At 66.6% G+C, this 55,644-nt stretch carries 60 protein-coding genes, 1 tRNA gene and 2 pseudogenes (2 of these 63 running past the window's edge); 21 read left to right on the plus strand and 42 right to left on the minus strand.

From position 1 onward, the window contains the following. From fabH to BN972_RS02005, 3 genes are all read right to left on the minus strand, one after another. Positions 1-614 carry the 5' portion of a beta-ketoacyl-ACP synthase III gene (gene fabH / locus BN972_RS01995; RefSeq protein WP_036352285.1) on the minus strand. It extends 403 nt beyond the left edge of the window, so only the first 614 of its 1,017 coding nucleotides appear in the window; the start codon lies at positions 612-614; its stop codon lies beyond the left edge, outside the window. A 108-nt stretch (positions 615-722) separates the two neighbouring features. Then, positions 723-1,376 carry a DUF4190 domain-containing protein gene (locus tag BN972_RS02000; protein ID WP_051544959.1) on the minus strand — a complete coding sequence of 218 codons (654 nt, stop codon included), beginning with the start codon at positions 1,374-1,376 and terminating at the stop codon, positions 723-725. 101 nt (positions 1,377-1,477) lie between these two features. Further along, a complete protein-coding gene (locus BN972_RS02005; RefSeq protein ID WP_036356276.1) occupies positions 1,478-2,350 on the minus strand; it encodes a 1,4-dihydroxy-2-naphthoate polyprenyltransferase in 873 nt (290 codons plus the stop codon). A gap of 34 nt (positions 2,351-2,384) precedes the next feature. Between BN972_RS02005 and BN972_RS02010 the strand changes: the two genes are divergently transcribed. Then, positions 2,385-3,161 carry an S-methyl-5'-thioadenosine phosphorylase gene (locus tag BN972_RS02010; RefSeq protein WP_036356279.1) on the plus strand — a complete coding sequence of 259 codons (777 nt, stop codon included), beginning with the start codon at positions 2,385-2,387 and terminating at the stop codon, positions 3,159-3,161. Then, positions 3,158-4,189: an NAD-dependent epimerase/dehydratase family protein gene (locus tag BN972_RS02015; RefSeq protein WP_036352287.1), complete on the plus strand. Its 1,032-nt coding sequence runs from the start codon at positions 3,158-3,160 to the stop codon at positions 4,187-4,189. The genes BN972_RS02010 and BN972_RS02015 overlap by 4 nt, the downstream gene beginning before the upstream one ends. Here the strand turns inward: BN972_RS02015 and BN972_RS02020 are convergent. After that, the gene (locus BN972_RS02020) at positions 4,186-5,706 is read right to left on the minus strand and encodes a DUF7937 domain-containing protein (RefSeq protein WP_390176191.1); all 1,521 of its coding nucleotides are present in this window, start codon (positions 5,704-5,706) and stop codon (positions 4,186-4,188) included. The genes BN972_RS02015 and BN972_RS02020 overlap by 4 nt on opposite strands. A gap of 444 nt (positions 5,707-6,150) precedes the next feature. Between BN972_RS02020 and BN972_RS02025 the strand changes: the two genes are divergently transcribed. Genes BN972_RS02025 through BN972_RS02035 form a run of 4 tightly spaced genes read left to right on the plus strand, consistent with a single transcriptional unit; the run spans position 6,151 to position 9,536 of the window. Then, the gene (locus BN972_RS02025; protein WP_080696663.1) at positions 6,151-7,704 is read left to right on the plus strand and encodes a hypothetical protein; all 1,554 of its coding nucleotides are present in this window, start codon (positions 6,151-6,153) and stop codon (positions 7,702-7,704) included. After that, positions 7,650-8,216, plus strand: a complete 567-nt coding sequence (locus BN972_RS30095) for a hypothetical protein (RefSeq protein WP_235192348.1) — start codon at positions 7,650-7,652, stop codon at positions 8,214-8,216. Before BN972_RS02025 ends, BN972_RS30095 begins: the two co-directional genes overlap by 55 nt. A gap of 13 nt (positions 8,217-8,229) precedes the next feature. Next, positions 8,230-8,880, plus strand: coding sequence for a glycosyltransferase family 2 protein (locus BN972_RS02030; RefSeq protein WP_200869690.1), 651 nt, complete (start codon positions 8,230-8,232; stop codon positions 8,878-8,880). Then, positions 8,877-9,536, plus strand: coding sequence for a TIGR04282 family arsenosugar biosynthesis glycosyltransferase (locus BN972_RS02035; RefSeq protein ID WP_036352293.1), 660 nt, complete (start codon positions 8,877-8,879; stop codon positions 9,534-9,536). Before BN972_RS02030 ends, BN972_RS02035 begins: the two co-directional genes overlap by 4 nt. 87 nt (positions 9,537-9,623) lie before the next feature. Here the strand turns inward: BN972_RS02035 and BN972_RS02040 are convergent, their stop codons facing one another. From BN972_RS02040 to fadD8, 11 genes are all read right to left on the minus strand, one after another. Further along, positions 9,624-10,976: a hypothetical protein gene (locus tag BN972_RS02040; protein ID WP_036352296.1), complete on the minus strand. Its 1,353-nt coding sequence runs from the start codon at positions 10,974-10,976 to the stop codon at positions 9,624-9,626. A 6-nt stretch (positions 10,977-10,982) separates the two neighbouring features. Further along, the gene (menE, locus tag BN972_RS02045) at positions 10,983-12,053 is read right to left on the minus strand and encodes an o-succinylbenzoate--CoA ligase (RefSeq protein WP_235192411.1); all 1,071 of its coding nucleotides are present in this window, start codon (positions 12,051-12,053) and stop codon (positions 10,983-10,985) included. Between the two features lie 68 nt (positions 12,054-12,121). After that, on the minus strand, positions 12,122-12,430 hold the full coding sequence (locus tag BN972_RS02050; RefSeq protein ID WP_036352302.1) for a DUF3349 domain-containing protein: 309 nt from the start codon (positions 12,428-12,430) through the stop codon (positions 12,122-12,124). Between the two features lie 68 nt (positions 12,431-12,498). After that, the gene (locus BN972_RS02055; RefSeq protein ID WP_036352305.1) at positions 12,499-12,774 is read right to left on the minus strand and encodes a hypothetical protein; all 276 of its coding nucleotides are present in this window, start codon (positions 12,772-12,774) and stop codon (positions 12,499-12,501) included. Continuing rightward, a complete protein-coding gene (locus BN972_RS02060) occupies positions 12,771-14,003 on the minus strand; it encodes an inorganic phosphate transporter (protein WP_036352307.1) in 1,233 nt (410 codons plus the stop codon). The genes BN972_RS02055 and BN972_RS02060 overlap by 4 nt, the downstream gene beginning before the upstream one ends. A gap of 119 nt (positions 14,004-14,122) precedes the next feature. Continuing rightward, positions 14,123-14,509, minus strand: a complete 387-nt coding sequence (locus BN972_RS02065; RefSeq protein WP_036352310.1) for a VOC family protein — start codon at positions 14,507-14,509, stop codon at positions 14,123-14,125. A gap of 18 nt (positions 14,510-14,527) precedes the next feature. Then, positions 14,528-15,403 carry an SDR family oxidoreductase gene (locus tag BN972_RS02070; RefSeq protein WP_036352313.1) on the minus strand — a complete coding sequence of 292 codons (876 nt, stop codon included), beginning with the start codon at positions 15,401-15,403 and terminating at the stop codon, positions 14,528-14,530. A 98-nt stretch (positions 15,404-15,501) separates the two neighbouring features. Continuing rightward, complete coding sequence (locus BN972_RS02075) at positions 15,502-16,404, minus strand: 1,4-dihydroxy-2-naphthoyl-CoA synthase (RefSeq protein WP_036352315.1); 903 nt, start codon at positions 16,402-16,404, stop codon at positions 15,502-15,504. Beyond that, positions 16,401-16,712 carry a hypothetical protein gene (locus BN972_RS02080; protein ID WP_036352318.1) on the minus strand — a complete coding sequence of 104 codons (312 nt, stop codon included), beginning with the start codon at positions 16,710-16,712 and terminating at the stop codon, positions 16,401-16,403. Before BN972_RS02080 ends, BN972_RS02075 begins: the two co-directional genes overlap by 4 nt. Further along, on the minus strand, positions 16,712-17,161 hold the full coding sequence (locus tag BN972_RS02085; protein WP_036352321.1) for a nitroreductase family deazaflavin-dependent oxidoreductase: 450 nt from the start codon (positions 17,159-17,161) through the stop codon (positions 16,712-16,714). The genes BN972_RS02080 and BN972_RS02085 overlap by 1 nt, the downstream gene beginning before the upstream one ends. Before the next feature lie 97 nt (positions 17,162-17,258). Beyond that, positions 17,259-18,860 (minus strand): fatty-acid--CoA ligase FadD8, encoded by a 1,602-nt coding sequence (fadD8, locus tag BN972_RS02090; RefSeq protein ID WP_036352324.1) that lies wholly within the window; start codon positions 18,858-18,860, stop codon positions 17,259-17,261. 77 nt (positions 18,861-18,937) lie between these two features. Here fadD8 and BN972_RS02095 point away from each other — a divergent pair, with 77 nt between their 5' ends. The 6 genes from BN972_RS02095 (at position 18,938) to BN972_RS02120 (ending at position 25,695) form a co-directional block, all read left to right on the plus strand. Beyond that, positions 18,938-20,539 carry an amidohydrolase gene (locus BN972_RS02095; RefSeq protein ID WP_036352327.1) on the plus strand — a complete coding sequence of 534 codons (1,602 nt, stop codon included), beginning with the start codon at positions 18,938-18,940 and terminating at the stop codon, positions 20,537-20,539. A gap of 53 nt (positions 20,540-20,592) precedes the next feature. Then, positions 20,593-21,510, plus strand: a complete 918-nt coding sequence (locus BN972_RS02100; RefSeq protein ID WP_235192412.1) for an o-succinylbenzoate synthase — start codon at positions 20,593-20,595, stop codon at positions 21,508-21,510. Beyond that, a complete protein-coding gene (locus BN972_RS02105) occupies positions 21,507-22,295 on the plus strand; it encodes an alpha/beta fold hydrolase (protein ID WP_036352330.1) in 789 nt (262 codons plus the stop codon). The genes BN972_RS02100 and BN972_RS02105 overlap by 4 nt, the downstream gene beginning before the upstream one ends. Positions 22,296-22,329: 34 nt before the next feature. After that, on the plus strand, positions 22,330-23,988 hold the full coding sequence (menD, locus tag BN972_RS02110) for a 2-succinyl-5-enolpyruvyl-6-hydroxy-3-cyclohexene-1-carboxylic-acid synthase (protein WP_036352331.1): 1,659 nt from the start codon (positions 22,330-22,332) through the stop codon (positions 23,986-23,988). Next, a complete protein-coding gene (locus BN972_RS02115; RefSeq protein WP_036352341.1) occupies positions 23,985-24,485 on the plus strand; it encodes a DUF3592 domain-containing protein in 501 nt (166 codons plus the stop codon). Before menD ends, BN972_RS02115 begins: the two co-directional genes overlap by 4 nt. 67 nt (positions 24,486-24,552) lie before the next feature. Continuing rightward, complete coding sequence (locus BN972_RS02120) at positions 24,553-25,695, plus strand: glycosyltransferase family 4 protein (protein WP_051544962.1); 1,143 nt, start codon at positions 24,553-24,555, stop codon at positions 25,693-25,695. Between the two features lie 4 nt (positions 25,696-25,699). On the opposite strand, the gene BN972_RS02125 is transcribed toward BN972_RS02120, so the two are convergent. After that, entirely contained in the window at positions 25,700-26,524 is an 825-nt protein-coding gene (locus BN972_RS02125; RefSeq protein WP_036352342.1) for an SDR family oxidoreductase, read from the minus strand. A 65-nt stretch (positions 26,525-26,589) separates the two neighbouring features. On the opposite strand from BN972_RS02125, the gene BN972_RS02130 reads away from it, so the two are divergent. After that, complete coding sequence (locus tag BN972_RS02130) at positions 26,590-27,279, plus strand: demethylmenaquinone methyltransferase (RefSeq protein WP_036352344.1); 690 nt, start codon at positions 26,590-26,592, stop codon at positions 27,277-27,279. Here the strand turns inward: BN972_RS02130 and BN972_RS02135 are convergent, their stop codons facing one another. From BN972_RS02135 to menJ, 3 genes are all read right to left on the minus strand, one after another. Then, positions 27,280-27,615 carry a DUF732 domain-containing protein gene (locus BN972_RS02135; protein WP_036352345.1) on the minus strand — a complete coding sequence of 112 codons (336 nt, stop codon included), beginning with the start codon at positions 27,613-27,615 and terminating at the stop codon, positions 27,280-27,282. 30 nt (positions 27,616-27,645) lie between these two features. Further along, positions 27,646-28,332: a class I SAM-dependent methyltransferase gene (locus BN972_RS02140; RefSeq protein WP_036352348.1), complete on the minus strand. Its 687-nt coding sequence runs from the start codon at positions 28,330-28,332 to the stop codon at positions 27,646-27,648. Between the two features lie 115 nt (positions 28,333-28,447). After that, positions 28,448-29,662: a menaquinone reductase gene (gene menJ, locus BN972_RS02145; protein ID WP_200869711.1), complete on the minus strand. Its 1,215-nt coding sequence runs from the start codon at positions 29,660-29,662 to the stop codon at positions 28,448-28,450. A gap of 45 nt (positions 29,663-29,707) precedes the next feature. Between menJ and grcC1 the strand changes: the two genes are divergently transcribed. Next, positions 29,708-30,715, plus strand: a complete 1,008-nt coding sequence (gene grcC1, locus BN972_RS02150) for a nonaprenyl/(2E,6E)-farnesyl/geranylgeranyl diphosphat synthase (protein ID WP_036352350.1) — start codon at positions 29,708-29,710, stop codon at positions 30,713-30,715. A 94-nt stretch (positions 30,716-30,809) separates the two neighbouring features. Beyond that, positions 30,810-31,673, plus strand: coding sequence for a zinc metalloprotease HtpX (htpX, locus tag BN972_RS02155; RefSeq protein WP_036352352.1), 864 nt, complete (start codon positions 30,810-30,812; stop codon positions 31,671-31,673). Between the two features lie 245 nt (positions 31,674-31,918). Here the strand turns inward: htpX and BN972_RS02160 are convergent, their stop codons facing one another. From BN972_RS02160 to BN972_RS02170, 3 genes are read right to left on the minus strand one after another with little or no spacing between them, the layout of a single operon-like run. After that, positions 31,919-32,944: an NAD(P)H-dependent glycerol-3-phosphate dehydrogenase gene (locus BN972_RS02160; RefSeq protein ID WP_036352369.1), complete on the minus strand. Its 1,026-nt coding sequence runs from the start codon at positions 32,942-32,944 to the stop codon at positions 31,919-31,921. 22 nt (positions 32,945-32,966) lie between these two features. Beyond that, the gene (locus BN972_RS02165) at positions 32,967-34,460 is read right to left on the minus strand and encodes a flavin-containing monooxygenase (RefSeq protein ID WP_036352371.1); all 1,494 of its coding nucleotides are present in this window, start codon (positions 34,458-34,460) and stop codon (positions 32,967-32,969) included. Between the two features lie 16 nt (positions 34,461-34,476). Continuing rightward, positions 34,477-34,968, minus strand: coding sequence for a YajQ family cyclic di-GMP-binding protein (locus tag BN972_RS02170; RefSeq protein WP_036352374.1), 492 nt, complete (start codon positions 34,966-34,968; stop codon positions 34,477-34,479). Positions 34,969-35,036: 68 nt separating this feature from the next. Here BN972_RS02170 and BN972_RS02175 point away from each other — a divergent pair. Beyond that, positions 35,037-35,120: transfer RNA gene (locus BN972_RS02175), tRNA-Tyr, on the plus strand. Here BN972_RS02175 and BN972_RS28020 read toward each other — a convergent pair. Beyond that, entirely contained in the window at positions 35,091-35,336 is a 246-nt protein-coding gene (locus BN972_RS28020) for a hypothetical protein (protein ID WP_080696664.1), read from the minus strand. The genes BN972_RS02175 and BN972_RS28020 overlap by 30 nt on opposite strands. A 17-nt stretch (positions 35,337-35,353) precedes the next feature. Continuing rightward, entirely contained in the window at positions 35,354-35,536 is a 183-nt protein-coding gene (locus BN972_RS29070) for a hypothetical protein (protein ID WP_142277035.1), read from the minus strand. Between the two features lie 924 nt (positions 35,537-36,460). Here BN972_RS29070 and BN972_RS30100 point away from each other — a divergent pair. Beyond that, on the plus strand, positions 36,461-36,736 hold the full coding sequence (locus tag BN972_RS30100) for a restriction endonuclease (protein ID WP_235192413.1): 276 nt from the start codon (positions 36,461-36,463) through the stop codon (positions 36,734-36,736). On the opposite strand, the pseudogene BN972_RS28695 reads toward BN972_RS30100, so the two are convergent. Next, a pseudogene (locus BN972_RS28695) lies at positions 36,666-37,460 on the minus strand (IS3 family transposase); the annotation flags it as partial. The gene BN972_RS30100 and the pseudogene BN972_RS28695 sit on opposite strands and share 71 nt — an antisense overlap. Before the next feature lie 78 nt (positions 37,461-37,538). Here BN972_RS28695 and BN972_RS02195 point away from each other — a divergent pair. Further along, positions 37,539-38,515: pseudogene (locus BN972_RS02195) on the plus strand (integrase core domain-containing protein); the annotation flags it as partial. A 248-nt stretch (positions 38,516-38,763) separates the two neighbouring features. Here BN972_RS02195 and BN972_RS02200 read toward each other — a convergent pair. Beyond that, positions 38,764-40,296 carry an adenylate/guanylate cyclase domain-containing protein gene (locus tag BN972_RS02200; protein WP_036352379.1) on the minus strand — a complete coding sequence of 511 codons (1,533 nt, stop codon included), beginning with the start codon at positions 40,294-40,296 and terminating at the stop codon, positions 38,764-38,766. 356 nt (positions 40,297-40,652) lie between these two features. Here BN972_RS02200 and BN972_RS29450 point away from each other — a divergent pair, with 356 nt between their 5' ends. Together BN972_RS29450 and BN972_RS02205 are read left to right on the plus strand one after the other, a co-directional pair. Continuing rightward, on the plus strand, positions 40,653-40,817 hold the full coding sequence (locus BN972_RS29450) for a hypothetical protein (RefSeq protein ID WP_155769144.1): 165 nt from the start codon (positions 40,653-40,655) through the stop codon (positions 40,815-40,817). Between the two features lie 38 nt (positions 40,818-40,855). Continuing rightward, positions 40,856-41,719: an adenylate/guanylate cyclase domain-containing protein gene (locus BN972_RS02205; RefSeq protein ID WP_235192349.1), complete on the plus strand. Its 864-nt coding sequence runs from the start codon at positions 40,856-40,858 to the stop codon at positions 41,717-41,719. Between the two features lie 7 nt (positions 41,720-41,726). Here the strand turns inward: BN972_RS02205 and BN972_RS02210 are convergent, their stop codons facing one another. Then, on the minus strand, positions 41,727-41,993 hold the full coding sequence (locus BN972_RS02210) for a hypothetical protein (RefSeq protein ID WP_036352383.1): 267 nt from the start codon (positions 41,991-41,993) through the stop codon (positions 41,727-41,729). A 3-nt stretch (positions 41,994-41,996) separates the two neighbouring features. After that, a complete protein-coding gene (locus tag BN972_RS02215; protein WP_051544966.1) occupies positions 41,997-42,782 on the minus strand; it encodes an emopamil-binding protein in 786 nt (261 codons plus the stop codon). Positions 42,783-42,927: 145 nt separating this feature from the next. Here BN972_RS02215 and BN972_RS02220 point away from each other — a divergent pair, with 145 nt between their 5' ends. Further along, positions 42,928-44,391 (plus strand): phospholipase D-like domain-containing protein, encoded by a 1,464-nt coding sequence (locus BN972_RS02220; protein ID WP_200869691.1) that lies wholly within the window; start codon positions 42,928-42,930, stop codon positions 44,389-44,391. A gap of 12 nt (positions 44,392-44,403) precedes the next feature. On the opposite strand, the gene BN972_RS02225 is transcribed toward BN972_RS02220, so the two are convergent. The 14 genes from BN972_RS02225 to BN972_RS02290 all read right to left on the minus strand — a co-directional run. Beyond that, a complete protein-coding gene (locus BN972_RS02225) occupies positions 44,404-45,336 on the minus strand; it encodes an LLM class F420-dependent oxidoreductase (RefSeq protein WP_036352386.1) in 933 nt (310 codons plus the stop codon). A 41-nt stretch (positions 45,337-45,377) separates the two neighbouring features. Then, complete coding sequence (locus BN972_RS02230) at positions 45,378-46,355, minus strand: YihY/virulence factor BrkB family protein (RefSeq protein ID WP_036352389.1); 978 nt, start codon at positions 46,353-46,355, stop codon at positions 45,378-45,380. Positions 46,356-46,453: 98 nt separating this feature from the next. Continuing rightward, positions 46,454-46,873: a hypothetical protein gene (locus BN972_RS02235; RefSeq protein ID WP_036352390.1), complete on the minus strand. Its 420-nt coding sequence runs from the start codon at positions 46,871-46,873 to the stop codon at positions 46,454-46,456. After that, positions 46,870-48,105, minus strand: a complete 1,236-nt coding sequence (locus BN972_RS02240; RefSeq protein WP_036352393.1) for a cytochrome P450 — start codon at positions 48,103-48,105, stop codon at positions 46,870-46,872. The genes BN972_RS02235 and BN972_RS02240 overlap by 4 nt, the downstream gene beginning before the upstream one ends. Then, positions 48,102-49,154 carry an NAD(P)H-dependent amine dehydrogenase family protein gene (locus BN972_RS02245; protein WP_036352395.1) on the minus strand — a complete coding sequence of 351 codons (1,053 nt, stop codon included), beginning with the start codon at positions 49,152-49,154 and terminating at the stop codon, positions 48,102-48,104. Before BN972_RS02245 ends, BN972_RS02240 begins: the two co-directional genes overlap by 4 nt. Positions 49,155-49,168: 14 nt before the next feature. Continuing rightward, positions 49,169-50,227, minus strand: coding sequence for an NAD(P)H-dependent amine dehydrogenase family protein (locus BN972_RS02250; RefSeq protein WP_036352398.1), 1,059 nt, complete (start codon positions 50,225-50,227; stop codon positions 49,169-49,171). Further along, positions 50,224-50,658 (minus strand): hypothetical protein, encoded by a 435-nt coding sequence (locus BN972_RS02255; protein WP_036352401.1) that lies wholly within the window; start codon positions 50,656-50,658, stop codon positions 50,224-50,226. The genes BN972_RS02250 and BN972_RS02255 overlap by 4 nt, the downstream gene beginning before the upstream one ends. Positions 50,659-50,679: 21 nt before the next feature. After that, positions 50,680-51,285, minus strand: coding sequence for a hypothetical protein (locus BN972_RS02260; RefSeq protein ID WP_390176192.1), 606 nt, complete (start codon positions 51,283-51,285; stop codon positions 50,680-50,682). An 86-nt stretch (positions 51,286-51,371) separates the two neighbouring features. Beyond that, on the minus strand, positions 51,372-51,503 hold the full coding sequence (locus BN972_RS30780) for a hypothetical protein (protein ID WP_036352406.1): 132 nt from the start codon (positions 51,501-51,503) through the stop codon (positions 51,372-51,374). A 26-nt stretch (positions 51,504-51,529) separates the two neighbouring features. Beyond that, positions 51,530-52,315: a CbbQ/NirQ/NorQ/GpvN family protein gene (locus tag BN972_RS02270; protein WP_036352409.1), complete on the minus strand. Its 786-nt coding sequence runs from the start codon at positions 52,313-52,315 to the stop codon at positions 51,530-51,532. Next, a complete protein-coding gene (locus BN972_RS02275; protein WP_200869712.1) occupies positions 52,312-53,814 on the minus strand; it encodes a nitric oxide reductase activation protein NorD in 1,503 nt (500 codons plus the stop codon). The genes BN972_RS02270 and BN972_RS02275 overlap by 4 nt, the downstream gene beginning before the upstream one ends. A gap of 165 nt (positions 53,815-53,979) precedes the next feature. Beyond that, the gene (locus BN972_RS02280) at positions 53,980-54,585 is read right to left on the minus strand and encodes a TetR/AcrR family transcriptional regulator (protein WP_036352414.1); all 606 of its coding nucleotides are present in this window, start codon (positions 54,583-54,585) and stop codon (positions 53,980-53,982) included. Between the two features lie 126 nt (positions 54,586-54,711). Further along, complete coding sequence (locus BN972_RS02285; protein ID WP_051544969.1) at positions 54,712-55,413, minus strand: hypothetical protein; 702 nt, start codon at positions 55,411-55,413, stop codon at positions 54,712-54,714. Between the two features lie 97 nt (positions 55,414-55,510). Further along, positions 55,511-55,644: the end of a TetR/AcrR family transcriptional regulator gene (locus BN972_RS02290; RefSeq protein ID WP_036352419.1), read on the minus strand. 469 nt of this gene lie beyond the right edge of the window; 134 of the gene's 603 nt are visible here — the last part of the coding sequence; its start codon lies off the right edge, out of view; it ends in the stop codon at positions 55,511-55,513.

Here is a 55,644-nt window from a genome sequence, read left to right on the forward strand (position 1 = left end):
CAGTCGATGTCCTGGCGGATTGCGCCGGACTGCTCGCCGTCACTGCCCGCCACCGTCGGCCCGATGCCCTGGGTGGGTGTCTCGCCGACCACCACCGCGGCGGCTCCGTCGGCGAAGATGAAGCAGTTGCCGCGGTCGTGCATGTCTATCGTCGGGGACAGTTTCTCGGTGCCGACCACCAGCATCTTCCCGGCGCCGCCGGCGCGGATCATGTCCGCCGCGGTGCTCAGTGCGTACCCGAACCCGGCGCAGCCGGCGGACAGATCGAAGCCCAGCACGTCGTTGGCGCCCAACGCCGCCGCGACCATCGGGGCGGCCGGCGGTGTCTGCAGGAAGTGCGTGTTGGTGGTGACGATCACGCCGTCGATGTCGGCCGGTGTCAGCGAGGCGTTCTTCAACGCCCGTCGACAGGCTTCGGCGGCCATCGAAGCCGCGGATTCGTCGTCCGCGGCGAACCGGCGCGACTTGATCCCGGTGCGCGAGTAGATCCATTCGTCGGAGGAGTCGATGTTCTCGCAGATCTCCTCGTTGGTGACGACGCGCTCAGGGCGGTAGGCGCCGACGCTGAGCAACCCGACTTTCTTCGGGCCGTTGATCGTCGCGATCTCAGTCATAGCGATGTCCTTCCCGCCGCAGCAATCGGTTGCTCCTGCCGCTGGGGCTGGATCGACTCTATGCGTGCTCGCTGTGCGCGTGCACCGGGGTCGAGCACGGACGTCGGATTACCGCAACTTGGACAGGCAGAGGACAATCGGCGGACGGTAGGCCTGCGTCCGCACCCACTGGCTGCCGGGGCAATCCGACGTGCTGGTGGTGCGTTTGGTGACCTTGTCCGTCGCGGCGCTCGACCCGCAGGCGGCGGGCGAAACGGTCACCTCCCTGCTGCCGTCCTTCTTCTTTGCCCCGGTCACCCGACGGATGCAATCGCCGACGCGGGCGTCCTTGATCGCCCGCGCCGTAGCGTCCGGCACCCCGACCGGGGCCTCGGACGTGGCGGGTGCGCTTCGCGATCGTGAACCCGCGTTGCTGTGCAGCGCCGAGTTGATCGACGCCATGAACACCAGGACGCCGATCAGCCCGATGATTCCCAGGACCGTCCCGATGTATCCCAGCGCCAGGCCGGCGATGGCAAAGCCGCGGCCGTCCTCGCCGGTGCGCTTGATCTGGGAAAGCGAAATATGCCCGAACACGATGCCCAACGGGGCCAGGACCAGCGATGTGACGAACGCGGCGATCGCAAGCGAGTTAGTGGAACGGCTGACTGGATACGGCGGATAGGGCCCCCCGAACGGACCCGACGGGCCGGGCGGCCCAGACGGTCCGGGCGGCGGCACCGGTAGACGCCGGGTCGCGTGGTCGTCGAGCCGCTCACTCATCAGAACTGATCCCCTCCCGTCGACGCCCTGTTATTTTGCGGCGCAACGCATTTGAGCAAGTAAAACACAGCGGGCCAGTTGGCGCCGGGGACTCCGTGCGGTCAGCCGGCCAGGGACAGCGCTAGCGCGACCCCGGCGGACCACACAACCATGGCCAGCCCGGTGTCGCGCAGCACGGGGATCAACTCCGGCCCGCCCAGGCCGGCGCGCACCGGCCGGTCGGCCCGCAGTGCCAGCGGCGTGGCCACCAGTCCCACGGCGCACCACGGCGTCGCTGCCAGCAGGATCAGCGTCATAACCCCGGCGGTGACCAGCAAAGCGTGGTAGAGCAGCCGGGTGCGGCGGTCACCCAACCGCACCGCGAGGGTGATCTTGCCGGATTGGGTATCGGTGGGAATGTCTCGCAGATTGTTGGCGACCAGCACCGACGACGACAACGCCCCGATCGTGACCGCCAGCACCAGGCCCACCCAGTCCACCCGCAGGGCCTGGGTGAATTGGGTGCCCAGGACGGCGACCAGGCCGAAGAACACGAACACCGCCGCCTCGCCCAGCCCCGAGTAGCCGTACGGTTTGGACCCGCCGGTGTAAAGCCAGGCCCCGGCGACACACCCCACACCGACCGCGATCAGCCACGGCGCACTGACCAGCGCCAGCGCCAGTCCCGCCACACTGCCGACGAACAGGCTGACCAGCGCCGCGGTCAGCACCGCGCGCGGCGTCGCCAGCCGGGCCCCCACCAACCGCACCGGTCCGGCCCGCACGTCGTCGGTGCCCCGGATGCCGTCGGAGTAGTCGTTTGCGTAGTTCACCCCGATGACGAAGGCGAGGGCCACCGTCAGAGCCAGCAGCGCCTTCCACCACACGGCGGCGTGCAACCACGCCGCGGCGCCGGTGCCGGCGACCACCGGGGCGACCGCGTTCGGCAGGGTCCGCGGGCGCGCCCCGGCGATCCACTGCGCAAAACTGGCCACCAGGGCATCCTGCCTCATGCATCACAATGGGCGGATGCTCGGAGTCATCGGCGGCAGCGGCTTCTACACCTTTCTCGGATCCGACACCCGCACGGTGTACCCCGAGACCCCCTGGGGTGCGCCCAGCGACCCGATCACGATCGGCGCCATCGGCGGGCACGAGGTCGCGTTCCTGCCCCGGCACGGCGCCCGTCACCAGTACTCGCCGCACACCGTCCCGTACCGGGCCAACATGTGGGCGCTGCGCGCGCTGGGGGTCCGGCGGGTATTCGCGCCGTGCGCGGTCGGCAGTCTGAACCCCCTGCTGGGGCCCGGAACGGTGGTGGTGCCCGACCAACTGGTGGACCGCACCAGTGGTCGCCCGGACACCTACTTCGACAGCGGCGGGGTGCACGCCAGCTTCGCCGATCCGTACTGCCCGACGCTGCGCAGCGCGGTGACCGGCCTGCCGGATGTGGTCGACGGCGGCACCATGGTGGTGATCCAGGGTCCGCGGTTTTCCACCCGCGCGGAGAGCCAGTGGTTCGCCGCCGCCGGCTTCAGTCTGGTCAACATGACCGGCTACCCGGAGGCCATCCTCGCTCGCGAACTCGAATTATGTTATGCAGCAATAGCTTTGGTCACCGACGTGGATGCCGGTGTGGCGGTCGGGGAAGGGGTGAAGGCCGCCGAGATCTTTGCCGCCTTTGGGGAGAACATCGTGCGGCTCAAGCAACTCGTGCAGACGGCGATCGACAATGTGGCCGACGAGCGCACCTGCACCCATTGCCTGCAGCACGCCGGGGTCCCGCTGCCATTCGAGTTGCCGTGAGGGTGTTGCTCACCGGCGCGGCCGGTTTCATCGGCGCCCGGGTCGACGCGGCGCTGCGGGCGGCGGGTCATGAGGTGATCGGCGTGGACGCGTTGCTGCCCGCCGCGCACGGTCCGAGTCCGGTGCTGCCGCCCGGGTGTCACCGGGTCGATGTGCGCGACGCCGATGCACTCGCTCCGCTGCTGTCGGGGGTGGACCTGGTGTGCCATCAGGCGGCGATGGTAGGCGCCGGTGTCGACGCCGCCGATGCGCCGGAATACGGCGGCCACAACGACTTCGGGACCACGGTGCTGCTGGCCCAGATGTTCGCCGCCGGCGTCCGGCGTCTGGTGTTGGCGTCCTCGATGGTGGTGTACGGGCAGGGGCGGTACCGGTGCGCCGAGCACGGCTCGGTGGATCCGCCGCCGCGCCGCCGCGCCGACCTGGACGCCGGCGTCTTCGAGCACCGCTGTCCGGTCTGCGGGCAGCCGGTTGTGTGGCAATTGGTCGGTGAGGACGCCGCGCTGCGGCCACGCAGCCTGTACGCGGCCAGCAAGACGGCGCAGGAACACTTCGCACTGGCCTGGTCGGAGGCCACCGGCGGTTCGGTGATCGCGCTGCGCTACCACAACGTCTACGGCCCGGGCATGCCGCGGGACACCCCGTATTCCGGGGTGGCGGCTATATTCCGCTCCTCACTCGAGAAGGGTGAGCCGCCAAGGGTTTTCGAAGACGGCCGGCAGATGCGAGATTTCGTCCACGTCGACGATGTCGCGGCGGCAAACCTGGCGGCGGTGAGCGCGGACCGCGCCGGCTTCACCGCCGCCAACGTCTGCTCGGGACGACCCATCGCCATCCTCGAAGTGGCCAGCGCCCTGTGTGCCGCGCGGGGCGGCGAGCTGTCTCCGGCCGTCACCGGCCAATACCGCAGTGGCGATGTCCGCCACATCGTGGCCGACCCCACACTGGCCGCCGAGGTGCTCGATTTCCGGGCCGCGGTGGCCCCGGGCGACGGGCTGCGCGACTTCGCGTTCGCGCCGTTGCGTTAGGACGGACGGTTCGGCGGCCGGTAGATCTTGGGCCGCAACGGCCCGGTGGTTTCCGCCGACCGGAAGATCCGGGGCGCCCGCCCCTGCCCGGACAGCACCGTGGTGGGCGGGTCGTGCTCGGTATGGGCGGCGCTGAACTGCGTCGTCCTGGCTTCCGACGGTGGCGGCGGGCCACCCGCACGGGTGGGGACGGGCACCTGGGGGCGTTGCTGCCCGGTGGGGGGTCGTGGCGCCGGCTGCCGTCGTCGCGGCCGTCGGCGCGGTTTACGGATGATCCCGGCGATGAGGACCGCGGGGAAGATCCACAGCGCCAGCACTGCCAATGCGAGGTCGAGCGTGCTGGTCATCTGCTGGGCGAAGTCGTTGCCGTAGACCGGGTTCGGTGCTGCCCCCTGAGCGAAGCGCGGCGACATGATCACGCCAATGATCACCCGCGAAGCGGTCAGCGCGAACACCAACCCGCTCAGCCACGTCGTCAGTCGCGAGGCCAAGACGCCGCCGCCCACTCGCGCCCGCAGCCACCACGCCACCCCCGCCGTCGCCGCGGCGAACGCCGCGAGCGTGAGGTTGTTATACGGGTACCTGGGGTAATTCAGCAGCACCGCCACGACCAGGGCGGTGATCCTCATCAGCACCGTGCCCACGCACCAGACGACGATCAGCATCAATGCCATGCGCACTGCCTCGCGCCACACGTCGCGGTCCTTGCGTACCAGCGGCGATCCGAACAGCGTCAGCGGCAGAAACAGGGCCGCGGCCGCCGCCCAGGCGAGATAGCCCTCGTAGCCGACGCCCGCCGTCGAGGTGTTCTGCGCGATGCCATGGAATGCGTCGATTTCGCGGCCGACGGGAAGGATCCACACCACGGTCCCGGCCACCAGCGCGGATCCGCCGAGCGCCACGGTGGCAAGCCGGGATGCCGGAGTGTTGCGCAGGATCCACCGCGATGCCACCAGTGCCGTCGCCAACGCCACCGCCCCGTACACCACCGACGTGAGGATCACCGCGGTGTTGTTGACGCCGAAAGAATCCATGCCCGCGGTGGGCAGGGCGTAGCGCACCTGCAAGCACAGGGTGAACCCGGCGCTCAGGGACGCCCCGAACATCGATGCGTAACCGACCAGGCGGGCGGCGCGCAGCCACCGCTGGTAGCTCTCCTCGTCCACGGTGGGGTGGACCAGCAGCGGCTGTGCCGCCAGCACCGCCCCGGCGACGCCCAGCCAAGCGCCGGGCCCGACCCCGGCCAGCACCTTGGCGGTGTCCACGGTCCGGATGAATTCGAACGCGGCGAACCCCGCAAAACCAACTACCAGCAGTAGGTAGGGGACATTGAGGGCAAGCCGCAGCCGTCCGTTGGGACCGGGCCGCCGGTGTGACGCCAGCAGGGACAGCAGCGACAGAGCTGTTACCGAACCCAGGACTGCCCACAGCACGGGGTTGCTGTTCGGAATGCGGAATCCGAAGTACAGGTTCCAGGGCATCAGCAAAGCCACGATGAGCAGTACGCCGGCCAACAGGTCACGTCGGAGGTTGCGCTCGCGGGCGGTGCGCCCGGTCGGCTGTGCTTCCGATCGGGATTCCGGTGCCGGCGGCCCGGGAGGGGCCCCGCGCGCGCCCACGATGGGGCCGGTCGGCGTGTCGTCGCTGCTCAGGCTCACGAGGCCCCCAAGGGATCGAGGTCGGTTGCTGCGGGCGCAGGTTTGGTCGTGCTGCAGGGGAACCCCCTGACTAGCCAGCTGCGTTGTTCGGTTGCGAACATATTCTCCATTCGGAAGACGCGGCCGCGGCTGTGAGCAGGCTATGAAGTGGCGAAGGAAATCCGGTGACCATCCCCCTGGGTAGGGAATCCGGTTACGCTGCGCACATAGGGAACCCTGTCGTCCGAATGACGAATATGCCGTCAGTGTAATGATGCCGGGACATTGCTGACTGTGGGGTAGTCAGCCGAAGGAGAGCCGTAAATGGACGTGGTGTTGGGGGTGGCCGTTACCGGCCAGGTCGCACGCCTGGCTCTGATCGAGGCCGCCCGCAGTAGCGCGGTGATCGATCAATCCACGGTCGAGCTGACGAATAATCCCGTCGCGGACCTGTCCGAGACGATTGTCGGTACGAATCGCCTGCTGACTGATGAAGGTCACCGGTTGGTCGGCACCCGACTGGTCTGGTCGGATCAGTACGCCGCCGATCAGCTGCAGCAGGCGCTGAACTATGCCGGCGTGGCGAACGTCGAGGTGGTCTCCGAGTCGCAGGCGGCCACCGCGCTGCTGGGGCCCGGTCGTGCCGGTGCCGCGGTTCTGCTGGTCGGCAGCCAGACGGCGAGCCTTGCGGTCCCCAGCGGTGATCCGGATGCGCCGCCGACGGTGCTGGCCGCGACGCCGGTAGAAGGTGACGCCGGCGCGACCTTCGACACCTTGATGGCGCAGGTCCCGGGCCACGCCGGTACCCCTGACGACGTCCTGCTGGTGGGTACGTCGCCGGAGAACACCGCGATGTTCGCCGACCAGCTGCAGTCCGCGTCCACGATGGGCGTGCAGATTCCGGGGGATCCCGACTTCGCCCTGGCGCGCGGCGCCGCCGCCGATGCGACGATGGCGGTGCCGACCGCATCTCCCGATGCGACGATGGCTGCCCCGTTCGCCAACCCGGACGCGACGATGGCCGCCCCGGCCGCATCGCCCGACGCGACGATGGCGGCGCCGTCCCTCGGCGATGCCACCATGGCAGGCCCGATACCCGGTGACGGAGGCGGCGCGAATTTCCATTCGGGTGTCTCCTCGGGAGACCCGAATGTGGCCGGGGACCCGAACGCGCCCGCGTACTTCCATTCCGGTGTGTCCTCCGGCGACCCGGCGGCGCCCGGGGACGCCACCGCCTTCATGCAGCCCGCCGACGGCGGAGCGCCCAGCTCAGGCGACGAACAGCTGGCGTATTCGCAAGCCAGCGAGTACGACATCCTGCCGGTCGACACCGACGGCTTCGACGATTACGGGGACGAGTACGCCGATGAGTACGAGGACGGCGTAGACCCGGACGATCCCGAGACGGCCGGCATCCGGCCACAGCTGAGGCGGCTGTTGATCAGCAACGCCGTTATCGGTTTTGCCGTGCTCGGCTTCGCTTCGCTGGCGGTCGCGGTCGCGGTGACCGTTCGGCCGACAGCGTCCACTTTGCCCGTCGAAGGCCACCAGAACGCCCAGCCGGGCAAGTTCATGCCGCTGTTGCCGACCGAGCAGCAAGCCCCGGTGCCACCCCCGCCGCCCGACATCCCCACCCTGGGATTCCAGGGCGGCACCGTGCCTGCCGTGCAGAATGTCCCGAGGCAAGCGCCCGCGCCGGTGGCTCCGGCCCCGGCGCCCGTACCGGCGGCTCCGGTGCCCGTGCCGGTCCCCGCTCCGTTGCCGGTGCCGATCTTCATTCCGCCGTATCCCGGCTGGCAGCCGTATCCGGGCTGGCAGCCGGCATGCCGACGACGCCGCCGACCACGGCGCCGACGACCGGTCCGACAACGCCGGTGACGACGCCGCCGACCACCGCGCCCACGACGCCGCCCACGACAGCGCCGACGACGTCGGTGACCACAGCGCCGACCACCGCGCCCACGACGCCGGCGACCACGCAACCGCCGAAGACCACAACGATTCCGCCGACGACGGTGGCTCCGACGACGGAGGCGCCGACCACCGTGGCGCCACCGACGACGGTTGCGCCGCAGCCCACGCAGGAGGTGCCGACGCAGGCGCCGACGCAGCAGCAGGTGCCTACGCAGGCGCCCACCCAGCAGGTGCCGACGCAGCAGCAGACGGTGGCTCCGCCTACGCAGGCGCCGCGCACCCAAGCACCGGTGCCGCAGGCGCCGCAGACTCAGGCGCCGGTGCCGCAGGTACCGCGCACCCAAGCACCGGTGCCGCAGGCACCCAGAGTGCCGACCGTGGCGCCGCGTGCGCCGTCGGGTGGCGGCACCAGCGGCGGCGGCAGTGGCGGGGGCGGCCGTTCCGGCACCGGGTCATTCCCGTCCTGGCCCCGCTGACCCTGCAACCGCCGTGTCCGGCGTGACGGTGGTGTTGCCCTGCCTCAACGAGGAGGAATCGCTGCCGGCGGTGCTGGCCGCGATCCCGGCCGGCTATCAGGCACTGGTGGTGGACAACAACAGCACCGACGACACCGCCGCCGTCGCCACCCGGCACGGTGCCCGGGTGATCGCCGAGCCGCGCCCCGGTTACGGGGCGGCGGTACACGCGGGAGTGGTCGCGGCGAAGACGCCGGTCGTGGCGGTCATCGACGCGGACGGCTCGATGGATCCCGGGGACCTGCCGCGGCTGGTCGACGAATTGCAGCGCGGCGCCGACCTGGTCACCGGCCGCCGGCGTCCGGTGCCCGGGCTGCACTGGCCGTGGGTGGCCCGGGTGGGCACCGTGGTGATGAGCTGGCGGCTGCGGACCCGGCACGGCCTGCCGGTGCACGACATCGCGCCGATGCGGGTGGCGCGGCGCGAGGCGTTGCTGGAGCTTGGTGTCAGCGACCGACGGTCGGGTTATCCGTTGGAGTTGCTGGTCCGTGCCGCGGCGGCGGGGTGGCGCGTGGTGGAACTCGACGTCAGCTACGGCCCCCGGACGGGCGGCAAGTCGAAGGTGAGCGGGTCGCTAAAGGGCAGCATCACCGCGATTGTCGACTTCTGGAAGGTGATTTCGTGAGCCTGCCGGTGACGGCGCTGGTGGTGGCCAAGGCGCCGGAGCCTGGACTGGCCAAGACCCGGCTGGCGGCGACGGTCGGTGACCGGGCAGCCGCCGAGATCGCCGCTGCGGCTCTGCTGGACACCCTGGACGCCGTCGCGGCGGTGCCGTTCGCCGCCCGGGTGGTGGCACTCACCGGCAACCTCGACAACGCCGCCGGTTCGGCCGAATTGCGGCGGCGGCTTGAGTCGTTCACCGTGATCGAGCAACGTGGCGACGACTTCGCCGATCGGCTCGCCAACGCCCACGCCGATGCCGCCGCCGGCTATCCGGTGCTGCAGATCGGGATGGACACCCCGCAGGTCACCCCCGCACTGCTGAAAGAGTGTGCACAACGGCTGCTGGAGAACGCGGCGGTGCTCGGGTTGGCGCTCGACGGCGGCTGGTGGCTGCTCGGGCTGACGGTCCCGGACGCGGCCGCGTGTCTGCGCGGTGTCCCCATGTCCACACCCGACACCGGCCACCTCACGCTGAAAGCATTGCGCGACAACGGCGTCGAAGTGTCCTTGGTGCGTCAACTTGCCGACGTCGACCTGGTGGACGATGTCGTCGCGGTGCGCGACGCCTGCAGCCCCGGCGGTCGATTCGCGCGGGTCACTTACGCCAACGGGCTATGAGCAGCCCGCCGGTTTCCGCGAGTCGAACCTGGCTGCGGATTTTTGCGCCGCATTTCTCCGTGTGGTTCGGTTCGGCGGTCCCAGTGGCTACCAGTTCGTGAAAATCACACTGTTCAGCACCAGTGCTCCAATGGCGTTGAGCGCCAGCCATACCCGGTGCGAGCGCACCGGCAGCAGCGCGGGCGCCGCGGTCAGCCAAATGGTGAACGGCAACCAGATCCGTTCCGTCTCGGCCTTACTGAGCATGCTCAGATCCGCGCAGCAGATCGCGACCACCGCCGCCAGCAGGAGCAGGTGCAGGCCGGACCGGCGGCGGATCGCGGCCGGGTCGAATGCTCGACCGAGTCCGGCGACACTGCCCAGGCCGATGGCACACACCACGCAGGCCAGGTTCCCCCAAACCCAGTATTGGAAGGGCCGGTCCTTCGCGATCCCCTGCCAATAGCGTTGTTGCACCAACTCGTAGCCGTCGAACCAGTAGAAGCCGGCCACGGCGAAGCTCACCGCCACCGCCACCGCGGCCAACACGGCGGGGACCAGCACGCGCAGCGCGGCCCGCCAGTTCGCCGCCGAGGCCAGCACCGCCAACGCCGGCAAGCCCATCAGCACCAGACCGTAGCTGAGGAAGATGCCCCAGCCCAGCGCCATTCCGGCCGCACCCCCCACCAATGCCGGGAACCGCGTCTCGCCGCGCACCGCCAGCGCCAGCAGGGCGATGCCCCAGGCCGCCACGCCGGCGAAGTAGCCGTCGGCCGACACCGCAACCCAGATCGCCGTCGGCGCCACGGCCAGGAACGGGGCCGCCCGCCGGGCGGTGGCTTCGTCGGCCACGGCGCGCACCGCCACCAGGACGGCGGCCGCCGCACTGGAACCCGCGAGCAGGCACAGCAGGCCCGCAAAGGCGCCCCCGTGCAGGCCGATGCGGTCCAGCCACACAAACGTCAGCAGTGCGCCAGGTGGATGTCCGGACACGTGTGTGGTCCAGGAGTGCGGCTGGAAATCCAGGATTCGGCTGGAGAACGTGCGCATCGTCGCCGCAATGTCGGTGATCCCGGGCACCTCCCACAGATATTCGTCCCGGCCGGTCAGGCGCTGCGCAAAGCCACGCTCGAAGCCGTCGATCATCGCCAGCGAGAACGCCCAAACACATGCCGTCGCCCAGGTTCCCAGCGTCAGCGTGCGCCAGGAAAGCCGTTGCGCCACAACCGGACCCCAATACACAGCGGCGGCCGCCAGCAGGGCGGCCGCCACGGTGCCCCACCCGGCGTGGATGTCCCAGTAGCCAAAGATCGGCGTGGCGCCGGCGTGCTCGGCGAACCGGTCCAGCCCGGTATCCCGGCGCGGGTCGATGCCCAGGTGCATCCGCGGCAGTGCGAACGCCGCCACCACCAGGACGACCGCGGCCGCGACCGAGGCCTTTTCCCGGCGGGCGATCCTCACGACAGGTCAGCCTATTGACCCGAACCGCCGTATCAATGCGGCCCGGTCCACCTTGCCGATGCCGCGGCGCGGCAATTCCTCGACGATGTGCAACTCGCGCGGTGCGGCGGTGCTGTCGAGTGTGCGCGCGACGTGGGTGCGCAGCTCTTTCAGCGACGGTGCCGCGGCGTCCGCGTCCACGACCACGGCGGCCGCCACTCGCTGGCCCAGGCGTTCGTCGGGCACCCCGAACACGGCGCAGTCGCGCACCGCGGGATGGTCGGCCAGGACGGTTTCCACCGGACCGGGCAGCACGGTCAACCCGCCGGTGCTGATCGCGTCGTCCACGCGGCCCAGCACGATGAGTTCGCCGGACTCGGTCACGGCGCCGAGGTCGTCGGTCAGGAACCAACCGGGCTCGGCGAACGGGTCGGGGATCACCGGGTTGCGATAGCCCTTGGCCAGCGTGTCCCCGCCCAGCATGATGCGGCCGTCGGGGCGGATGCGCAGGCCCACCCCGCTCAGCGGAATACCGTCGTAGACGCATCCGCCCGCGGTCTCGCTCATTCCGTAGGTGCGCACCACGTGGATGCCGGCTGACGCGGCGGCATCGAGCACGGGCCGCGGTGCGGGCCCGCCACCGAGCAGGATGGCGTCCAGCTCGGCGAGCGCGGCGGTGGCGCCGGGGTGGCTGAGCGCCTTGGCCAACTGGGCGGCGACCAGCGACGTGTAGCGCCTACCCGCTCCCAAACCCGCGATTGCGGAGGGTAATTCGTCGATATCGAACCCGGCGGACACATTCAGCTCCACCGGGGTGGTGCCGGCCAGGACGCTGCGGACCAAGACCTGCAACCCGGCGATGTGATACGGCGGGATGGCCAACAGCCAGCGCCCCGGCCCGCCGAGCCGTTCGCAGGTGGCCTCGGCGCTTGCCGTCAGAGCTGCCGCGGTCAGCAACGCGCCCTTGGGTGCACCGGTGGTCCCGGACGTCGTCACCACCAGGGCCACGTCATCGTCGATGTCTTCACCGATCCGCAAACCGGGTACGGCAGCATCGTCGGGCACCGCGACCATCGCCGAGTCTTGCCCGTCGAGCACCCGCTGCAGCGCGGGTAACAACACACGGGTCGCTGAGCCCGGGGGAACGGGCACCGCCCGCAGGACGGCTATGCGCGGTCCCCGTTTTCGCGTGCGTCGTCGAGCGGCCAACCCTGGGCGGCGAGCCGGACGCGGACCCGCTCGATGTCCTCGGGAGATGGAAGCTCATCGGTGTGCTGAGTGATCGCGACGCCGATGTCGATGTTGTCGATCTGCAGGTCGCCGCGGCGAGTCAGTTCGTCGGCGACCGTCCGGATCTCGTCGTTGGTCAACCGCCGCGCCAATAAGGCAAGCACGGCAAAGGAATCCGTCGGCGGAATGCCTTCGGGATACCCCGCCCGCAGCCACGCAACGATCGAACTGAGGAATCGGTTCATTCTGCGATCAACTCACCCGCCGAAGATTCAACAGATTCCCATGTTAAACGCATGAGGAGGATGCGGCGTCACGCTGGCTTGGCACCCAGGAAGGGATAGTGCGTGTGGTGGGCGATGAAATCTCTGGCGATGTAGAGCACGCCCAGGATCACCACCACCGCCACCAGCGCGTAGATCAGCCATCCCACCGCCGACAGCAACGGGCGCGCCCTGCCACCCGCGTTGTTCGCCCCAGCGGCTTGCAACCGCACCCCGAGGGCGAACAGTCCCGGCAGCGCCGCCCCGGCCAGCAGGCTGAACAGCAGGATCTTGCCGGTCGCTTCGATGTTGAACCAGGCGTTCACGAGGCGCTCCGCGCCGGGACCTGGCCGTCGGATTCGGGTGCCGAAGCACCCGGCTTAGGGCCCATGACGTGCGGTGGCGGTAGGTCGGGGCCATCCAGCCCCGCCGTCAGATTGCCTTCCCACTCGGCGTTGACGTTCTTGTGGTCCACCTTGACCCGACGCGAGCGCAGGTAGATGGTCGCAGCGACCGCGATCAGCAGCAAGAAGCCGATGATCGCACCGGGGTAGCCGCCGATGAGGTGCACGATCCAGTAGGTGAGCGCGCCCACCAGCCCCGACAGGGGCAGCGTCACCAGCCACGCGGTCGCCATCCGGCCGGCCACCCCCCAGCGCACCTCGGCGCCGGGCTTGCCCACCCCGCTGCCCAGCACCGACCCGGTGCACACCTGCGTCGTGGACAGCGCGTAACCGAAGTGGGCCGACAACAGAATGACTGCGGCCGAGGATGATTCGGCGGCCATGCCCTGCGGCGACTTGATCTCGACCAGTCCCTTGCCCAGCGTGCGGATGATCCGCCAGCCGCCCAGGTAGGTACCGCCGGCCATCGCCACCGCGCAGCACACGATCACCCACAGCGGCGGCATGCTGGCGGTCTTGCTCACCGATCCGTAGGACATCAGCGCCAGGAAGATCACGCCCATCGTCTTCTGCGCGTCGTTGGTGCCGTGGGCCAGCGACACCAGCGACGCCGAGCCGATCTGACCGCGCCGGAGACCTGCCTCGGTGCGCTGGTCCCCGACGCCGCGGGTGATCCGGTACACCAGCCAGGTGGCGGCCGCCCCGACCACGATGGCCAGCGCCGCGGCGATGACGGCTGGGATGACGACCTTGGAGACCACGCCCTTCCAGATCACGCCGTGCCCGCCGACCGCCGCGATCGTCGCGCCGACAATGCCGCCGATCAGCGCGTGCGAGGAACTCGAGGGGATACCGAGCAGCCAGGTCAGCAAATTCCAGACGATGCCACCGACCAGGCCTGCGAACACCAGCTCGAGGGTGACCAGATTCGCGTCGATCAAGCCCTTGGCGATCGTCGCCGCCACGGCCGTGGACAGGAACGCGCCGATCAGGTTCAGCACCGCCGAGAGCGCCACCGCCGCCTTGGGAGCCAGCGCGCCACTGGCGATGGACGTCGCCATCGCGTTGCCGGTGTCGTGAAAGCCGTTGGTGAAGTCGAAAGCCAGCGCCGTGATCACGACGATGATCAAGAGGAACAACTGGATGTTCACAGGCCCTGATTCTTGTGGTCGGGAGTATCGCTTGTCGAACGATTGATTAGGCGAAATGCAGGAATATCGCGAGTCGTCGCCAGATGTTACCTATCAGTTCACCCTGGGTTCGTCCGCGCTCATTGGCGGGTGTCTTCGCGTAGCGGATGGCCCTTGGGCACCTCAATGAAAATGAGCGTGACACCGTCGGGATCGATTACGTGCATCTCGTGCAGGCCCCACGGTTCGCGGCGTGCCTCGCGGGCTATCGACACGCCCCGGCCGCGGAGTTCGGCCTGGGTCGCTTCCAGGTCACGCACCTGCAGCCACAGCGCCCCCGGGAAGGGGCCCCGAGAGTGATCCGGCTCGCCGTAGCCGGCCAGCTCCAGCAAAGACTGACCGGCGAAGAAGACGGTGCCCGCCCCGTATTCGCGGGCAATCGCCAGCCCGATTTCGTCGCGGTAGAACTGCAACGAGCGCTCATAGTCGGCCGGCCGCAGGAGCATCCTGCTCGCCAGAATCTCCATCACTCGTGTCTAGCACGCCTAGGTGGTCGGGCGCCGCTGCATGAGCGTGTTGACCCAGCGCGGGCCGACGGTGTTCAGCGCCTTGGCCGCTATTGCCATCCGGGGGGCGATCTGCACCGGCCGCGTGCGGGCGGCGGTGATCATCCATTCGGCGGCTTCTTCTGAGGTCAGGGCGGGCATGCCCTCGTACGCCTTGGTCGGCGCGATCATCGGCGTCGCCACCAGCGGGTAGTACAGCGCCGTCGAGTGCACACCCTTGGGGCCCCACTCGGTCTCGGCTATCCGGGTTACGGACGTCAGCGCCGCCTTCGAGGCGTTGTAGACCGAGAACAGCGGCGCGGCCTCATTGAGCACACCCCACGTAGAGACGTTGATGATGTGGCCGTCGCCGCGTTCGATCATCCCGGGCGCCAGCCCGCGAATGAGCCGCAGCGGCGCGTAGTAGTTGAGCACCATCGTCCGCTCGACGTCGTGCCAGCGTTCCAGCGACTGCTCCAGCGGACGGCGGATGGACCGCCCGGCGTTGTTGATCAGGATGTCGACTCCGCCGATGCGCTTCTCGACGTCGGCGACCAGCGCATCGACCGCAGCCATGTCGGACACGTCGCACGGGATGGACATCGCCGTGCCCCCAGCGGCAGTGATGCGGTGGGCCAGGTCGTCGAGCAGGTCCCGGCGGCGGGCGACGACGACGACGGTGGCGCCGCGCTCGGCGAACTGCCCAGCCGCCGCCTCCCCGATGCCCGACGACGCGCCGGTCAGCAGGATGCGCTTGCCGTCGAGGTCGACGGGCTTGGTTGCGGGACGGTTCACCAGCACCTGGGGCGACGCGGGTGGGCGCATGCTGGCCAGGACCAGCTGGTCGGTCAATCGCCGCAGTGGACTCTTACTCACGCTAAGAGTCTAGGAGGGGCTTTAGGGTGTCGAGCGTCACGCCAGGGTGACGTTGGGCGCCGACCACCACCCTGGCGTGACGCTCGGCGAGCCGCGGCTCAGAAGTAGCGCGGGAAGGGACTCCAGTCGGGCGGCCGCTTCTGCAGGAACGCGTCGCGGCCCTCGACGGCCTCGTCGGTCATATAGGCCAGCCGGGTCGCTTCCCCGGCGAACAGCTGCTGACCAACCAGGCCGTCGTCGAGCAGGTTGAACGCAAACTTCAACATGCGCTGCGCCTGTGGCGATTTGGCGTTGATCTCGGCCGCCCACTGCACGCCCACGCTTTCCAGGTCCGCGTGGTCGACCACCTCGTTGACCGCGCCCATCTGGTGCATCTGCTCGGCGGTGTAGGGCCGGCCCAGGAAGAAGATCTCCCGGGCGAATTTCTGCCCCACCTGACGGGCCAAATAGGCACTGCCGAAGCCGCCGTCGAAACTTCCCACGTCGGCGTCGGTCTGCTTGAACCGGGCGTGCTCGCAGCTGGCCAACGTGAGGTCGCAAACCACATGGAGGCTGTGCCCGCCGCCGGCGGCCCATCCGTTGACCAGACAGATCACCACCTTGGGCATGAACCGGATCAGCCGCTGCACCTCGAGGATGTGCAGCCGGCCGGCCCGCGCCGCGTCCACGGTGTCGGCGGTCTCACCGCTGGCGTACTGGTAGCCGCTGCGTCCTCGGATCCGCTGATCGCCCCCCGAGCAGAACGCCCAGCCGCCGTCCTTCGGCGAGGGCCCGTTGCCGGTCAGCAGCACCACTCCCACGTCGGGGGACATCCGGGCGTGGTCGAGCACCCGATACAGCTCGTCGACGGTCTGCGGCCGGAACGCGTTGCGCACCTCCGGGCGGTCGAACGCCACCCGCACCGTGGCGTCCTGCACATGGCGGTGGTAGGTGATGTCGGTCAGGTCGTCGAACCCGTCGACGAGTCGCCACTGTGTCGCATCGAATGGGTTGTCGCTCAAGGCTCTTGAACTCCGTCCTGGTTGATGGTGAGGTCGCCGCAGCTGATCGTCTGAGCGCTCGTCACCACGGGATCCTGCGCGGACGCGGCGGTCAGTGTGTCCGACCGCCCGGTGGACGCCACGGTGCCGTTCAGGTCGATCTCGGTGTCCGGCAACCCATCCCCGTCCAGATCGCCGACCTCGCGTTCCGCGGCCCCGGGCGGCGCCGGGCTGCCGCCGGGTGCGCAACCCGGCGCGGCGACGGCCCGAGGCGCGGGCAACGCAAGGAAGGCCACGGCCAACGGTACGACGAGCAGCGGGCGCAGCATCAAACCGGATCGAACCGGAACACCGCGCAGCGTCCGGCCAGCGCCTCGAACTCCTCGGGCCGGCCTTCGCTGATGAGTCCGGCCCGCTTCATGAAACTGACGCCGGTCGGGACCTCGTCGGGAAACGCCCGCAGCACCGGCTTGGCGTCCTCGGGTGAGAGTTCGACGAGCCGGACGCGTTCGGCGGTGCGGCCCCGCTGCAGCGTGACTTCGCTTGCGGCCCTGACGTTTTGAACCCAGTCGGCACCAGGGAAGCCGCCCACGACATAGCGGTGGCCCTCGAAGTTCATCGGGGTGATCGGTGTCGAGCGGGGCTTGCCGGACTTGCGGCCGGGGACCGTCAGCACCACCGGGCTCTCGCCGCCGAACTTCATGCCCAGCTTCGACATCCGGATGAAGACTTTGTTCGCGGGCTTCAGCCACCACGGGGGTTTGATCCGCTCAGCCATGCCGCCAGCGTAGCCGTCACCTTCCTGTGCCGAGCAGACGCGAAAGCGCCCCGACACGCCGTGAGAAAGGTGCGGCAGCGTCTGCTCGCGCAAGCTACTAGCCGACCGCGCGGCCGGCGCCCTCCCAGAACTGCGCGCGCACGGCCTTTTTGTCCGGCTTGCCCAACCCGGTCAACGGCAGCGCGTCGACAACCACCACCCGCTTCGGCGACTGCACCGAACCCTTGCGCTCCTTGACCGCGGCCTGAACCTCGGCGGTCATGGCTTCGATCGCCGCGTCGTCGCGGGCCGCGTCGGCGCGCAACACCACCACCGCGGTGACGGCCTCGCCCCACTTCTCGTCCGGCGTGCCCACCACACACACCTGCGCGACGGACGGGTGCTCGGCGATCACGTCCTCGACCTCGCGGGGGAATACGTTGAAGCCGCCGGTGACGATCATGTCCTTGACCCGGTCGACGATGAAGTAGAAGCCGTCCTCGTCCTCGCGGGCCATGTCGCCGGTGTGCAGCCAGCCGTCTTTGAATGTCTCTGCCGTCGCCTCCGGCTTGTTCCAGTAGCCGGCGGCCAAAAGCGGTCCGCTGACACAGATTTCGCCTGGTTCGCCCTGCGGCACCGGCTTGCCGTCCTCGCCGAGCAGCGCCACCCGGGCGAACAGCGTCGGGCGCCCGCAGGAGGTCAGCCGCTTCTCGTCGTGATCGGCCTTGGCAAGGTAGGTGATCACCATCGGCGCCTCCGACTGGCCGTAGTACTGGGCGAAGATGGGGCCGAACCGGCGGATCGCCTCGGCCAGCCGCACCGGGTTGATCGCCGAGGCGCCGTAGTACACGGTCTCCAGCGACGACAGGTCCCGGGTGTGCGAATCCGGGTGATCCATCAGGGCATACAGCATCGACGGCACCAGCATGGTGGCCGTAATGCGTTGCTCCTCAATTACTCTCAAGACTTCGCCTGGGTCGAATTTGGCCAGCACCACCATCTCGCCGCCTTTGACGACGGTGGGGGTGAAGAACGCCGCACCCGCGTGGGACAGCGGCGTGCACATCAGAAACCGCGGGTGCTCGGGCCACTCCCATTCGGCGAGCTGGATCTGGGTCATGGCGGCGATGTTGCCGGTGGTACCCATCACGCCCTTGGGCTTGCCGGTGGTACCGCCGGTGTAGGCCATGCCGCCGATGTGGTCCGGCGGCAGATCCGCCACCACCAGCGGCTGCGGGTCGTACTTGGCGGCTTCGGCGGACAGGTCGACGGCCACACCCGCCAACGCCTCGGGCACCGGGCCGATGGTCAGGATCTGCTTGAGCGAGTCCACCTTCTCCAGCAGTCCAAGCGCACGCTCGACGAACATGGGATTCGGATCGATGATCAGCGAGCTGGCGCCGCAGTCCGACAGCACATAGGCATGGTCGTCCAGGGAGCCGAGCGGATGCAGGGCGGTGCGCCGGTAACCCTGTGTCTGGCTGGCACCGAGGATCATCAGGACTTCGGGCCGATTCAGCGACAGCAGACCCACCGTCACGCCGGTGCCCGCGCCGAGCGCCTCGAACGCCTGGACGTACTGGCTGATCCGCTCGGCCAGCTGACCGCCGGTCAGCGTGGTATCGCCGAGGAACAGCACCGGCCTGTTCTTGTGGCGCTTGAGCGCGCCGGCGAGCAGGTGGCCATTGTGGGTCGGATTGCGCAACAGATCGTCACTCATAAGGTCAGATTAGAACGTGTTGCAATTCCGCTCGGCCGCACCCTTGCGCAGCGCACTTATCAGTAGGGTTACTGCCCATGGTCGCCGCAGATGTCGTCATTACCGGAACCGTCCTCACCGTAGATGAAAACCGGCCCACCGCCGAGGCGATCGCGATTGCCGACGGGCGAATCGTCGCCATCGGCGACCGTTCCGACGTCGAATCCCACGCAGGCGAAAAAACCCGTCGCATCGACATCGGCGACGGCTGCGTCATGCCGGGTTTCGTTGAGGCGCACGGCCATCCGCTGATGGAAGCGGTCGCGCTGTCGGATCGGATCGTCGACATCCGTCCGGTGACCGTTCGCGACCCCGCGCAGGTCGTCGACACCATTCGGCGCGAGGTTGCCAGACGCGGAGCCGAGGGCGCCTACCTCAACGGCTGGGACGCCCTGCTGCAGCCGGGACTGCCGGACCCCACGCTGAGCTGGCTTGACGATGTCGCACCGGACGGCCCGTTGGTGATCATTCACAATTCCGGGCACAAGGCCTACTTCAACTCCCGTGCGGCGCAAGCCAACGGCCTGACCCGCGACACCCCGGACCCCAAGGGCGCCAAATACGGCCGCGACGCCGGCGGCGAACTCGACGGCACCGCCGAGGAGATCGGCGCCGTGTTCCCGCTACTGGGCGGCGCCGTCTCAGCCGGCAGCTACCCGGACATGCTGCGCGCCGAATGTGCCCGGCTCAACCGGGCCGGGCTCACCACTTGCTCCGAGATGGCCTTTGACCCGAAGTTCAAGCCGCTGGTCGAGCAGCTACACAACGACCTGACCGTGCGGCTGCGCACCTATGAGGTGTCCAACGCGCAGATGTCCACCGACGCCACGCCGGGCGACGGCGACGACATGCTGCGCCAGGTCGGCATCAAGATTTGGGTGGACGGCTCGCCGTGGATCGGCAACATTGCGCTGTCGTTTCCCTACCTGGATACCCCGGCCACCCGCAGCGCGGGCATCCAGCCCGGGTCCTGCGGCTGCGCCAACTACACCAGGGAGCAGCTGACCGAGATCGTCGGCGCCTACCTGCCGCTGGGCTGGCAGATGGCCTGCCACGTGCAGGGCGACGCCGGGGTGGACACCATCCTGGACGTCTACGAAGAGGCGCTGCGCCAACACCCGCGCGACGACCATCGGTTAAGACTCGAACACGTCGGCGCCATCCGGCCCGAGCAGCTGCAGCGGGCCGCCGCGCTGGGCGTCACCTGCAGCATCTTCGTCGACCAGATCCACTACTGGGGCGACATCATCGTCGACGGCCTGTTCGGGCCCGAACGCGGCAGCCGCTGGATGCCGGCCGGGTCGGCCGTGGCCACCGGGATGCGCATCTCGCTGCACAATGACCCACCGGTGACGCCCGAGGAGCCGCTGCGCAACATCAGCGTCGCCGCCACCCGGGTGGCCCCGAGCGGACGGGTACTCGCGCCCCAGGAGCGGCTCACCGTCGAGCAGGCGATCCGGGCCCAGACCATCGACGCAGCGTGGCAGCTGTTCGCCGACGACGTGATCGGCTCGCTGGAGGTCGGCAAGTACGCCGACCTGGTGGTGTTGTCGGCCGATCCGCGGACGGTCCCACCCGAGCAGATCGCCGACCTGGACATACGGGCGACCTACCTGGCCGGCCGGCAGGTCTATCCGTAGTGACCCCGACGCTGTCCGACCTGCTGGACCGCCTGCACGTCGTTGCCCTGCCCATGCGGGTCCGCTTCCGCGGCATCACCACCCGCGAGCTGGCGCTGATCGAGGGCCCGGCCGGCTGGGGCGAGTTCGGGGCCTTCGTGGAGTACGAGCCGCCCGAGGCCGCGCACTGGCTCGCCTCAGCGATCGAGGCGGCCTACCAACAGCCGCCGCCCTCGCGCCGGGACCGGATCGCGATCAACGCGACGGTGCCGGCGGTCACCGCCGCCGAGGTGCCCGAGGTGTTGGCGCGTTTCCCTGGGGCCCGCACCGCCAAGGTCAAGGTCGCCGAGCCGGGCCAGAACCTGGCGCAGGATGTGCAGCGGGTGAATGCGACGCGGGCATTGGTCCCGACCGTGCGGGTGGACGCCAACGGCGGCTGGGATGTCGAAAGCGCCGCCGTGGCCGCCGCCGCACTGACGGCCGACGGCCCGCTGGAATACCTCGAACAGCCCTGCGCCGCCGTCGCCGAGCTTGCCGAACTGCGGCGTCGCGTCGACGTGCCGATCGCCGTCGATGAAAGTATCCGCAAGGCCGACGACCCGCTGGCCGTGGTCCGCGCCGGTGCGGCCGACGTCGCGGTCCTGAAAGTGGCTCCGCTGGGCGGGATTTCGAAGATGCTCGAGATCGCCGGGCAGATCGACATTCCGATCGTGGTCTCCAGCGCGCTGGATTCGGCGGTCGGGATCGGCCGCGGTCTGCTCGCCGCCGCGGCCCTGCCGGAGCTGCGGCACGCCTGTGGGCTGGGCACCGGACGGTTGTTCGTCGACGACGTCGCCGCGCCCGCCGTGCCCGTCGACGGGTTCCTGGGAGTCGAACCAGTGACACCCGAACCGGCGCGGTTGGCGGCCTTGGCGGCGCCGGGGGACCGGCGGCAGTGGTGGATTGACCGAGTCAAGGTTTGCTACCCGTTGCTTGTACCGTCGTTCGGGTGATCAACCTGGCTTACGACGACAAGGGGACCGGTGAGCCGGTTGTCTTCATTTCCGGGCGCGGTGGCGCCGGACGCACCTGGCACCTGCACCAGGTGCCGGCGTTCCTGGCCGCCGGGTATCGCTGTGTCACGTTCGACAATCGCGGCATCGGCGCCACCGAGAACGCCGCGGGTTTCACGGCCCAGACCATGGTGGCCGACACCGCGGCACTGATCGAATCCCTGGATCTCGGGCCGGTACGTCTGGTGGGGGTGTCGATGGGTTCGTTCATCGCCCAGGAACTCATGGTGGTCCGGTCCGAACTGGTCAGCTCCGCCGTGCTGATGGCTACCCGCGGTCGCCTGGACCGGACCCGGCAGTTCTTCCACCAGGCCGAGGTCGACCTGGACGCGGCCGGACCCGGGCTGCCGCCCACCTATGACGCGAAAAACCGGCTGCTGGAAAGCTTTTCCCGCAAGACCCTCAACGACGACGCCGCCGTCGCGGACTGGATCGCGATGTTCAGCATGTGGCCCACCAAACTCACGCCGGGTTTCCGCACCCAGCTGGACGTCGCGCCGCTGACCAATCGGCTGCCGGTCTACCGCACCATCGCCGCGCCCGTGCTGGTCGTCGGCTTCTCCGACGACGTGATCACGCCGCCCTACCTGGGCCGCGAGGTCGCCGACGCGCTGCCCAACGGCCGCTACCTGCAGATCCCCGACACCGGTCATCTGGGCTTCCTGGAACGCCCGGACGCGGTGAATGCGGCGATGCTGAGGTTCTTCGCCGGGATGAAGGCCTAAGCCGCTGCGACGCAGGTTGTGACACTCTGTAGTAGTGAACCCCTCGACGACCCAGGCGCGCGTCGTCGTCGACGAATTGATCCGGGGTGGCGTGCGCGACGTGGTGCTGTGCCCCGGCTCCCGAAACGCACCGCTGGCGTTCGCCCTGCACGACGCCGACCGGACCGGCCGGCTGCGGTTGCACGTGCGCATCGACGAGCGCACCGCAGGCTACCTGGCCATCGGGTTGGCCATCGGGGCCCCAAACGGTCCTGCGCCGGTGTGCATCGCGATGACCTCGGGCACCGCGGTGGCCAACCTCGGACCCGCGGTCGTTGAAGCCAACTACGCCCGGGTGCCGCTGATCGTGCTGTCCGCCAACCGGCCCTACGAAATGCTGGGCACCGGCGCCAACCAGACCATGGAGCAGTTGGGCTACTTCGGGTCGCAGGTGCGCGCCACCATCAGCCTGGGTCTGGCCGAAGACGCCCCCGAACGGATTCCCGCCCTGAACGCCACCTGGCGCTCTGCCACCAGCCGAGTTTTGGTGGCGGCCATGGGTTCTCGCACCGCCAACGCCGGGCCGGTGCATTTCGACATCCCGCTGCGGGAACCCCTGGTGCCCGACCCCGAACACCTGAACGCGCCCACCCCGCCCGGACGCCCCGACGGCAAGCCCTGGACCTACACGCCGCCGGTCACCTTCGACCAACCGCTCGACATCGACCTCACGCCCGACACCATCGTCATCGCCGGGCACGGCGCGGGCAGCTACCCAAATCTCGCGGAACTGCCGACCGTCGCCGAGCCGACGGCACCGCCGGTCGCCAACCCGTTGCATCCCCTCGCGCTGCCGCTGTTGCGTCCCCAGCAGGTGATCATGCTCGGCCGGCCGACCCTGCACCGCCCGGTCTCGGCGCTGCTGGCCGACCCCAGCGTGCCGGTGTATGCGCTGACGACGGGTCCGCGCTGGCCGGACGTGTCGGGCAACTCCCAGGCCAACGGCACCCGGGCCGTCACCTCGGGAGCGCCCAACCCCGCCTGGCTGCGCCGCTGTGCCGAGCTGCACCAGCAGGCGGTCACCGCGGTGCGCACCCAGCTGGCCGAACACCCGCTGACCACCGGCCTGCATGTCGCCGCCGCCGTGGCCGATGCGCTGCGGCCCGGTGACCAACTGGTGCTGGGGGCGTCGAACCCGGTGCGGGACGCTGCGCTGGTCGCGCTGGACACCCACGGCATCCAGGTGCGGTCCAACCGCGGCGTCGCCGGCATCGACGGGACAGTGTCCACCGCGATCGGCGCCGCGTTGGCGCACGAGCGCGTCGGCTGCCAGGAGGACCCGCCCCGTACCGTCGCGCTGATCGGTGACCTGACGTTCGTGCACGACAGTTCCGGACTGCTGATCGGGCCCACCGAGCCCACGCCCCGCCGCCTGACGATAGTGGTGTCCAACGACAACGGCGGCGGGATCTTCGAACTGCTCGAGCAGGGCGACCCGCGCTTCAGTGATGTCTCGTCCCGGATCTTCGGCACCCCGCACGACGTCGACGTGGGCGCGCTGTGCCGCGCCTACCACGTGGAAAGCCGGCAGATCGAGGTCCAGGAGCTGGCCGCCGCCCTCGACGAGCCCGGCGAGGGATTGCGGGTGCTGGAAGTCAAGGCGGACCGCTCATCGCTGCGACGATTGCACGCGGCCATCAGGGCGGCCCTTTGAAGTCGCTGAAACGGTTGGTGCGCATATTGATTCACGGCACCACCGAAGACAGGCCGGACACCAGGGCCAGGATTGTGGTGCGCTGGGCGCGCATCACCGTGCTCATTGTGACCTTCCTGGTGACCCTGCAATCGGTGCTGCTGGTGGCCGGCGCGTGGCGCAACGATCTGGCGATCCAACGCAATATGGGGGTGGCGCAGGCCGAGGTGCTCAGCGCCGGGCCGCGGCGCTCCACCATCGAGTTCGTCACGCCCGAGCGGGTCACCTATCGGCCCGAACTGGGGGTGCTTTACCCCTCCGAGCTCGCCACCGGCATGCGGATCTATGTCGAGTACAACAAGCGCGACCCCAACCTGGTGCGGGTGCAGCACCGCAACGCCGGGCTGTCGATCATCCCGGCGGGGTCGATCGCGGTGGTCGGCTGGTTGGCGGCCGCCATCGCGTTGACGCTGCTCGCGGTGCTGGACAAGCGGCTGTACAAGCGCACCGGTTCGTAGCCCTGGTTTCCACGGCGCGTATCCCTGTGGCAACCTTTCCGACAGGCGGCGCTGCCACCGTGGTGTCGTGCGCGTTGCGATCGTCGCCGAATCGTTCCTTCCACAGGTCAACGGTGTCAGCAACTCGGTGGTTCGGGTCCTCGAGCACCTGCGCCGAACCGGGCACCAGGCGATCGTCATCGCGCCGGACAACCCGGCCGGCGAGCCGCGGGCCGACCGGCTGCACGACGGTGTCTGGGTGCATCGGGCACCGTCACGGATGTTCCCAAAGGTAACAACGCTGCCGCTGGGCGTGCCCACTCCGAAGATGTTGCGGGTGCTGCGCGGGTTCGATCCGGACGTGGTGCATCTGGCTTCACCGGCGCTGCTCGGCTACGGCGGCATGCTCGCCGCGCGCCGACTCGGTGTACCGACGGTGGCGGTCTATCAGACCGATGTGCCGGGTTTCGCCGCCAGCTACGGCATCCCGATGACCACCCGGGCCGCCTGGGCATGGTTCCGGCACCTGCACAGCCTCGCCGACCGCACCCTGGCGCCCTCCACCCCCACCATGGAAGTCCTTGCCGCACAGCGTTTCCCGCGGGTACACCGGTGGGCCAGGGGAGTGGACCTGATCCGCTTCGCGCCCTCGGCGCGCGACGAGACACTGCGCCGCCGGTGGTCCCCGCACGGCAAGCCGATCGTCGGCTTTGTTGGCCGCCTCGCCCCCGAAAAGCACGTCGAGCGCCTTGCCGGTGTGGCGGCCGACGACTCGGTGCAGGTCGTCGTGGTCGGCGATGGCATCGACCGCGCCAAGCTGCAATCAACAATGCCCGCAGCGGTTTTCACGGGGGCGCTGTACGGCAGCGAGCTCGCCGCGGCATATGCCAGCATGGACGTCTTCGTGCACCCCGGCGAACACGAGACGTTCTGTCAGGTCGTGCAGGAAGCGCTGGCGTCGGGGTTGCCGGTCATCGCCCCCGACGCCGGCGGCCCACGCGACCTGGTCACCCCGTACCGGACCGGGCTGTTGTTGCCGGTGGAACAGTTCAAGGCGCAACTGCCAAATGCCGTGGCGCACCTGCTGCAGCAACGCCGGCGCTACGCCCCGGCGGCGCGGCGCAGCGTGCTCGGCCGTAGCTGGCCGGTCATCTGCGACGAGCTGCTCGGCCACTATGAAGCGGTGCTTGCCGCTCCGGCGCGGCCAAGCATCACCCGGCGCTACGCCTGAGCCCTTAGCCCTGCGCCAGTTCGGCGACGGGCTGCCATTCCTCCCAGGTGCGCAGCCGGTTCTGGTAGTCCTCCTTGGCGATCTGCAGCGGCCCAGCCCCGAAAAACACTCGCAGCGGCGGGTTTTCGGCATCGACCACCTTCAGCACGGCCGCCGCCGAGGCCGAGGGATCGCCGGGTTTGGCCCAGCGCTGCTTGCGCCACTCGTCCTGCGTGGCGTGTACGTCGGCGTAGTCGGGCAGGCGGGCGGCGCGCTTGGAGGACGACCCGCTCCAGTCCGTGTCGAAGCCGCCGGGTTCAATCAGCGTGACGTGCACGCCGAACGGCGCGACCTCCTGGGCCAGCGCCTGGGAGAAACCTTCCAGCGCCCACTTGGATGCGTGGTAGATGCCGACATCGGGAAACGCGCTGATGCCGCCGATCGAGGAGACCTGGATGATGTGCCCGCTGCCTTGTGCCCGCAGATACGGCAACGCCGCCTGGGTGATCCACAGCGCGCCGAAGACGTTCGTTTCAATCTGGTCGCGAGCCTCGTGCTCGGTCAGCTCCTCGATGAACCCGAACTGCCCGTAGCCGGCGTTGTTGACCACGATGTCCAGGCGTCCGAAGTGGTCGTGTGCCTGCTTGACGGCAGCAAAATCTGCCTCCCGGTCGGTGACGTCCAGCTGGATCGGCAACACCGCGTCACCGTATTGGCTGACGAGGTCGTCCAGCGTCGCCGTGTTTCGTGCGGTGGCGGCCACCTTGTCGCCACGTTTGAGTGCGGCGGCGGCCCATTCCCGTCCGAAGCCGCGCGAGGTACCGGTGATAAACCAAACTTTTTCGCTCACGCGAAGATGTAACGCCGTGACCGGCGGTGCATTCCCGCGCGCGCCGGGCCGGTAGCGTCTGAGGCGTGAGCCGTGCGGACCTCGACAAAGATCCCCGCGACGTCGCGTCGATGTTCGACGGCGTCGCGCGCCGCTATGACCTCACCAACACCGTGCTCTCGCTGGGCCAGGACCGGTTCTGGCGTAGGGCCACCCGCGCGGCGCTGGGCATCGGGCCAGACCGTAAGGTGCTCGATCTCGCCGCGGGCACCGCCGTCTCGACGGTCGAGTTGGCCAAGTCGGGCGCGTGGTGTGTGGCGGCTGACTTCTCCGTCGGCATGCTGGCCGCTGGCAGCGCGCGGGCGGTGCCCAAGGTCGCCGGTGACGCGACCAGGCTGCCGTTCGCCGACGAGGTATTCGATGCGGTGACAATCAGTTTCGGCCTGCGCAATGTTGCCGACTATCCGGCCGCGCTGCGCGAGATGGCCCGCGTCACCATGCCCGGCGGCCGCTTGGTGGTGTGCGAATTCTCCACTCCGACAAACAAAGTGTTCGCCACGGCGTACAAGGAGTATCTGATGCAGGCGCTGCCGCGGGTGGCGCGTGCGGTATCGAGCAACCCCGACGCCTACGTCTACCTGGCCGAGTCGATCAGGGCGTGGCCCGATCAGGCGGCGCTGGCGCACGAGATTTCACGCGCCGGGTGGTCGGCGGTGCGATGGCGCAATCTGACCGGTGGCATCGTGGCGCTGCACGCAGCGTACAAGCCGGCCTGACTAGGTGCCGGCGCGCTGCAGCACGCTGACCTGCTCGGGGCAGTAGTGGTCGATGCCGGCGCCGAGGAACTGCAGCGACTGACCTTGGGTGGTGCCCCGGGGCAGGTTGCGCTGCAGGAACGTTGCCGCCTGGTGGGCGTCGTGGTCGACGCCCCGCTCCAGACGCTGGCAACTGATCTTGGCCAGCCAGGCGTTGTAGTCCTGCGGGCCGTAGATGCCGAAACCGTTCAGGGTTTTGTTGAAAACCTGGTCGTAGTCATCGGCCTGGGCGGGTGCCGCAAACCCGATCGCGGCAACCGCCAGCCCAGCGAAGACAGCCAGCCGTGTGCGCTTCATTAGACGGACTATACACCTGGCTTGTGCACGCTATTGCCCCAGATGCGCCGTGAGCAGCCACGCTGCGACCGACTTGCGGCCGTCGGGTTCGTCGCGGGCGATGAAGCGCTCGCTCGACGAGTTTGGCGGGATGTGCGCGTAGATGCGGGCGGGCCGGATCTCGTCGATCACCCAGTGCTTGGCGACGGCCTCGCGCAGTTCTTCCTCGGTGACCGCAAAAGGCGGGCCGTCGGGGATCGCGGCCTTGTCGAAGACCAGCACGAAGTAGCGGGCCCCCGGAGCGGCGGCCTGCACGATCGCCCGCTGGTAACCCTCGCGCAGCTCGACGGGCATCGAATGGAACAGCGTGCTGTCCACAATCGTGCCGAACCGGCCGGCCGACCCCGGCGGGTAAGCGCTGAAATCGGTGATGTCGGCCACCGCGAAAGTGGCGGTCGTCGCCCCTTGCTTCTGGGCCTCGGCCTGGGCGAGCTTGATGGCGGTCGGCGAGGAGTCCAGGCCCACGGTGTTGTGACCGCGCTTGGCCAACGCCAATGAGATGGCGCCCTCGCCACAGCCGGCGTCAAGCACATCCCCGGTGAACTTGCCCTGCTCGATCAGGGCGGCCAGCTCCGGCTGCGGCTCGCCTAGGCTCCACGGCGGCCGCACGCCCTCGCCCATGTTGGCGGATTCGCCACGGTAGACGGACTCGAACTCGAATTCTGTCGGCGTAGTCATGCCGATAGGTATATCAATGCGCCTGATATATGTCAACCACCTTGATATGGACGAGCAGACGCATAAGCCCCCGACGCGCCGCGCGCCCGGGGGCTTATGCGTCTGCTCGCCCTAGCTAACTGAACGGTGGCCGGCGGTCGATCAACCGCGATGCGCGCCCGCCGCTGCGCCACGCCCTGGCCACCAGGTCGGTGTCTTCATCGGTGACCAGGTTGGCCATCACCCGTACCGCGATGCGCATCAACGCCGTGGAGCGCATCGCGATCGGTCCGGTGGCCGGCAGGAATCGCTGGAAGGTCAGTAGCAGCGCCAATCGGCGGGCGACCGAGAAGCCGCGGGCGTAGTGGTCGGTCAGCAGCGCGGGCCACAGTTGCGAGAGGTCGGGTGTGTCCAGCACCTCGGCGGCCAGCCGGCCGGTCTCCAGCCCGTAGTCGATGCCCTCGCCGTTGAGGGGGTTCACGCAGGCCGCGGCATCGCCGATCAGCACCCAATTGGGCCCGGCCACGCCGGACACCGCACCCCCCATCGGCAGCAACGCCGAGGCCACCGCGCGCGGCCCGCCCTCGAAACCCCACTCGTCGCGCCGCAGATCGGTGTAGTACGAAATCAGCGGCCGCAGCGAAAGGTCGGCCGGTCGCTTGGTGGTCGACAGTGCGCCGACGCCGATGTTCACCTCGCCATTGCCCAGCGGGAAGATCCAGCCATAGCCGGGCAGCACGGCGCCGTCCGGCGACCGCAGTTCCAGGTGCGACGTCAGCCATGGGTCGTCGGCGCGAGCGGTGGCCAGGTAGCCGCGGGCCGCCACGCCGTACACCGTTTCCTGGTGCCAGCGCCGGCCCAGCTTGCGGCCCAGCGAGGACCGGGCCCCGTCGGCCACTATCAGCCGCCCGCAGGACACCTCGGTCCGGTCGGCCAGCGTCAGCGACGTCACGCGTCGTGACGAATCATGATGTGCACCAATAACTTTGGTGCCCAACAGCATTCGCGCACCGGCCTCCTCAGCGACCTTGCGGATCCGGTCGTCGAGCTCCGTGCGCGCCACCGCGCTGCTGTGCGCGGGAAACGAGGGACCCGGCCAGGCAACTTCGACCTCGCCGCCGAAGCCACTCATCCGCAGCCCGCGGTGCTGGATGCGGCCGGCCAGCCACTCGCCCAGCCCCAGCAGCTCCAGCTCGGCGATCGCGCGCGGCGTCAGCCCGTCGCCGCAGGCCTTGTCCCGCGGGAAGCTGGCCGAGTCGATGACCAGCACGTCCCGGCCCGCACGGGCGGCCCAGGCGGCCGCCGCCGACCCGGCCGGTCCGGCGCCCACGACGACCACGTCGGCGTGCAGGGCTCTGGCGGCTTCGTTCTCCACGCCCACCAGTATGTTGGTCGAATGAGAACTCCGGCGACGGTGGTGGCGGGCGTTGACTTCGGTGACGCCGATTTCGCCGCGACCGTGCGCGAGGGCGTGGGCCGGGTCGAGCAGCTCATGGATGCCGAATTGCGTGGCTCCGACGAGGTGATGACGGAGTCGTTGCTGCACTTGTTCCAGGCCGGTGGCAAGCGTTTCCGCCCGCTCTTCACGGTCCTGAGCGCGCACACCGGGCCGGACCCGGACAACCCCGAGGTGACGCTGGCGGGTGCGGTGGTCGAGCTCATCCACCTGGCGACCCTGTACCACGACGACGTCATGGACGAGGCCGAAGTCCGCCGCGGCGCACCGAGTGCCAACGCGCGGTGGGGGAACAATGTGGCCATCCTGGCCGGCGACTACCTGCTGGCGACGGCGTCGCGGCTGGTCTCCCGGTTGGGACCCGACGCGGTGCGGATCGTCGCCGATACCTTCGCCGAGCTGGTGACCGGTCAGATGCGCGAAACCCGGGGAACCCCCGAGGGCGCGGATCGCATCGAGCAGTACCTGCGGGTGGTCCATGAGAAGACGGGCAGCCTGATCGGGGCCGCGGGCCGGTTCGGCGGCATGTTCTCCCGTGCCGACGACGAGCAGATCGAACGGTTGAGCCGGCTCGGCGCCATAGTGGGTACCGCGTTCCAGATCGCCGACGACATCATCGACATCGACAGCGAGTCCGACGAATCCGGGAAACTGCCGGGAACCGACCTGCGGGAAGGCGTCCGCACCCTGCCGATGCTTTACGCGCTGGAAGAAACCGCGCCCGAGGGCGCGCGGCTGCGTGAGCTGCTGGCCGGGCCCATCCACGACGATGCCGAAGTGGGCGAGGCGTTGCGGCTGTTGCGGTCGTCGTCAGGAATGGTCAAAGCCAAGGAGACCCTGGCGCAGTACGCCGATCAAGCACACCACGAGCTGGAGCTGCTGCCTGACAGCCCCGGCCGGACCGCGCTGCGGGCGCTGGTCGACTACACCGTCAGCCGGCACGGATAGGACGAATGCCCGCCGTCCGGAACCATGACTGTCCGCTCGAGCGTTGATCGGCTGAAGTCAAGACAAGCTGAGGTGTTCGTAGGAGGACACAAAAATGACCTGGCATCCGCATGCCAACAGGCTGAAGACCTTCGTGCTGTTGGTCGGTATGTCCGCGTTGATCGTGTTCGTCGGTGCCCTGTTCGGGAAGACGGCGCTCATCCTGGCGACGCTGTTCGCCGTCGGCCTCAACGTCTACACCTATTTCAACAGCGACAAGCTGGCCCTGCGGGCCATGCACGCCCAGCCGGTGTCGGAATTGCAGGCCCCGGTGATGTACAAGATCGTGCGGGAGCTCGCCACCGCGGCGCATCAGCCCATGCCCCGGCTGTTCATCAGCGACACCAGCGCGCCCAATGCGTTCGCGACCGGTCGCAACCCGCGCAACGCCGCGGTGTGCTGCACCACCGGCATCCTGCAGATCCTCAACGAGCGCGAGCTGCGCGCCGTCCTGGGCCACGAGCTGTCCCACGTCTACAACCGCGACATCCTGATCTCCTGCGTCGCCGGTGCGCTCGCCTCGGTGGTCACCGCGCTGGCCAACATGGCGATGTTCTTCGGCGCGTTCGGCGGGAACCGCGAAGGTGGCGCCAATCCCTTTGCGTTGCTGCTTGTTTCGCTGCTGGGTCCGATTGCCGCCACGGTGGTCCGGCTGGCGGTGTCGCGCTCGCGGGAGTACCAGGCCGACGAATCCGGAGCGATGCTGACCGGTGACCCGCTGGCGCTGGCGTCGGCGTTGCGCAAGATCTCCGGCGGGGTGCAGATGGCTCCGTTGCCGCCCGAGCCGCAATTGGCCAGCCAGGCACACCTGATGATCGCCAACCCCTTCCGCGCCGGGGAGCGCATCGGGTCGCTGTTCTCCACGCACCCGCCGATCGAGGACCGCATCCGCCGGCTGGAGGCGATGGCCCGCGGCTGATTCGGGTACACCTGCCGTTTCAACAGCGAGCAGGGCAACCCCAAAAGGCTGTGATTGCAATGCTGCAGGGCAAATCGATGAAGTTCATGAAGCCGGCGTCTCACTGAATGTTGCTTCGCTGATCTTCGAACCCGGGCCGGTGCGCAACTGGGCAAGCGGCTGCACAATCGCGATCGAGGCCGACTAGGGCGCCTCGGTCCGCATTGGCGCACAAGCGATTACGGGTTTCGAACCGGTCGGCGACCCTAGAAGCCGGACCCGTGCACCTCGTGGCCCGGGGTCTCGGCGGCCAGACCGCGGTAGGCCTGCTCGACCGAGGACCCGTGGTTGATCACCGCGTCGACCTCGCGCGCGATCGGCATGTTCAGCCCGAACTCGTTGGCGAACTCCATGATTACGCTGGCCGCCTTGACGCCCTCGGCGACTTGGTTCATCGATGCGATGATCTCCTCGATCGGTTTGCCCGCGCCAAGTTGCTCACCGACGTGCCGGTTTCGGCTGCGCTGACTGGTACACGTGACGATCAGGTCGCCGAGGCCGGCCAGGCCGGGGAAGGTCTGGGCGTCACCGCCCATCGCCACTCCTAGTTTGGTCATCTCCCGCAACGACCGCGCGATCACCAGCGCGCGGGTGTTCTCGCCGATACCCAGCGAGTAGCCCATGCCGACGGCGATCGCGAAGACGTTCTTCAGCGCGCCCGCCATCTCGACGCCGACGACGTCATCGGTGGTGTAGACGCGGAACAGGCGGGTCCGGAACAGCGTCGACAGCCGGGTGGCCAGATGCTGGTCGGGCATGGCCAGCACCGCGGCGGCGGCGTAGCCCTCGGCCACCTCGCGGGCGATGTTCGGCCCGGCCAGGATTCCGGCCGGGTGCCCGGGCAGGATCTCCTCGATGATCTGCGACATCCGCATGTTGGTGCCCTGTTCGAGCCCTTTGACGAGCGAGACCACCGGCACCCACGGGCGCAGTTCCTTGCCCAGTTCGGTGAGCACGCCGCGGAACCCATGCGACGGGACGCCCATCACGATGACGTCGGCGCAATTGGCTGCCTCCGCGAAGTCGGTAGTGGCGCGCAGGTTTTCACACAGCTCCACCGCGTCGCCCAGGTAGCGGCTGTTGCGGTGGTTCTCGTTGATGTCCTTGGCCGTTTCCTCCGAGCGCACCCACTGCAGCGTCGGCCCTCGGCGCGCGCAGATGGACGCCACGGTGGTGCCCCAGGATCCCCCACCTAGGACAACGACTTTGGGTTCGCGCTTCTCGGCTGCCATGGGAGTTAGCGTAAACCCAGAACTAGCTGACCAAGGCCGCTCGGTCGGCCGCGCGTCCGAACACCATCGCCTCTTCGATCCGGTCGAATCGGTAGTCGATCGCGTCGGCGAAATAGTTCTGCCGGACATTCCACGGCCGCCTGGTTCCCGACTTCGGCAGCGCGTGCAGCGCCCGACGCACATAGCCGGCCTGGATGTCCCAGGCGGGCTTCTCATCCATCGGCTCGTCACCCAGATGTGGGCTCGCGTGGGTGTAATCGTGTGCGGCCATGTATTCGATAAGTTTGGCCGTGGCGCGGGCGGTCATGTCGGCGCGCAGGGTCCAGGACGCATTCGTGTAGCCCACGCACCAGAACAGGTTCGGCACGTCCTCGAGCATGTGCGCCTTATAGACGAAGCGGTCGGTGGGGTTGATCTCGACGCCGTCGAGGCTGATCCGGGTGCCGCCGAGGGCCTGCAGTTGCAGGCCGGTCGCGGTGACGACGATATCGGCGTCCAGGTGCTTGCCGGATTCGAGCGCGATACCGTTGGCGTCGAAATGGTCGATGCGATCGGTGACCACCTCGGCGCGCCCGTCGGCAACGGCGGTGTACAGGTCGGCGTCGGGGATCAGGCAGAGCCGCTGATCCCACGGGTTGTACCGAGGCTTGAAGTGGATGTCGACCGGATAGCCCTCGGGCAGGTTCTGGATGGCCTTGCGGCGCAGCAACCACTTGATGAACGCGGGCGTCTTGCGCGACAAGAACCACAGCAACCCTTCCACCAGGGCGTTGTAGAACCGGATAGCCAGGTGAGCAACCCTGCGGGGCAGCACTTTTCGGCTGAACCAGGCGAACTTGCTGTATTTCGAGGCCGAGATCATGTAAGTCGGTGAGCGTTGCAGCATGGTCACCTTGCCGGCGCGTTCAGCCATCGACGGAATCAGCGTCACCGCGGTGGCCCCGCTGCCGATCACCACCACGTTCTTGCCGGTGTAGTCCAGGTCGTCGGGCCAGTGCTGGGGATGCACGACGGTGCCGCCGTACTGCTCGATGCCGGGGAAGTCGGGGGTGTAGCCCTCGTCGTAGTTGTAGTAGCCGCTGCCGAAGAAAAGGAACCGGGCACGGTACTGCTTGACGGTGCCGTCCTGCTCGCAGGTAACCGTCCAGGTGTCGGTGCTGGAATCCCAGTCCGCGCTGCGCACGTAGCTGTTGAACCGGATGTGCCGGTCGATGCCGTGCTTGCGGGCGGTGTCGGCCAGGTACTCGCGGATGTGGTCGCCGTCTGCGACGCCTTCCTCACGCGTCCACGGCTCGAACGGAAAGCTCAGCGTGAAGATGCTGCTATCCGACCGCACGCCCGGGTAGCAGAACAGGTCCCAGGTGCCGCCGATCTGGTCTCGGCGCTCCAGGATGGTGTAGCGCAGCCACGGGTTGCGCTGCGCGATGCGATAGGCCGCGCCGATCCCGGAAATGCCGGCGCCGACGATCAGCACGTCGAAGCGGTCGGCGTCGACTTGCCGGTGGGTCACGGTCATCGGAACCTCGCTCGAATTAGCGGTAGTTGACGAACTGCAGGGCGACGTCGAGGTCGGCCTGTTTGAGCAGGCCCTGAACGGCCTGCAGGTCGTCGCGCTTCTTGCTGGAGACCCGGACCTCGTCCCCCTGGATCTGGGTCTTGACGGATTTCGGCCCTTCGTCGCGGATGAGCTTGGTGATCTTCTTCGCGTTTTCACTGCTGATGCCCTGTTTCAGGGTGCCGGTGACCTTGTAGGTCTTGCCGGAGGCCTGCGGCTCGCCGGCTTCGAAGGCCTTCATCGAGATGTCGCGACGGATCAGCTTCTCCTTGAAGACATCGACGGCCGCCTTCACCCGCTCCTCGGTGGACGAGGTCAGCTCGATGTTCTCCTCGCCCTTCCAGGCGATTTTGGTGTCGGTCCCGCGGAAGTCGAAACGGGTGGATAGTTCCTTCGCGGCCTGGTTGAGCGCGTTGTCGACCTCCTGCCGGTCGACCTTGCTGACGATGTCGAACGATGAGTCCGCCATGCGATAGCCCTTCCTGATCGTGCTAGCCGTTTGTGAACTGTCTACCCGTTCGTTGTAACCTGCTAGGCGGCAGGTTGCCCGAGCGGCCAATGGGAGCGGACTGTAAATCCGTCGCGAAAGCTTCACAGGTTCGAATCCTGTACCTGCCACCACAGATCAGGGGGTGTCTTCCCCTGACGGAACGGCCTGAGGACGCTGTTTGTCCGCAGGCCGTCCGCAGTAGTTCTGGCCGCGGTGTCAAAAGCGCTGGCTACGGCGTCAAGATCATCAGGGAAAAGATGGCCGCAGCGGTCCAAGGTGAGCACCGCCGTTTTGTGGCCCAGAAGTTTCTGCACCACCTTGACGTTGGCCCCGGCGCTGATCGCCATGGAGGCGCAGGCATGTCTTAGGTCATGCAAGCGAACATCGCGCAGCCCTCGACGGCTGCTGTTGCCTTCTCGAAGCCATAGCGAGCCTGCGCCAGCGTCAGGTAGCTGCCGTTGCGTGGTGAAGTGAACACCAATGCGGACCCGTCTTTATCAGCGAGCTCGGGCTCAAGCAGCTCGGCGAGGAACATGGGGATCGGCACTGTCCGACTGGTGTGGTTCAAATGGAGGCAGAACAGCGGGCGAGAGAGGTGCAAGCGCAACAGCGGCATTTGGAAGCGAGCCGGGCACGCTGGTCGCGCTTCACCACGGTGGACGACGGTGTCGCATCAATAGATTCGTACGCGGGCCAAGTGGACGCGCAAAACGCCAAGATCGAGGGTCAGATCCGCCGACTTTCTCAGATCCTGCCGAAAGGCATTCAACCGCTAGAACTTCCGATCGCAACCGACCTTCGCGACGCGCCCACAGACATCGACGCGCACCAAGTGGCAAACGACGCCCTATATCAGCTGGAACTCGCGGCGCTTAGGATCAGCGATACCGACAACGAGGAACGTTTCAAGGTCGCCTACACTCCGGCTTCACGCCAGCTTGTCATTGAGTGCGAGCTGCCCGATGTGAACGTCGTGCCGAAGGCAAAGCTCTACCGGTACGTCAAAAGCCGTGACGAAATCACCGAGTCACCTCGCCCTCAATCTCAGATAAAGGCGCTGTATGCCGACATCATCGCCCAGACGACGTTGGTCTATATCGCCACGGCGTTGGCGACTGATTGGAGCAATGCTGTCGACGTCATCGCGTTCAATGGCATGGTTAACACGATCGACCCACGCAGTGGCCAACGCATCCGCCCTTGCCTGATCACCGTTCGGGTCACGCGGGAGAAATTCGCTGAACTCAACCTTGATCACGTAGAACCGCTCGCCTGCCTCAAGCACCTCTCGGCAGGCGTCTCCAAGAGTCCGACTGAATTGGCACCGGTCAAACCGGTGATCGAATTCGACATGGTCGATCCACGGTTCGTAGAGGCAACCAACGCCGTGGGCACGCTCGATGATCGACCCAATCTGCTTGAACTTAGCCCGACTGAATTCGAGGGATTGATCCAAAATCTTTTTACGAGTATGGGTTTGGAGGCAAAGCAGACACGCGCGTCGCGCGATGGCGGCGTTGACTGCATCGCCTATGACACCCGCCCGATCTTTGGAGGCAAGGTCGTCATCCAGGCCAAACGGTACAAGAACACCGTGGGTGTTTCTGCGGTGCGTGATCTCTTCGGAACACTTCAGAATGAGGGAGCTTCAAAAGGCATCCTCGTCACTACCAGCAGTCCAGGACCGCGACGACGCCGTCGGCGTCGATGCTGCGGTCAAGGCGGATGGCCAGTGCTTCACGGGTGAACTCGTCGATGACGTTGAGCATCTTCAGGGTGCGGCCATCGGCGGTGGTGTCGAATTGGAAGTCCATCGCCCAGATCACGTTCGGGCGGATCGGCGACATCGCCCCGACGACGACACTGATCCCGGTGAGACGTTTCTTGCGGCGGCGCTGGGGAACCCGCAGGCCCTCCTCACGCCACAGCCGGCGGATGCGCTTGTTGTTGACCGTCCAGCCGGCCCGCCGGGCCATCGTGCCCGCACGGCGCCACCCCCAACGGGGGCGGTCGGTGGAGAACTTACGCAGCCAGGCCCGCAACTCGACTTCCTCGTTGCTCATCGGCGGCGAGGCCAGCCGCATCGTGGACCGGTGAAGGCCCCACGACGGCGCAGGCCCGACGCTCGGAGACCCCGAACCGCTCACGCAGCGCCACCACGGCACTGCGCTTGCGGTTCGGGGTTAGGAGTTTCCCGCCGAGATCTCCTTGAGCATGTCGATGTCCAGAGCCTGGTTGGCGACCAGCTTCTTGAGACGGGCGTTCTCGGCCTCCAGCTCCTTGAGCCGCTTGGCATCGCTGGCCTTCATGCCGCCGTACTGGGCGAGCCAGCGATGCCAGGTCGACTCGGCAATCTCCAGATGCCGGCACACCACCGCCAGTTCCTCGCCCGCCGCCAGGCGCTTGTTGCCCTCGGCCAGCTTGCGGATGATCTGGTCGGGGGTATGCCGCCGGCGCTTCTTCGAAGTCATGTCGTCGTCGATTCTTCCTGCCCGGACATCCGGGCAACAGAGTCGCACAACAACTGGACCACTACGAAGGGCTCACCTCAGCGGCACGGGGTGCCTGAGCAGGTCTTGACTGACAACGGCAAGGTGTTCACAGGGCGGTTCGGCCCAGGTGGTTCGTCGTCGGAGGTGTTGTCGATCGGGTGTGTGTGGAGAACGGGATCCGGCATTTGTTGACCGCGCCGCGATCGCCGACTACGACGGGAAAGGTTGAGCGCCTCCATAAGACGATGCGCGCGGAATTCTTCGCCAGCGCTGATCGCGCATTCGCCACCATCGGTGACCTGCAGGCGGCATTGGATGGATGGGTGAGGTACTACAAACACCGAGCGCCCACACCAGTCGTTGGGAATGAGTCCGCCCGCGGAGCGGTTTGCGATGGCCGCGGGTGCTGATCTTGAAGTTGTGGAGCCCCTGGCAGCGGTTGCTACCAATGGGCAACGGTGCCCTGGTCAGCGTGCGGATCTGCGCAGTGCCGGCGTTCAACGTTGGGTGGATCAGCGCGGATTGATCCGGTCGGCGGGGTTCAGGTATCGGGTGCCGATCGTGTTGGCCGGTGAGCCGGTCGAGGCGGTCGTCGCGGACAACTTGGTGCAGATCTATCACCGCGACGTGTTGGTTGCTTCGCACGTGCAGCGGCGCACATCAGACAACGTACCCGCGGTGCTGCGCCAGGGCCGGCGCACAGCTCGCCCGGTGACTAGCGGGATCGTGGTGACACGCGTCGTCGATAACAACGGAGAGATATCTTTCGCCGGAACCATGTACCGGGCCGGAAGGCCATGGCGGGGAAAGCAAGTCGAGGTATCGATCGTTGCCGGTCGGTGCAGATCTCCCGCGCGGGATCAATCCTGCGCACCCATGCCATCCGCCATGACCGGGCCAAAGAGCACGGCGCGTACGCCACACCGCACGATCGTCCCCGCAAGCCGCGCCAGGATGCGCCGACCGTTGCCGCCGTCAAGGCCACGCCGCTGCGCGGTCGGCCCGAGGGCCGAGCCTTGACCCCGGCCCCTTAACCGGCGTCCATCGCGCCCCTATGCCGGAAGCGACCTCGGCCATCAGGCTCGGCTTCGCTGTAAAGCACCTACCGGAACTCATTCGTCAAGCGGGTACCGGAACTTGACATCTCGCCAACCGGGACGGTGTCCCCGCTCGCATGGATATCTGCTCACATCAGCTCAAGTAGCGGTCACGGACGATTAAGCCGCGGCGAAAGGTGGGGTCGGAAGGGGTGACGCGCGTCGACGGTTCGAGACGCCCACCTTTAGGTAGCGAGGCCGACCGGCGCGTAGGCGTCTTGGTCGAGGCCGAAGACATGAACGGCGGCTGACTTTCCTTTCAGGACATGCAGGCCGCGGTCGATGAGTCCGGGCGGTCGGGACGCCATAGAATCGACGCATTGCTGGGTGAGAAGGATCGCGTCTCCGGTGCTTTTGGTGAGTTGCTCGACGCGGGCCGCGACGTTGACAGCGTCACCAATGAGGGTGAACTCAAGCTTGCCGCCGCCGCCGATGGTGCCGGCGATTACCAGCCCGGTGTTGATCCCGATGCCGATGCGAAGCTCCCCGCCGAACCGCTGTGCAACCTGGCGATCGATGAGCACGGCGGCTCTCACGGCCGAGTCAGCAGAATCAGCAAGGTCGTTGGGCGCTCCAAAAACGGCTAGCGCGCCATCACCGAGGAACTTGTTGACGTGCCCGCCAGCCCTAACGACGGTAGGAACGACTATCTCGAACAGGGCGTTGAGCCGGGCGACGGTGTCTTCGGCAGTGTTGGTCTCAGCGAACGGGGTGAAGTCACGGACATCGATAAACACCACACTCACCTCACGACGCTCACTGCTGAATACTTCGTCGCCCTGTTCAAGGAGGCGGGTGGCGAGGGCGGGGTCGACGTAGGTGCCGAACGCGGTTTGAAGCCGTTGTCGCTCAGCGAGACCAGTCTGCATGCGGTTGAACAATCCCGCGAGCGCACCGAGGTCATCATCTTGAACTACGGGCAAGCGTTGGCTGTAATCACCCGCCGCGACACGTTCGGTTCCTGCGGCGAGGTCCCGAATGGGCTGCAATGAGGGTGAGAAGACGAGGCCGAGTGTGACTGGCACTGTGAGCACGATCGTTTGCACGAAGGCAATCACCAAACACAGCAAGGGTGTTTCGCTGGTCTGGTTGAAGGTTGCCGCCAGCAGTGCCGAGGCGAGGGAGAAGCCGAAAGCGGCCATAACCATGGCGGCGTACGTCCATGCGGCAAAAGTAGGCCGAGAGCGGGGCAGCGAGTCACCGACGCCCGAATCACCAGCCAAGGCGGCCCTAGCCGGGCGCAACGCCGCCTCGATAAAGCTGTGGCCACCGATCAGGGGAATAGTGAGTCCTGCTGCCAAACCGATGATCCCGTACTGCGGGAGCCGGGAGTGCGTTGCGCCTGTGATCGCACCGACGACAACCAACAGCACGACGCCACAGACAACGTTTGCGAACAGGGCTCGGACTACGGCCCGCCGTCCATAGGTGTAGGTGCCTTCTAGGGCTTTCACCCGGTCGACCTCCACGCCGGAAGCTGATTGCTCCGCAGCTCGGATGTATCGGTGGCCGGGACGAACGTACACGCAACCCGTCACCAACGCCGCGACGAAGGTGACGCCGGCAGCTTCGATATAGGCACCAGACTTCTCAAAGGCAACGACAAGAAACGGGCCAACAGAGAAGGCCGGCATTGATGCAAAAACGCAGAACGCGAACACAGCCCACGAGTACCTCGGCCCGAACCAATCCCACATCTTCTGCCAAAAACGCTCCATTCCGCGAAGACTAGACGGCGCACTACCTCGCCATCCGCGTTTAGGACGCACCCCTCTAGCGCAGCCGCTAATTCGCGACGACACTGCGGGTACACCCATTGCCGCCAAGCGGTTTCGCGCGCGAGACGCGGAGTCTGCGTGGGCAATCAGCTGCTCACTCTCGAAACCTAAAGAACTGAGACACTGCCAACCGATCACGCAATCCGGATCCACTTTCTCGCACCCGAATGGCTAACGGCCGCCATGCCCATCCACGCGTGACGCGCAACGGCCCACCAAGAGGCTCCGGCGGCCGCGTGCGGCTTGCCGGAGCCGTCGTCAGGGGATTCCATGCAGGTCGGCGCTACCCTCGAGTCATGGCTAGCCGCAAAGTCTGGACGGTGACGTGCTTCTTCTGTGAGCGCAACGTGCCGGTGTGGCAGTCACGACGAACGGTGCAGGGCAACACCTACGGTCCCTGCTGCGCCGAACTCGGACGCAAGGGGCACAAGCCCCACCGGCTGTTCGCGCGCTGGCGATAGGCCTTAGGGCCACCGATACCTGTTGAGGCCGATGCCCCATGCGTTCGCTCGGCCGCAAGATCGACGATGTCCGCATGGTTGTCGCCAACGTTGAGTCCCCGCTCGTATCCCACCAGTTGTGGGGCAAGGTCCTGACAGACGGTCATGCCCCGCTGGTGAAGGCGCGCCACATGTTTCGGTATCTGCCCTCGGCGCCGCGTTGCAAGGTGTGCAACAACCCGTTCGGGGGGCCGGTCGGCCGCATCATCGCCGTCGCCGGGTTCACCCCGTCGCGCAAGAACCCGAACCTGTGCAGCCGTTGTTGCGACGCGCTGCCGCCCGGGGGCGCCGAGGTGGACATCGCGGTGTTGTTCGCCGATGTGCGCGGCTCCACGGCGCTGGGCAAGCATCGTGACGCCACCGACTTCGCCGCCCTGCTGAACCGCTTCTACGCAGCGGCGACGCAGACGCTGCTGCGGCACGACGCGGTGATCGACAAGCTGATCGGCGACGAAGTCATGGCGTTCTTCGTCCGCGGCATCAGCGGCCCCGACTACCGCCGCCGGGCAGTGCTGGCGGGGATGGACCTGCTCGAAGCGGTCGGCTACGGAGCCGGGCGGGACTCGTGGATCGAGGTCGGCGTCGCGATCAACGCCGGAGTCGCATACGTGGGCAACGTCGGGCACGCGGTCGTCGACTTCACCGCCCTGGGTGACCCTGTCAACATCGCGGCGCGGATGCAGCAACACGCCGCCGGCGGGGAATTGCTCGTGGCGGCCGGAGTCGCCGATGAACTGACCGCGGGTTCGCAGCGGCGGTCCTTGAGCTTGCGCGGCCACCCGCATCCGATCGACGCCTTCGCCCTCAATGAACGTCATCTACGGCGAGCACGTACCGGTCGGGCGCTGCCGCTGGTGAGGTGAAGTCCCCTCATTCACCGCGCCGATGGAAGCGGATGGAGCGCACCAACAGCACGATCCCCAGCACCGCAAGGCCGCCAAAGACGAAGGTAAGCAACATGTTTACAGCTTCACCTTCGAAACACGTCCCGCCCCGGCTACCGCTACCACAGCTGTAGGAACGGTTTACTTCGTCGCGTGCCAACCACTTGTAGCCGAAGAACCCGGCAATGAACACGAAGGCGGCGATCCCGATCGTCGCGAGGATGGCGTTCAGCCACAGGCCAGCTTTCGTCATGGCTCAGGTTAACGCGGCCGTCGGCCCTGCTCGCCGGGTCAGATAGTCGATCTGGAGATGAATGGAGTACAGGACCAGCGGCGGCAACACGATGAACGGAATGTTCTCGGCGATGAACTTGAACCCCAGTCCGAAGGCGCCCTGTCCGATATGGGTGAATCCAGCGCCCACTTCAGCCAGGAAGTAGACGGCGGTGCTGCTCATCAGCACAGCGCAGCCAGCAAACGCGATCCACAGGCTGCGGATGCGTGACTCAGCGGGCAAGTTGCGACGGATCAGGCGCGTCCACATTGCGAATACGGTCACTCCCGTGCAGACGCCTACGACCTCGAGCGCGAAGATCCACGGGTTGCCACTGACATAGCGGGTGTCGGCCAGCCCGTACTGCCACCACAACCATTTCCAGCCCGGGTCGGATGTGGGCGCCCAGAGGCCGAGGGGATGGCCGATCAAGAAGACGAGCTCGTAACCGATCTGGCTGCCCGCCGTGTACGGCAGGTAGAAGAGGGTCAGTTCGGTTGCCTTGTCGAGACGAGACCGCTTCTCTCCCGGCGCATTCCACAGAATGACAAAGGGCAACAGGAGCACCGGTATGCCGAATATCACGTTCGCAATGACGTCTGCGGTGAATGTCGGTGCGATGAGGCCCGTGCCAACGCCGACGGTCATCAAGAGAAAGACGGCGAAGGTGAAAATCGCTGTCGCGGTGTAGATCTTCAATCGGTGCGGGGCCCAGGGCTGCGCGAAATCATGATCAATGTCGTCGAGCGTCGTGACGTCGTTGTGCACGAGGGTCCTCCGTCGTCGAAAGGCGAGTATCAACTACTTGTGATAGGGAAGCATATATGGCGAGCCGTCGTGCGACCATGTTGCGCGCGGTGGAAATATGGGTAGTTACGGCGATGCCGACCCTGAGCCGCCACCCAGCGAAAGAATGAGCGTGCCTGACGATCGACTCCTGGTGCCCGGCCACACCTGCTGGCGTCTGGCGCGGGCCGAACAGTTCACCGCGCTGATCGATGCGGCCGACTATTTCCGGCACGTCAAGGCCGCGATGCTGCGCGCTCAGCACCGGATCATGCTCATCGGTTGGGATTTGGACCTCAGGATGGCTTTTGAGCGGGGCGCCAGGACCCTGCCCGGCCCCAATCAGCTGGGCACCTTCCTGTATTGGATGCTGCGCAAGCGACCGGACCTGCAGATCTACCTGCTGAAGTCCAATCTGCGCCTGTTGCCGGTGTTCGACGACGTATGGTTCGGTCTTACCCCGGTGTCAGTGGTGAACCAGATCAGCAACAAGCGACTGCATTTCGCCGTTGACGGCGATCATCCGACCGGATCGGTCCATCACCAAAAGATCGCGGTCATCGACGATGCGGTGGGGTTCTGCGGCGGAATCGACCTCACCATCGGGCGCTGGGATACCCCCGCGCATCAGCACGGCAGCCGCCGCCGGCGCGCCCTGGGGCGTAGCTATGGGCCGCGCCACGAGGTGGGCGCGGCCGTCGACCGTGCTGCCGCAGCGGCTCTCGCCGCGCAAGCTAGAGAGCGCTGGCAGAACGCAACCGGCCAGTCGCTGGCCCCGGTGGAGGCCAGGCACACGGCATGGCCCGGCAGGTTGGACCCCATCCTGCGCAATGTCGACATCGGTATCGCGCGGACCATTCCGGAATCGGACGATCGCGGTGAGGTCCGCGAGGTCGAGGCACTGAACCTGAGGGCGATCGCTGCGGCGCGGCGCACCATCTATCTGGAGAATCAGTACCTGGCGGCGCGACGCATCGTCGAGGCGCTCGCCGCTCGATTGAGCGAACGTGACGGACCCGAGATCGTCATCGTCTTGCCGCGAAGAGGCAACAACCCGCTCGAACGAGGGGCGATGGACAGTGCGCGCCACCTGCTTCTGCAGCTGCTCTGGGAGGCGGACACGCACGGGCGATTGGGTGTCTACTGGCCGGTGACCGACGGTGGAACGCCAATCTATGTTCACTCGAAGGTACTGGCGATCGACGATCGGCTGCTGCGTATCGGATCATCCAACATCAACAACCGATCACTGGGCTTCGACAGTGAATGCGACCTGGCCATCGAGGCCCACCCCGAGGGTGCCGCCCACGACGACGTTCGGCGCCAAATCGTCTGCGTGCGAGACCGGCTGATCGCCGAACACCTCGGGGTGTCGGTCAGCGAATTCGAGCGGGTGGCGGGGCAATCCGGTTCTGTCCTGAAAGCCGTTGAAACACTTCGTGGTCGGGGAAAGACCTTGCGGCCACTCACCGAGGACACTGTGTCCGGCGAGGCGAGTCCGCTGGCCGAGAACGACCTGATGGACCCGGACCATGTGCCGCGGTCGCTGACTCGGACCGTACAGCGGTTCATCACGGGACTCCGGAGCTGACCGGAGCCCACGTCACCGCAGCTGCGGGAGCACCTCTTCGGCAAACAGCTCGAGGTGCGCCAGGTCGGACATGTCGAGCATCTGCGCATAGACGCGCTGCGTCCCCAGCTCCGCCCACGGGCCGAGCTTGTCCACGATCTCGGCGGGCGTGCCGACCAAGGGGCTGTTGGAGCGCATCTCATCGACTTCCCGGCCGATCACCGACGCCCGCCGGGCCACTTCGGCGTCATCTCGACCCGCGCACAACACGAAGGCGCAGGAGTAGACGATCGAGTCGGCGGCCCTGCCCGCGGCATCCACCGCATCGGAGACCCGCTGAAACTGCCTCTCCGCCACCTCCATCGAGACGAAGGGCAGGTTGAACTCGGCGGCGTAAGCGGCGGCCAACTCCGGTGTGCGCTTGGCCCCCGTGCCGCCGATCACGATCGGCGGATGCGGGGTTTGCACCGGCTTGGGCAGGGCCGGCGACCCGGCGATCGTGTAGTGAGCACCGGAATAGTCGAACGTCTCACCCGGTGGCGTCGTCCACAGTCCCGTGACGATGGCCAGCTGCTCGGTGAGCCGGTCGAACCGCTCCCGCACCGACGGAAACGGAATCCCGTAAGCCTGATGCTCGGCTTCGAACCAGCCGCTGCCCAAGCCGAATTCAACTCGCCCGCCGCTCATTTCGTCGACCTGCGCCACCGCGACCGCGAGCGGGCCGGGATAGCGGAACGTCGCCGAAGTCACCAGTGTGCCCAGGCGTATCTGGGACGTCTCGCGCGCGATCGCGCCCAAGGTGACCCACGAATCCGTTGGACCCGGCAGGCCGTCACCGCTCATCGCCAAATAGTGATCGGAGCGGAAGAACGCGGCATAACCGAGCCGTTCGGCGGTCTGCGCGACGGCGAGCTGGTCGGTGTACGAGGCGCCTTGCTGCGGTTCGACAAATACCCGAAACTCCATGGTTCCTTCCGAATCCGTAATTACCGCAACATGTTAACGGCTCACGGTGTGTGCGTCTCCTTGCGGTGCAGATCGCTGAACTTCACACTGACACGCTGGAACCCCTTGACGCGCTCGGCCTTGGCTTTGCGGGTGTAGGTCTTGCGGTCCGCCGGTGTGAGATCGACATCGTCGGTGAACGGCGTCAGCAACGCACGTGGATGCAGCTGCTCCACCAGGACAACGTTGATCTCGGCGCAGAGCACCAATGTCGAGGAGATCAGGAACAAAAATGCCAGCATGCCGAGGACCAACGCGAAGACGCTGTTGGTGGCGCTCGACGTTTTCACGACATGCCCGATGTAGCCGGCGCCGAACCATTGCAGCACCTGCCAGATCAGTGCGCCCGCGAGCGCACCCGGCAACACCTGTCGGTAGGTCAAGTCTCGGGCGGTAGTGACGCGGAACAGCACCAGACAGATCACGGCGTTCATACACACCGTGATGACCGTGACGCCGAGCTTCCCCGCCACCCCCAGCGATCCGGTCACGTGTCCGACGGTCGACAGGACAGTGGTGGCGATGGCGGCCGAGCCGAGCACCAGGAGCAGCATCAAACTGTGTTTGCGGCTCCTGATCGCGTCGCGGCGAGCGTGCTTGGGCACCGCCCACACCGAATCCATCGCGTTCTGCACCGCCTGCCCCACACCCAGGCCGCCGTAGAGCGCGCCAAGGATGCCAACCACCACGGCCACGGTTCCGCCGCTGAGGCCTTCCGGCTGGTGCAGCTGACTGCCGATGACCGGGAATTGGCTCAACGTGCTCTGCAGCACCTGCGCCTGTAGGTCCGGCCGGCCCCGCAGCAGCACTCCGAGGCCGGTGGTCAGCAGCAACAGCAGCGGAAACAGCGAGACGAAGGCGTAGTACGTGATCAGCGCGGCCAGGTATCCGCCCTGATCATCGAGATATTTATAGACGACCGCGACGACCAACCCAACGCCACGGTTGCGTCGCTGCAACCTGTCCAGCCAGCCGACCATCGCCGCTCACTTCATTCACACCGAAGCCATCCCCGCCCGCAGGGCTGCCGGTGAGATACCCCCGACGGCACGATGTCAACCAGGCGCGCCGGGAATGGTCACGGCAGGTTGGTGGCCAGGAACGTTAGCGGCAGCCCGCACACCGAAAGATCGATCTCCTCGAGATAGTTGCCGTCACTGGAGAAGCCCTGTCGGAATCGGGTGATCGAGCCGTAGCGTTTGGCGATGTCTTCGGCCGCGGACGCGCCGGGAACCTGCACCACCACCGTGTAGACGCCGTCCCCGTGGCTGGACAGGAAGTCGTTCACCGAGGCGGCGACCTCAGCGGTAGATGCCGGGTCGGGACTGATCAGTTCGATACCCCGCGCCCAGTCCAGCAGCACCCGCAGTCCCAACTCGTGCAGGGTGACCTCGTTGAAGGTGAAGCCAAGCTCGGTGAACAGGCGCCCCACCTCGTCGTGACGGTCCCGCCCCACCGCGAAGACAACGTGATGCAGCCGCGAAGGTGAGTCGGTCATCGCCCTGGCCCGAACTCGACGATCAGGCTGGTCGGTCCGCTCATGCCCATCATTGGCTTCCAGGGTGCCGGTGCCGCTCGACGGGCATCGGGTATCCGTCGCGCCAGAATCGTGAGCCCTTCGGCCAATTCCTTCCTGGCCAGGTTCGCGCCCAGGCAGTAGTGCGCGCCGCCACCGAACGTCAACACCGCGGGTGCGCCCTGCCGGGTGATGTCGAAGCGGTCGGGGTCTGGGTAGATCTCGGGATCACGATTGGCCGCAAAGGAATTGACGAACAAGAACACGCCAGCCGGGAAGGTGTATCCGCCGAACGCGACGTCCTCAGCTACGGTGCGGACCGTGTTACAGACCGCAGGCGAGTGGCGCATGCTCTCTTCGACCGCGGACATGGCGAGTTCCGGACGTTCCCGCAGCACCGCCCACTGCTCGGGATGATCCAGCAACACCTGCACAGAGGCGGCCAGTTGATTGCGGGTGGTGTCGGTTCCGGCAAGTAGCAGTCCAGCCACCGTCATGCGCAATTCCTCGGCACTGAGGCGGTCGCCGTCATCCTCGGCGCGGATGAGAGCAGAGAGCAGGTCATCGGTCAGATGGTGCCGTCGTTCGGCGATCATGTCGTCGACGTAGGCGTCGAGTTCGGCCCAACCGCGAAGGACGGTCGGCATCTCCTCGACCAGGTTGACCGAGAAGTTGACCATCTTGAAGATCGCTTCGGCCCATCCTTCGAACTGGCCCCAATCTCCTCGTGGCGCACCGAGTAACGCACAGATGATCGGGATCGGATAGTGCCGGGCGATGTCGGTGACGATGTCGCAGCGCCCGACGGCAGCCACGCCGTCGATCAGTTCGTTGAGCACCGTCTCGATCGTGTCGTCGAGCCGGGCGATCGCGCGTGGGGTGAAGGCCCGCGAGACGAGGCTGCGCAGCCGATGGTGTTCGGCGCCTTCGGCGCAGATTATGCTGCCTACGACCCGATCCCACAGTGGACCTGATGTCACGCCCTGGGCAGCCAGATGTAGGCCCGGTGGGATGACGAATCGGGTATCGCGAAGAATGCCTCGGGCAAGTTCGTACGAAAGCACTTCGGGGCCAAGCGGGCCGAGGGCGATCGGGGCGACTTGTTGCGCCGCCCGGATTCGGTCGCAGACCGCATGTGGCGGTTCGTTGACGTCGTATTCGAGCGTCGGGAGTCCCGCATCGAAGATGCTGGGCGCGCTGGTCGCGGCGGTCATTTGCGCACCAGCCCTCTTGGTCGCACCAAACCGAGATCCAGCTGGGTCAGCCAACCAGGCGCCGCATCGCAAACGTCGGGGATGGCGTTGACGGCGCCCATCGCGGTCCAATTGTAGCCGGGGTGGCTCATACTGCCGTCAGCGGACTCGACGCCTTCCAAGGTCAGGGCGCTCGGTGGATCGCCGTCAATCACGATGCGGTACCGCGTTTTCCCCCAATCCCACGCCGGATCGATGTGGTCGGGGCCCCCGGTCAGATAGATGGCGTGGAATACGATCAGAGGTTGGCCTTCGACCAACGCTGTCCAGGTGTGATGTTGCGCGGCGACCGTCCCGCTGGGAATCACACCAAGCTCGTGCGAAATGTCGCCGGTGGCGGTTGCCACGGTCAATTCGTGGTTGATGTCGTCGATTTCGACCCCAAGGCCGTCCGCGAGCATGTACATCGATTGCGCAAAGAACGGCAAGCCCAGGCCCAGAATTGTTGGCGACGAGAGGAATTCATCTTTGGGTTTACCGAAGCCCAGCCAGTCGATGTGGTCCAGAGGCGCGTCGGCGAGCACGTTGACCACCTCGTAAACCTCGATCTTGTCGACCCGGCTGATGACGCGGGCCAGTGTCAGGGGCAGCAGGTCACCGGCGTACCCCGGGTGGATACCGCCGCCGTGGAAGCTGGTGTTGCCCTCCTGGCAGGCGGCTTCGATTTTCGCGGCGTCCTCCCGAAAATCCCTGGATGGGTGAAAGAATCCACTGGTGGTCACGACGTTCTTGCCGGACCGCAACAGTCGGCAGGCCGTCTCGACGTCCATGATGATCGGTGTATAGAACACGCAGTCGGCGTCGGTTGCGACCACCGAGTCAATGTCGTCGGTAGTAATCACCCCGGTCGGTGGGATGCCGACGATATCCCCTGCGTCCTTTCCGACCTTCTCGGGCGTATGCACTAGGACGGCAACCAATTCGAACACGGGACTGTCTGCGAAATGCCGGAGCGCCACCTGCCCGACATCTCCGGTCATCCATTGGATGACGCGATAGGTCTTCGACATCGAATCCTGTCCTTTCAGTTGCGTGCCAGCACGCCTCGCGGAAGTAGCAAGGGCAGGTCGGTGTAGGTGGCGATGCCGGGCGGCGCCGCGACAACTGCGGGTATCGCCGTGATCGGCGGCATTGCGGTAATGGTCAACCCGAGCATGATGTAGTCCTCGATCGATTCGCCGTGAAAGTCCGGTGGCGGCTCGAAATTCAGTGTTGTCTTGATGGTGGGGCGCCCCTCGACCGTTACGGTGTAACCGAAGTTCGTCGACCAGGCCGGGTCCAGGGACTGGCCCTTGGTCCAGACGGCGCGGAGTTCGATCACCTCGCGGGCGTCGAAAATCCCCTTCCACCGCACATCGATGCCCGCCACACATCCCTTCTTGATTGTCCAGTCGCCCGGTAGCGTGAGATCTTCTGTGGTTTGGGCGAATTCGACTGTGCAATTGATGTCGTCGAGTTGGACGCCGAGGGCATCGGCGAGCAGCTGCACCGCTTCGCGAAAAATTCCGGATCCCTTTTCGGTGATGGCGGGCAGATCCGGCTGATCGATCGGGTACCCGAAACCCATCGGTATCTCCGTTGCCGGCGAGTTGTAGATGCTGGTGTCGAAGGATTCGACGATTGCTATCCGATCGACTCGATCGGAGAGGCCGGCCGTGACGACCGCCAGCAGTTGAATGAACCCCGGGTTGATGCCGCTGCCGAAGATGGTCGCGTCGCCGTGCGCACACGCGTCGCTGATGCGGTCCCGGGCGGAGCCCAGTTGGTGTCCGGTGATGAATTCTGAGGTGGTCACCACGTTGATTCCCGCTCGCAGAATGCGAGCCACCTCATCAACATCGGCGAACATCGGGTTGTAGACGACGCAGTCGGGTTGCAGCCCGAGTAGCGCATCGACATCGTCGGTGGCATGGATTCCGAGGGGCGCCATGCCACACAGCTCCCCGACGTCACGGCCGACCTTCTCGGGCGACCACGCGTAGCAGCCGACGAGCTCGAGCAGTGAATTGGCGGTGATCGCGTGGACGGATTTCTTGCCCACGTTGCCCGTCGTCCATTGGACGACGCGCAGCTTCCCCGTCACGGCTTCGCGCCGGCCTGCTGTTGCGCGGCTTGGCGGGCGAGCCTTTCCTCATGGATGCGGACCAGTTCACGGAACCCGAGTCGGTGGTATTTCGGTGTCGGCTGAATGCCCCAGACGTCTTTGGCGGTGTCCTTGCCTTCGGCGCCTTCTGGCGGACCCAATGGCGGGTAGGGGTATTTGCATTCCAGATTGTCATCGGAGTAACGGACTTTGAGTAGCTCACTGCAGATTTCAGTGAGGCTCAACGTCGGATAACCGTAATAGACCGCCATGAACGGCAGCGTGAACGCGCCCTCGATGACCAGCGCCACCAGGCACACGAGTACCGCACGCTTGATCCACTTATGCATGCGCGCGTAATAGGGCGTCGTTCCCGGTGGAAGGTCTTCTGCCGCTTCGTTTTCAGCTGTGGGTGATGGGGTAGTGGTCATGGAAGTGCTCCTTTGGCAGCCTCAGTCGGAGAAGATTTCACGGTTGACGGTGTGCAGGTAAGGGATCGCGAGGAACGGCGTGATGTAGAAGATGTCGTAGAGCCACCAACCGATCACCGGGAAAACCACCCCGGCATAGCGCACGTCGGCGTACATCGTCATGTTGAACACGTAGGCGCACCAGATGACTGTGCCCATCCAGCAGGTGACAATCATCCATTGATGCCCCCAACGCTTCATCTGCAGAAAGCCGATCGCTGCGGCGACCCGCATCGAGAACACGGTGAGGATCAGACCGGCCACATATGCTTTCTCGCCGGGCCCCGCTGCGCCACCGACCCACAACTCGTTGTAATGCCAGAAGTACCCGGCATCGAACATGTTGCCCCAACCAATCATCAGCACCCGGTTGATCAGGGTGTGGTTGGCGACCAGATCCAACGCCCAGCCGAGGCTGTTGAGCATTCCGTCGATCAGCACGAGGTAGCCGATCAGCGTGACGATCATCGGGCGCACCGACAGGCCCGCGCGCAGCGCCTGGCGCTGCAGCCAGACGCCGCGCATGAAGATGGGGAAGCCGATCAGGCCGGGGGCCCAGCAGCCCATCAGGCCGGCCCCGACGATCATCCATTTGTCAGCCCGTCGCTGCGCGCTTCGTGACTCGTCCTCGTGCTCGCTGAGGCTGACCGAATCTTGCGGAGCGACAGAAAGACTCACAGATCCCACCAGCCCCGGGCAAAGGACATGTAGAGCTGGATGCCGAACATGATCAGCAGGTAGCCGTAGATGAAGATCTGGAAGACGATGAGTGCCTTCTTGCGCTTGCGCTCTTGCTGGTCCACCATTTCGCTGCTGCCTTTCCCTCGTTGTCCTAGGAGTTGCTCGCGAGCAATGTTGCCGCCGCGACTTCACGCAAACCGTCGTTGATCGCGCCGTCGGTGCTGAGCGGCGCGAGTATGCAGGCCTCGGCCGCGGTCATTTCGGAAGCGCCGGCCGCGATCAGTTTCGCCGCCGTGACCAGCACTCTGGTGGACGGCGGCTCGAAGTGGAAGACGTCGTCGGCGTTACGAATGGCATTGGCGCAGTGCACAAGACGCCTGGCCGTCGCGACCTCCACCCCCGCCTCCGCGACGATCACCTCGGCCTCTTGCTCGGGCGGTAGGTATTTCATCGGGAGCGTGGCGAATCGCTGACGGAACGACGGCTTCAGCTCCTTCAGCGAGCTGCGATAGGCGGGATTGTAGGAGCAGACCAGCATGAACGAATCCGGCGCTCGGACAACCTCGTCCGCGCGATCGAGGTAGAGAGCACGGCGATGATCGGTCAGCGAATGCAGAATGGCCAACGAATCGTGCCGGGCCTCCACCACCTCGTCGAGATAGCAGATTGCCCCTGCCTTGACTGCTCTCGTCAACGGACCGTCCGTCCACACCACGTCACCGCCGGTGACCATGAACCGGCCGACGAGATCGGAACTGGTGAGATCGTCGTGACAGCTGATGGTGATGACGGGCTGTCCCAGCAGAGCGCCCATGTGTTCGACGAAGCGGGTCTTGCCGCACCCGGTGGGGCCGGTCAGCATTACCGGAATGCGTTCGCGGTACGCCTGTTCGAACAATTCGACTTCGTTGCCATTGGCAATATATGTGTCAGTCATGCGGCAACCAACTCCCGGTGGACGTGGGCAAGGACGCGCGGCAGTTCCTCGACGCTTTTGATTCGTCTGGACCGGCGCGGCCCGAATACCTCGGGCAGCGGGTCGACGCGGGTGGGTCCGACACCGACGTAGTACACGGAGACACCGGCGTCGTTGGCTTCCTCGACGGCGTGCGCCACGTCGGCCCATGCGTAGCGGCCTTCATAACCTTCGTCCGACATCAGTCCGTCGCCGATCACGATGAGCAGACGGCGCTCCGAGGGCTGTGCCAGCAAGCGAGACGTCAAGTGGCGAATCGGTGCACCAAGCCTGGTGTACCCGCCGGTCATCAGGCCCAGGCTGCTCGGCGTCACGTAGCGGCTGTCGCGAAAGTCCTTGAGACAACGAACTTCGACGCGATGCCTGGTGTTTCCGGTGAACACGAAGATGCCGTGACGTTCGCGTGCGAGTGTCATCGCACGCGACAGCGCGTCGGCGCATTCCAGCTCCAATCGGAAGATACGGCCGCCGTGCACGCCCAATGACGAACTTCCATCGAGTAACAACGCGGTGGTGACGTCCCGGCCGCTCGGCAGCAGTTCCCGAAAGATTCTGGGTTCGCTCGTCTGGCTGGTCACTGTGTCGATGTAGTGGCGGACATATTGGTCGACGTCGAGGTCGGATCCGTCTTCGAGCCCATTGGTCATCGCGCGGTGCGTGTGCTCCTCGAACCATTTGCGTAGATTCGCCGAGAGCGGTTGCGGCTGACCGGCGCGCGGCCCGGGCGGAAGTTCGAGAACCGCGACGTGGTCCTTCAGGAAGTTTTTGGTCCAGGCATTCCACTCGGGATAAGGAATGCCTTGCCGGCGTTCGGGACTGATGTCTAGGTCGTTGTCCTCGGGTCGACTCGGCGGCGGCAGGTTGGGATTGCGCACACCACCGTCTCCGCCCACCGGAACGGAGTGGGCGCGGGGATGACGTTTCTGCGTAGTGGTCCACGGCATGCGGCCGAACCTCTTGATCGCGCTTGCCAACCCACGAGCACTCGAGTAGGTGCGCGGTAACGTGCCGAGCAGGGGATACTCGGGAAGCGACCGCCCGGCACGCGCCGTTTCGATTGCCCGGTCGAACATCGCTGCCGCGTCGAGGTCCGGGTCGCCGACCTCGATGTCAGGCAGCACCCTGCGTAACTCGGGCATCAACCCTGGCCATTTGGCGGCGATCCAGCCCAAGGCGACACTGGCCTCGACGATCACCAGGGCGCGGTGTTCTCGGGCAGAGAGATCGGTCAACCGGTAAGTCGCGAGGCGATCTTTGGACGGCGAGCATTGCAGGGCAACCCCGCACGTCAGCGTCCGTCGGGTCCAGTCGCGGGCGAACGACGGGTAGGGGACGAGCACGATGTCCAAGCCGCCGCTCAAGCCGAAGCTGCGTTGGGCACCGGTCATCAACCGGGCGCCTTCGCGGCGCCGGTCGCTGAGCGCCACCGCCGTCAAGGCGCAACTGCGCTCTATCGACATTGCCGACGTGTCGGCCGCTTCGCCCACGTGCTCAGAACGTTCCGATGTTGGAGAACATCCAGTACCAGAACCAGATGATCAAAGCGGTACCGCCCCAAGCGGCGACGTATCGCAAGAGCTCCCAAACCATATCCATGCGCCAATCTCCTTATCGCGTTTCCGGGTTCATCGAGGCTCCAGGCTCCGGACGGCAGTGGCGATGAGCTCCCGCAGCATCGTGTCGCGCGCGGAACCGGCAGGCGTCGTGCTCAGTGCACCGTAGACGCCCAGCAGAAATAGGACGGCGCTGTAGAACGGGTTGACATCAGCGTGCACTGCACCGAGATCGCGTGCTTCCTGAATTTCACTGACCAGCAGCACAATTAGCGGGTGATCGGTCCACTCCTCATCGCGCTTGGGCCGGGTGGGGGAAAAGTGGATTCCCAAGAAGTCTCTGAATAGTGGACCGCCGAGCCGCTGTTCGAGATCGACGACCAGTCGCGCCACCTTGGTCAGAACGGCTGCCAGGTCATGTGGTGTGGCGACAAAGCGCGCCAGGTCCGCCGCCATGCGCGCTTCTTCTCGGCTCTCCAGCTCGAGCAGGACATGCTCTTTGGTGGGGAAGTGGAAAAAGAACGTGCCGTGCGCGACTCCCGCGGCGCTGATGATCGCACTCACCTCGGCGGCCGCCATTCCTGCCCGCTGGAACTCGGCCAGCGCTGCGCCGAGCAACCGCTGACGCGTTTGCAACCGCTGCGCTTCGCGCAGAGACGTTCTGACTTGGGCAGTCATCCTGCGCTCTGTTGTAGTCCTTTTGCTGACTGAAGTCAACAGAAACGAGCGGACCCGCTGCCGTCGAAAGGCTTGTGTAGGGCGAAAAGACAGCTCAAGTGCCCAACTGAAGGTTTATGACAGGAGTCAGTCAGAGAAGATCTCGCGATTGACCGTGTGCAGATAGGGGATCGCGAGGAATGGGGTGATGTAGAAGATGTCGTACAGCCACCAGCCGACGACCGGAAGGATGACGCCGGAGAACCGCACATCCGCGTACATGGTCATGTTGAACACGTAGCCGATCCAGATCACCACGCCCATCCAGCAGGTGATCACCATCCACTGGTGTCCCCATCGCTTCATCTGCAAGAAGCCGATCCCGGCCGCAATCCGCATGGTGAACACGGTGAAGATCAAGCCGATCTCCCAGCCCTTCTCACCGGGGCCGGCCGCACCACCGATCCACAATTCATTGAAGTGCCAGAAGTAACCGGCATCGAACATGTTGCCCCAGCCCACCAAAAGCACTCTGCCAAGCAGGGTGTGGTTGCCGACCATGTCCAGCGCCCAGCCCACCGTATTGATCGCGGCATCGATGATGACCAGATAGCCAAGCAGCGTGACGAGCATCGGCCGCACGGACAGGCCGGTCCGCTGCGCACGGCGTAGCAGCCAGACTCCACGAAGGAACAGGGGTAGGCCGAAGATGCCCAGCGCAGCCGTCCCGATCAGCAGGGACCCCGAGATCAACCACTTGTCGGCCTGCCGCTGGGCGAGCCGCGACTCCTCCATGTGCTCGTCGAAGGTAAGCCCTTCACGGGCGTTATCGGTCGATGGAACGCCCATGTTCGAGCGGCGGAAGTTCAAAGTGGGCAGATTCAATTTCGCCTCCCTTGCCCCAGCTTTTTCTAGTCGAGAAACTGACTGGGGTCAACAGTCGAGGCTACCGTGGTTGGAGGCTGCGCAGCGTTCGGGTCACGTAATCGTCGAGGATGGCGTCACGGGTCAGCCACGTGTTCGTCGTTGTGAGAAGTGCGTATAACCCGAGCAAAAAGAACACCGCGCTATTCATCGGGA

It is taken from the genome of Mycobacterium asiaticum DSM 44297, from assembly GCF_000613245.1.
Lineage (GTDB): Bacteria > Actinomycetota > Actinomycetes > Mycobacteriales > Mycobacteriaceae > Mycobacterium > Mycobacterium asiaticum.

Coding starts and splice junctions, on each gene's coding strand:
- BN972_RS02000 (WP_051544959.1), bottom strand. CDS start 1,376: ATGAGTGAGCGGCTCGACGACCACGCGACCCGGCGTCTACCGGTGCCG.
- BN972_RS02210 (WP_036352383.1), bottom strand. CDS start 41,993: ATGACGAAAGCTGGCCTGTGGCTGAACGCCATCCTCGCGACGATCGGG.
- BN972_RS02270 (WP_036352409.1), bottom strand. CDS start 52,315: ATGACTGACACATATATTGCCAATGGCAACGAAGTCGAATTGTTCGAA.
- BN972_RS02230 (WP_036352389.1), bottom strand. CDS start 46,355: ATGGTCGGCTGGCTGGACAGGTTGCAGCGACGCAACCGTGGCGTTGGG.
- BN972_RS02170 (WP_036352374.1), bottom strand. CDS start 34,968: ATGGCGGACTCATCGTTCGACATCGTCAGCAAGGTCGACCGGCAGGAG.
- BN972_RS30780 (WP_036352406.1), bottom strand. CDS start 51,503: ATGGTGGACCAGCAAGAGCGCAAGCGCAAGAAGGCACTCATCGTCTTC.
- BN972_RS02140 (WP_036352348.1), bottom strand. CDS start 28,332: ATGACTACGCCGACAGAATTCGAGTTCGAGTCCGTCTACCGTGGCGAA.
- BN972_RS02225 (WP_036352386.1), bottom strand. CDS start 45,336: ATGGAGTTTCGGGTATTTGTCGAACCGCAGCAAGGCGCCTCGTACACC.
- BN972_RS02260 (WP_390176192.1), bottom strand. CDS start 51,285: ATGATCGTCGGGGCCGGCCTGATGGGCTGCTGGGCCCCCGGCCTGATC.
- BN972_RS02160 (WP_036352369.1), bottom strand. CDS start 32,944: ATGGCAGCCGAGAAGCGCGAACCCAAAGTCGTTGTCCTAGGTGGGGGA.
- BN972_RS02050 (WP_036352302.1), bottom strand. CDS start 12,430: ATGAACCGATTCCTCAGTTCGATCGTTGCGTGGCTGCGGGCGGGGTAT.
- BN972_RS02280 (WP_036352414.1), bottom strand. CDS start 54,585: ATGACTGCCCAAGTCAGAACGTCTCTGCGCGAAGCGCAGCGGTTGCAA.
- BN972_RS02240 (WP_036352393.1), bottom strand. CDS start 48,105: ATGACCGCCGCGACCAGCGCGCCCAGCATCTTCGATGCGGGACTCCCG.
- BN972_RS02220 (WP_200869691.1), top strand. CDS start 42,928: ATGAGCGTGCCTGACGATCGACTCCTGGTGCCCGGCCACACCTGCTGG.
- grcC1 (WP_036352350.1), top strand. CDS start 29,708: ATGAGAACTCCGGCGACGGTGGTGGCGGGCGTTGACTTCGGTGACGCC.
- BN972_RS02080 (WP_036352318.1), bottom strand. CDS start 16,712: ATGCTGCGCCCGCTGCTCGTCGTACCGTTGGCCGTGGCCTTCCTTGCG.
- htpX (WP_036352352.1), top strand. CDS start 30,810: ATGACCTGGCATCCGCATGCCAACAGGCTGAAGACCTTCGTGCTGTTG.
- BN972_RS28020 (WP_080696664.1), bottom strand. CDS start 35,336: ATGGCGATCAGCGCCGGGGCCAACGTCAAGGTGGTGCAGAAACTTCTG.
- BN972_RS02200 (WP_036352379.1), bottom strand. CDS start 40,296: ATGGAGCGTTTTTGGCAGAAGATGTGGGATTGGTTCGGGCCGAGGTAC.
- BN972_RS02245 (WP_036352395.1), bottom strand. CDS start 49,154: ATGTCGAAGACCTATCGCGTCATCCAATGGATGACCGGAGATGTCGGG.
- BN972_RS02135 (WP_036352345.1), bottom strand. CDS start 27,615: ATGAAGCGCACACGGCTGGCTGTCTTCGCTGGGCTGGCGGTTGCCGCG.
- BN972_RS02010 (WP_036356279.1), top strand. CDS start 2,385: ATGCTCGGAGTCATCGGCGGCAGCGGCTTCTACACCTTTCTCGGATCC.
- BN972_RS02085 (WP_036352321.1), bottom strand. CDS start 17,161: ATGGCTGAGCGGATCAAACCCCCGTGGTGGCTGAAGCCCGCGAACAAA.
- BN972_RS02025 (WP_080696663.1), top strand. CDS start 6,151: ATGGACGTGGTGTTGGGGGTGGCCGTTACCGGCCAGGTCGCACGCCTG.
- BN972_RS02095 (WP_036352327.1), top strand. CDS start 18,938: ATGGTCGCCGCAGATGTCGTCATTACCGGAACCGTCCTCACCGTAGAT.
- BN972_RS02255 (WP_036352401.1), bottom strand. CDS start 50,658: ATGACCACTACCCCATCACCCACAGCTGAAAACGAAGCGGCAGAAGAC.
- BN972_RS02275 (WP_200869712.1), bottom strand. CDS start 53,814: ATGTCGATAGAGCGCAGTTGCGCCTTGACGGCGGTGGCGCTCAGCGAC.
- BN972_RS02165 (WP_036352371.1), bottom strand. CDS start 34,460: ATGACCGTGACCCACCGGCAAGTCGACGCCGACCGCTTCGACGTGCTG.
- BN972_RS02100 (WP_235192412.1), top strand. CDS start 20,593: ATGCGGGTCCGCTTCCGCGGCATCACCACCCGCGAGCTGGCGCTGATC.
- fadD8 (WP_036352324.1), bottom strand. CDS start 18,860: ATGAGTGACGATCTGTTGCGCAATCCGACCCACAATGGCCACCTGCTC.
- BN972_RS02235 (WP_036352390.1), bottom strand. CDS start 46,873: ATGACCGACTCACCTTCGCGGCTGCATCACGTTGTCTTCGCGGTGGGG.
- BN972_RS02285 (WP_051544969.1), bottom strand. CDS start 55,413: ATGGGCGTTCCATCGACCGATAACGCCCGTGAAGGGCTTACCTTCGAC.
- BN972_RS02205 (WP_235192349.1), top strand. CDS start 40,856: ATGCGTTCGCTCGGCCGCAAGATCGACGATGTCCGCATGGTTGTCGCC.
- BN972_RS29450 (WP_155769144.1), top strand. CDS start 40,653: ATGGCTAGCCGCAAAGTCTGGACGGTGACGTGCTTCTTCTGTGAGCGC.
- BN972_RS30095 (WP_235192348.1), top strand. CDS start 7,650: ATGCCGACGACGCCGCCGACCACGGCGCCGACGACCGGTCCGACAACG.
- BN972_RS30100 (WP_235192413.1), top strand. CDS start 36,461: ATGGGTTTGGAGGCAAAGCAGACACGCGCGTCGCGCGATGGCGGCGTT.
- BN972_RS02065 (WP_036352310.1), bottom strand. CDS start 14,509: ATGGAGATTCTGGCGAGCAGGATGCTCCTGCGGCCGGCCGACTATGAG.